This window comes from Sphaerotilus sulfidivorans (assembly GCF_013426975.1).
Classification (GTDB): Bacteria; Pseudomonadota; Gammaproteobacteria; order Burkholderiales; family Burkholderiaceae_C; genus Sphaerotilus; species Sphaerotilus sulfidivorans.
The window spans coordinates 1-55,297 of sequence record NZ_JACCPY010000011.1; the positions used below are offsets into that span (position 1 = coordinate 1).

The window sequence follows — 55,297 nt, forward strand, 5'->3', positions numbered from 1 at the left end:
AATGGTCGATCAGCAAGGCGCCGAACAGCAGCGAAAGATGCCAGATCGAGAAGCGGAAGGTCTTGCGGGCCAGCAATTCGCTGTAGCCGCGCCAGAGTTTCCAGGCCCGGGCGATGAACAGCGCGCCTCGGCCAGCGCCGCGTCGATCAGGCCGGCCGGGCCGCAGACCTGCAGCGCCGTGTCCGGCGGCTGGGCGGCCAGCAGCGCGGGCAGATCCAGGCGCTGCGCCGGCTCGCCGTCGTCCAGATGGACGACCGCGTCGCCCGCGCCCGGCAGATCGCGCAGGCCGGTGCCGAAAGGCACCCGCGCCGCCGAGCGGCAGGCCAGGTGCAGCGCGAACGGCCGCGCCCCTCGCGCCAGCACCGCGGCCATCGACAGCAGCGGCGTCAGCCCGATGCCGCCGGCCAGCAGCAGCACCTTCGGTGCCTGCACGTCCAGCGGGAAGCGCGCCTTGGGCGGGCCGATCTGCAGCCGCGTCCACGGCAGCAGCAGCTCGTGCACCGCCTGCGAGCCGCCGCGCGACGCAGGCTCGCGCAGCACCGCGATGCGGTAGCGGTCCCGGTCCTGCGGGTCGCCGTAGAGCGAGTACGGCCGGATCATGCCGCCGGGCAGGAAGAGCTCGATGTGCGCGCCCGCCTCGAAGGCGGGCAGCTCGCCGCCCTCGCCGTCGACCAGATCGAGCGCGACGATGTCCTGGGCGATGCGCTCGCGGCGCTCGACGCGCACCCAGCGACGCGCCGGCAGGTTCGCCGCGCTGCTCATGCCTGCTCCGCCGCAACCAGGCGCTCGATCACGCGCCGGGCCTGCACGCCGCCGGCGTCGATGTTGAGCATCAGCAGGCGCCGCTCGGGATGCTGCTGCAGGTTGAGCTGCTGGCGCTCGAGCATCTCGCGGTCCTCGGCGAAGATGCGGCCCTGGCCTTCGCGGATGGACGCGGTCAGCTCGGCGTCCTCGCTGCGGAAGCGCCGCGCCATGCCCCAGAAGTACCAGATGCTGATCTCGGTCTCGGGCGTGATGAAGTCGGTCACCACCGAGGAGGCCTTGGCCTCGGCCGGCGCGTCGAAGCCGCCCTGGCCCGCCAGCGCCACGCCGACATCGATTAGGATCTGGCTCGGCGGCAGGAAGCGGCAGATCTGCCAGCGGTCCACCGTCGCGCTGTCGTCCAGGCCGTTGGCGCGCATCGCCATCTTCCAGAACGGCGGCGCCTGGATGCCGTTCATGAAGCGGCTGGTGACGACCTGGTCGCCCTCGGTGCGGGTGCTGCACGGTGTCTCGTCGATCTCGGGCTGGCCGATGCTGGTGGCGTGCACATAGGTCTCGTGCGTCAGGTCCATCAGGTTGTCGATCATCAGCCGGTAGTCGCAGGCGATGTGATAGAGCCCGCCGCCATGCGCCCAGCCGGGCTCGTCGACCCAGGGCAGGCGCGGCAGCGGCGTGTTCTCGGCCTGCGCGGCCTCGCCCGGCCAGACCCAGATGTAGCCGCCGTGCTCGCGCACCGCGAAGCGCTTCAGGCAGGGAAATCCGCGCACCCGCTGGCCCGGCATCGCCACCGTGCGGCCGTCGCCGCCCATCTCCAGGCCGTGGTAGCCGCAGACCAGCCGGCCGTCGCAGACCCGGCCCAAGGACAGCGGCGCGCCGCGGTGCGGGCAGAAGTCCTCGACTGCCGCGACCCGGCCGTCGGCCTCGCGCCAGAAGACCAGGGCCTCGCCGCAGATGCGGCGTCCCAGCGGCCGGCCCTCGATCTCGTCGGGCGTGGCGGCCACATACCAGGCGTTCTTCGGAAACATCGTGCGTCGCTCCTGATCCTTGTCGATCACCGTGATTCAGTATGCTGAATGATGATCTAGCGCAGGCCCGGGACCGATCGTGGTTTACCCCGACGGCCTTCAGTCGGACGATGGGAATTCCGGCAGCGGCTCCTGCACCGGTGCCGCGCTGGCCAGCAGCTTGCGCAGCAGCCGCATCAGTTCCTGCTGCTCGCCGGGCTCGAGCATGTGCATCAGCGTTGCCTGCATCGTCACCATCGGCGCGCGCAGGCTGGCCAGCAGCGTCTGGCCCTCGGGCGTCAGATAGAGCGCACGCTGGCGCCGCGCCAGCAGCTCGCGCACGATCCAGCCCTTGCGCTCCAGGCGCACCGCGGTCTCGGCGGTGGTCGAGGTGTCGAGCGCGATCTCGGCCGCCAGCGTCACCTGGTCGATGCCGGGCCGGGCCTCCAGCGCGCGCAGCACCGCGTACTGCACCGGCGTGACATCGCGGCCGAGGTTCTCGTGGAACAGCGCCACCGCGAGCTGATGCGCGCGGCGGATCAGATGGCCGGCCTGGTCGGTCAGCGCGATGTCGTCGGCAGGACCGGCAGCAGGGAAATCGGAGGTCGGGATCGTCATGGCGGCCGACACTCTAGCCCAGCCTCATCGGCTGCATCCCCGACTTCAGCCGGGCCTGCTCGATCGCGGGCATGCTGCCCTCGATCCAGTCCGCGAGATCCTGCACACGTTCGGCCACCTCGCGGCCCAGCGGCGTCAGGCTGTACTCGACATGCGGCGGCACCACCGGATGCGCCACGCGCAGCACGATCGCGTCGGCCTCCAGCGCCTGCAGCGTCTGCGCCAGCATCTTCTCGCTGACGCCGCCGATGAGGCGGCGCAGATCGCTGAAGCGGTGCGTGCCCCGGCGCAGCGCCACCAGCACCAGCACGCCCCAGCGGCTGGTCACATGGCGCAGCACCTCGCGAGAGGGGCAGGCCTCGGCAAACAGGTCGCCGCGCAGCAGCGGCTCGTCGCTGGTCGACATCGTCACTTACCTTTCCGTATGTACTTACGGAAAGTTAGACTGAAAGGCAGCATGGCGTCCATCGATTCCCGATGCCCCTGCCCTGTTTCTGGAGAAGCTCATGATCGTCATCACCGGCGCCACTGGCCAGCTCGGCCGCCTCGTCATCCAGTCGCTGCTCGAGCGCGGCGCCTCGCCTGCTTCCCTGGTCGCCGCGGTGCGCCAGCCGGCACGCGCCGCCGATCTGGCCGCGCTGGGCGTGCAGGTCCGCCAGGCCGACTACGAGCAGCCCGAGACGCTGGAGACCGCCTTCGCCGGCGCCGAGAAGGTGCTGCTGATCTCCTCGAGCGAGCTGGGCCGCCGCGCCGCGCAGCACCGCGCGGTGATCGACGCGGCCCGCGCCGCCGGCGTGGCGCTGCTGGCCTACACCAGCGTGCTGCGCGCAGACACCTCCGAGCTGGGCCTGGCCGGCGAGCACCGCGAGACCGAGGCGATGCTGGCCGCCAGCGGCCTGCCGCATGTGGTGCTGCGCAACGGCTGGTACACCGAGAACTACCTGGCCAGCGTGCCGGCGGCGCTGCAGCATGGCGTGCTGCTGGGCAGCGCCGGCGCGGGCCGCATCGCCTCGGCCGCGCGCGCCGACTATGCGGCGGCCGCTGCCGCGGTGCTGCTGGCCCCGGCGGCCGAGCAGGCCGGCCGGGTGCACGAGCTGGCCGGTGCGCCCGCGTGGACGCTGGCCGAGTTCGCCGCCGAACTCAGTCGCCTGAGCGGCCGCGGCATTCCCTATCAGGACCTGCCGCCGGCCGAATACCAGGGCATCCTGGCCGGCGCCGGCCTGCCGGGACCGCTGGCCGAGCTGCTGGCCGACTCGGACGCCTGCGCCTCGCGCGGCGCGCTCGACGGCAGCGATGCGGCGCTGCGGGCGCTGATCGGCCGTCCGGCCACGCTTTGGACCGCTCAGCTTGCCGCCGCGCTGTCGGCCTGATCGGGTCGGGCCAGCACCTTGCCGGGATTGAGCAGGCCCTGCGGGTCGAGCGCGGCCTTGATGCGCGCCATCAGCCGCAGCTCGTGAGCGCTCTTGTAGCGCGCGACCTCCGCGACCTTGAGCTGGCCGACGCCATGCTCGGCGCTGACCGAGCCGCCCAGCGCATGCACCGCGTCATGCACGCAGGCGTAGATCTCGTCCTGCCGGGCCGCCAGCGCCTCGGCGTCGAAGCCGGGGCCGCTCAGCAGGTTGTAGTGCAGATTGCCGTCGCCCAGATGGCCGAAGGGCATGACGCGCAGACCCGCAAAGTGCTCGGCCAGCCGCGCGCCGGTCTCGCGCATGAACTGCGGAATGCGCGAGATCGGCAGCGCCACATCATGCTTCAGGCTGCGCCCGGCCTGGGCCTGCGCCAGCGTGATGCTCTCGCGCAGGTGCCAGAGCGCCCGCCCGTGCGCCAGACTCTCGGCGATGACCGCGTCCAGCGCCTCGCCCGCCTCCAGCGCCGTGCCCAGCACCGTCTCGAAGCGCTCGCGGCCGTGCTGCTCGCTCTCGGCGTCCGACATCTCCAGCAGCGCGAACCAGGGCGCCTGCGCGCCCTCGCCGGCGAAGGGCAGGCGCTGCTGCCGGAAGGTCGCGGTGACCAGGGCCAGGCAGTCGGCCGACATCAGCTCGAAGCCGGTCAGCGCGGCGCCGAAGCCCGTGCGTGCGCGCGACAGCAGGGCCAGCGCCGACTCGAGGTCCGGCACCGCCAGCATCGCGGTGCAGCGCGCCGCCGGCAGCGGATGCAGCTTCAGCGTCGCCGCGGTGATGATGCCCAGCGTGCCCTCGCTGCCGATGTAGAGATCGCGCAGGTCGTAGCCGGTGTTGTCCTTGCGCAGCCCGCGCAGGCCGTGCCAGACCTCGCCCTCGGCGTCGACCACCTCCAGGCCCAGGCAGAGCTCGCGCATGTTGCCGTAGCGCAGCACCTGGGTGCCGCCGGCATTGGTCGCCAGATTGCCGCCCACCGTGCAGCTGCCCTCGGCCGCCAGGCTCAAGGGGAAGAGGCGCCCGGCCGCCTGCGCGGCCTGCTGCACCGTCTGCAGCAGGCAGCCGGCCTCGACCGTCATCGAGTCGTTGTCGGTGTCGATCTCGCGGATGCGGTCGAGCCGAGTCAGCAGCAGCACGATCGCGCGGCCGCTGGTGTCGGGCGTGGCACCGCCGCACAGGCCGGTGTTGCCGCCCTGCGGCACGATCGGCACGCCGGCGGCGGCGCAGCAGCGCACCACCGCCGCCACCTCGGCGGTGCTGCCCGGGCGCACCACCGCCCGCGCGGCGCCGCGGAAATGGCCGCGCCAGTCGACCAGGAAGGGCGCGGCCTGCTCGCCGCCCAGCACATGGGCGGCGCCGACAAGGGCGCGCAGGCTCTGCAGGAAGTCGTCTTGGCTCATCGGCTCGGTCGGGTGCGGTTTGTATTGGTTTCAGTGGCTGGCGATCAGGCCGCCGTCGACCCGCAGCTGCGAGCCGGTGATGTAGGACGCGCCGGCGCTGGCCAGGAAGGCCACCGCGTGGGCGAATTCGGTCGGCGTGCCGGTGCGTCCGGCCGGAATCGTGGCGCGGCTGGCCGCCTCGACCTCGGCCAGCGTGCGGCCCTCGCGCTGCGCCTTCGCGCCATCGAGCACCGTCAGCCGCGGCGTGGCGATGCGCCCGGGAATGACGATGTTGACCGTCACGCCCTCGGCGGCGACCTCGCGCGCCAGCGTCTTCGACCAGCCCACCAGCGCCATGCGCAGCGCGTTCGACAGCGCCAGATTCGGGATCGGCGCCACCGTGCCGGACGAGGTGCTGGTGATGATGCGGCCCCAGCCGCGCGCGCGCATGCCCGGCAACACGCCGGCGCTGATCGCCATCACCGAGGCCACCATCGCACGGAACTGCGCCTCGAGCTGCGCGGCGTCGAAATGGCTCGCCGGCGTCGGTGGCGGCCCGCCGGTGTTGTTGAACAGGATGTCGATCGTGCCGGCTTCGGCCTCGATCGCGGCCAGATGGCCGGGCACCGCGTCCAGATCGCCGAGATCCCAGACGCGCGCGGTGGCGGTGGCGCCGATCGCCTGCAGCCGCGCGAGCGTGGCCTGCAGCGGGCCGGCGCTGCGCCCGGCGGCGACGATGCGCACGCCCTCGCGCGCCAGCGCCTCGCAGACCGCCGAGCCCAGGCCGCCGCCTGCGCCGAGAACGAGCGCGGTGCGCCCGGAAATGCCGTAGTCCATGGTGTTGTGTGGGCGTCGATGCGCCGTGCGGGTCTCTGGTCGTGCTCAGTCCGACATGATGCCGCCGTCATGCACCAGCCGCTGCCAGCGGGTGATCTCCCGGGCCAGCAGCTGCGCATGGGCTTCGGCGCCGGCCGGCGGCAGGGTCAGGCCATCGGCCTGCATCGCACGCTGCATCTCGGTCGAGGCCATCACCCGGCGCAGCGCCGCCTCCAGCCGCTCGACCACCGGCGCCGGCGTGCCGCGCGCCACCATCAGGCCGGACCAGCTCAGCACCTCGAAGCCGGGCAGGCCGCTCTCGGCCAGCGTCGACACTTCGGGCAGCAGCGGGTGGCGCCGTGCGCTGCTGACCGCCAGCGCGCGCACCCTGCCGGCGCGCAGATCGGCCAGCGCGCTGTCGAGATTGACGAACAGCAGGGCGACCCGGCCATCGATCAGATCCTGCAGCAGCCGTCCGCCGCCCCGGTAGGGCTGGCCGGCCAGCGGCAGCGCGCTGCATCCGGGCTGGGTCATCGGGCAGCGGGCCGCCTCGCGGCGCAGCAGCTCCATCGCCATGTGGCCGGACGAGGCGGGGGTGTAGGCGTACTGGATCGGGTCGGGCCGACGGCGCGCCTCGGCGATCAGGTCCTCGAGCCGGCGCAGCGGCGAGTCGGCCCGCACCAGCAGCACATTGGCACCGACATGCAGCAGTCCCAGCGCGATCAGGTCCCGGCGCGAGTCGTAGCCCGGTGGCGCAGGCAAGGCATGCGCGATCGCGTTCTGGCCGATGCCGCCGAGGATCAGGGTGTAGCCGTCGGCCGGCTGGCGCAGGGCCTGCGCCACGCCGACACTGCCACCTCCGCCGCCGATGTTGTCGACCAGGATGCGCTGGCCGATCTCGCGGCCGAGCAGATCGGCCGCGCGCCGGCCGATGCGGTCGCTGGTGCCGCCGACCGGAAAGGGCACCACCAAGCGCAGCGGCTCGCGCTCCGGCCAGACCGCTTCGCCGCCCTGGGGCTGCGCATGCACCGCCATCGTCGCCAGGGGCGACAGCAGCGACAGCGCATGCAGTTTCAGACAGCCACTCAGACAGGCACGACGGCGCACGGACAGCTCCGGCAGATGGGGCTGTCGATGCTAGCTGGAACCCGGAAGTATCAGATCGACCGTCCGGGGGACGCTGCCGTCTTTCCTGTCTTCAGACCGCCTCCGGCAGGCCGCTGCGCAGCGAGCGGGTGATCGCCAGGCCGATGCGGGTGGCCTCCAGCGCGTCCGACAGCGTCAGCGTCAGTGCCCTTTCTCCGCGGCAGGCGGCCACGAAGTCGACCATCTCCAGCGCGAAGGCCTCGCGGAAGCGCTCGAAGAAGTCGGGCAGCACCTCGTGGTGCACGCCCGCGGCGCTGCGGCGCTCGATGCGGTCGCGCGCCGCGCCGAAGCCGACCTGCAGCGTGCCCTCGGTGCCGATCACCTCGGTGGTGGTCTCGTGGCCGTGCGGCAGCGTGCGGCTGGCGTAGAAGACGGCGCGCGCGCCGCCCTCGAACTCGACGATGGCCAGGCCGTTGTCGACGTCGCCGCAGTCGGCCAGACCCGGGTGCAGCGCGATGGTGCCGCTGGCGAAGGCCCGCAGCGCCTTCGGCCGGCCCAGCATCCAGCGCGCCAGGTCGATGTCGTGGACGCTGCAGTCCATGAAGATGCCGCCCGAGGTCGGCGCGAAGCGCACGAAGAAGCCCTGCGGATCGTTGCGGTCGCAGGTCTGCGAGCGCACCAGGAAGGGCCGGCCGATGCGGCCCGCCTCGATGTCCTCGGCGGCGCGGCGGTAGCTGGGGTCGAAGCGGCGCACGAAGCCGACCATCGCGACCTGCTGCGGATGCTCGGCCGCGACCGCCAGCACCCGCTCGCAGTCCTCGACGTTCAGGGCCAGCGGCTTCTCGACGAAGACATGCTTGCCGGCGCGCAAGGCGGCGATGCTCTGGTCGGCGTGCAGCGAGGTCGGCGTGACCAGCACCACCGCGTCGATGGCGGGGTCGTCGACGAAGGCCGCGAAGTCGGCGTGCAGGTGCTCGGGCGCGATGCCGAACTCGGCGGCGGCCAGCTCCAGCTCGGCGGCGACCGGGCTGCAGGCCGCGACCAGCTCGACATGGCGGGTCGAGAAGGCCAGCGCCTCGGCGTGGCGGCGGCCCAGCCGGCCCAGGCCGGCGATGCCGACGCGCAGCTTGGCTGCGGATGCGGGGGGGCTCATCGGTGTGCTTTCCGGGGTGCGGCCTTGGGGATCAGAGCTTGACCGGCTGGCCGCTGGCGGCGCTCTCGGCGGCGGCGTCGGCCAGGATCTGCGCCTTCACGCCGTCATGCACCGTGGTGCGGAAGGCGGCGCCCGTCTGCAGGCACTCGAAGAAATGCTCGATCTCCAGGCGGTAGGCGGCGGCGTAGCGCTGCAGGAAGAAGGCTTCCGGCTTGTCGGCCCGGATGCCGCTGGCGTCCCACTGGCGCACTTCGCTGGGCGCGTGGTTGCCGGCCTGCAGCATGCCGTCGGACCCCAGCACCTCGAAGCGCTGGTCGTAGCCGTAGGCGGCGCGGCGGGTGGTGTTGATCTGGCACAGACGCCCCTGCTTCGTGCGGATCGTCACGGCGGTCGAGTCGAAGTCGCCGGCCTCGCCCACGGCCGGATCGGTCAGCACCGAGCCGGTGGCGCTCAGCCACGCGGCCTCGTCGCCGTCGCCACAGAGAATCCAGCGGAACACGTCGAAGTCGTGGATCAGCATGTCGCGGAAGATGCCGCCCGAGCCCTTGATGTATTCGACCGGCGGCGCACCGGGGTCGCGGCTGGTGATGACCAGCATCTCGGGGTTGCCGATCTCGCCGGCGTCGATGCGGCGGCGCACCTCGTTGAAGGTCGGGTCGAAGCGGCGCTGGAAGCCGATCATGCAGGCCACGCCGGCGGCGCGCACCTTCTCGCCGCACTCGACCGCACGCGGCACCGACAGGTCGACCGGCTTCTCGCAGAAGATGTGCTTGCCGGCGGCGGCCGCGCGGGTGATCAGGTCGGAATGGGTGCTGGTGGGCGAGCCGATGACGACCGCATCGATCGAGGGATCGAGCAGCGCGTCGTCCATCGTGGCGACCTGCGCGCCGAGCTGCTGCGCGAGCTGCGCGGCGCTGTCGCCGAACGGGTCGCAGACGTACTTGAGGCTGACGCCGGGCAGACGGGCGAGGTTGCCGGCGTGGATGCGGCCGATGCGGCCGGCGCCGAAGACGGCGACGTTCTTCATGGATGGATCTCCGGGGGCGGAACAGGGCGGAACGGGCTGGGGCAAGGCGGGTCGCCGTGGCTGATGGCTCGGGACCGCGTGCGTTGCGGGTGACTATAGCGGCGAACCCTCGGCAATGAAAATGAATTTTCATTGGTGTTTTCCATTGGAAAAGTGTTTCGTGTCGCCGATGACCCTTCAATGACCATTTCAGGTCAATGCAGGCGGCCCGCAGGGGGATTGCGGCTTCTAGAGTCCGATCCGCCCCCAACGCAAGGAGACTGTCCATGAGCACCCCGATCCACTTCGCCATCAACCGCATCAGCGCCCCGCGTCTGGGCTTTGCCGAGTTCGCCGCGATGTCGCGCCGCCTGGGCGTGAGCGCCATCGAGATCCGCAACGACCTGCCCGGCGTGGAGCTGCGCGACGGCATGCCCGCCAGCGATGTCGGTGCGATCGCCCAGGCGCACGGCCTGACGATCCGCTCGATCAACGCGCTCTACCCCTTCGACGTCTTCAACGCCGAGCGCGCCGCGCAGGCCACCGAGCTGGCCCGCTACGCCCAGGCCTGCGGCGCCGAGGCGCTGGTGATGTGCCCGCTCAACAGCCTGGAAGACCGCCGCAGCACCGAGGAGCGCCACGCCGATCTGGTCGCCGCGCTGCGCGGCCTGCGCCCGATCCTGCAGGCGCACGGCCTGGTCGGCCTGGTCGAGCCTCTGGGCTTCGAGGAATGCTCGCTGCGCCACAAGTCGGTGGCGGTGCGCGCGATCGAGGAAGTCGGCCACGACGGCACCTTCCTGCTGGTGCACGACACCTTCCACCACCACCTGGCCGGCGAGGACGCCTTCTATCCCGAGTACACCGGCCTGGTGCATGTGTCGGGTGTCGAGGACGCGGGCCTGGGCGTGAACCAGATGCGCGACGGCCACCGCGTGCTGGTCGGCCAGGACGACCGCCTGGGCAACCTGCCGCAGCTGCGCCGCCTGCTCGACCTGGGCTACACCGGCTTCGTCTCCTTCGAGCCCTTCGCCGAGTCGGTCGCCGCCGCCACCGACATCGAGGCCCAGCTGGCCGCCAGCATGGCGCACCTGCGCGACGGCGTCGCCTCGCTTGCCACCTCGGCCTGAGCCGTGGCATGAAGGCGGGATGAGCGTGTCCATTCCTTCTCCCGCCCCGGCGGCGCCGCGGCGCAAGCGCAGCGCGCGCTTCGTCGAGATCGCCGCCGTCGCCGGCGTCAGCGAAACCACCGTCAACCGGGTGCTCAACGAGCGCGGCAGCGTCTCGCCCGAGACCCGCGCGCGGGTGATCGCCGCGGCGCGCCAGCTCGGCGTGCCGCGGGTGCTGCCCGATCCGCGCCACGGCCTGACCCGCTTCGACGTGGTGATGGCGCGCAGCACCACGCCCTATGCGCACCGGCTGGACCTGGCGCTGCAGCGCATCCAGCAGATGCTCGACCCGCGCATCCTGATCCACCGCCACATCGTCGACGGCGACGACGAGCGCCGGGTGCTGGAGCTGCTGGCCGGCAGCGCGCACCGGCGCGACGGCCTGATCGTGGCGCTGCGCGACAGCCCGGCGGTGCGCGCGGCGCTGCAGCAGCAGCTCGCGCGCGGCGTGCCGGTGGTGGCGCTGATGAGCGGCATCGGCGCGCTCGAGGGCGTGCGCTATGCCGGCATCGACAATGTCTCGGCCGGGCGCACCGCCGGGCATTTCCTGGCCCGGCTGGCGCGGCGCCTGCCCGGGCGGGTGCTGATCCTGACCCACCGGCTGGATTTCCGCGCCCATGCCGAGCGGGTGCGCGGCTGCCAGCAGGCGCTGGCCGAGCGCCAGCCGCAGCTGCAGGCGCTGGCGCCGGTGGAGTGCGGCGACGATCCCGCGCTGGCGCGCATCGCGCTGGAGGCGGCGCTGCAGGACGCGCGCCGCGACGGCGTGCCGCTGGTCGGGCTCTATCACAGCGGCGCCGGCTCCGACGGGCTGGCGAGGGTGCTGCGTCAGCTGACCCCACCGGAGCGCCCGGTCTGGATCGGCCACGAGCTCAGCGACGAGCACCGTCCGCTGCTGCGCCTGGGGCTGATGGATCTGGTGATCGATCAGGACCCGGACGGCCAGGTCGCCGCCAGCCTGCACCATCTGCTGCACGCCACCGGCCATGTCGAGCAGACCGGGCCCGGTGCGCCCAACGAGTTCCGCCTGTTCGGCCCGGAGAATCTGCCCGGCGAGGGCTCCTACCTGGATGCGCCGCTGAAGGCGCCGGTCGAGCGGCTTCAGGCCAGCGGATCGGTGCCGCCGCGTGCCGCGAGCGTCGTCGGCCGGTAGGACAGCTCCAGCCGGAAGGCCAGCGCGACGAACAGGCTCTGCGCCAGGCCCATCGTCGCGGTCAGCGAGCGGAAGCCGAAGGTCGCGCTGTCCTGCACCAGCAGCGTCGCGGCCGCCTCGCGCGCCAGCGGGCTCATGCGGCTGTCGGTGATGGCGATCAGCTGCGCGCCGCGCTCGACCGCCTGCTGCGCCACCTGCATCGTCTCTTCGGCGTAGGGCGCGTAGGAGATCGCGATCATCACGTCGCCCGGGCGCACCGAGCGCATCTGGCCCTCGTGCATGCTGCCCAGTGCGGTGACCAGGCCGATGCGCTTGTCGGTGTGCTGCAGCGCGTAGTCGAGGTAGACCGCCGCGGGGAAGGAGCGCCGCGAGCCCGCGATCCAGATCGCGTCGGCCTGCACCATCAGGTCGATCGCGCGCGAGAAGGCCTCCTCGTCGAGCGACTGCTGCAGCTCCTGCATGCCGGCGATGCTGCCGCGCAGGAACTCGTGCGCGATCTCCGCCTCGCTCAGGCTGCCCGAGCCGGACTCGATGACGTCGCGCAGCCGGCGGCTGTAGTTGCGGCTCGGCGCGATCTGCTCTGACAGGCCCTGGCGGAAGAGCCGCTGCATCTCGGTGAAGCCGCTGAAGCCGAAGTGCTTGGCGAAGCGCACCACCGCCGAGGGCTGCACCCCGCACTGCGCCGCCACGTCTTGGATGCCCTCCAGCCCCAGGTGATCGCGGTGCGCCTCGACATGGCGCGCGATCAGCTTGAGCTGGCGGCTGAGCTGCTCGTATTCCGTGGTGATGCGGTGAAGGAAGGCGGCCACATCGGTCGGCGGCGGCATCGGGGCGGCGGTCATGGTCGCTGGACTTTCTTCGTCGGAGTGCATCGATGCTGCATCGTCCTCAATCTGGCGGGGAAAAAGAACAATGGTTTCCCTTGGTGGTTTCGGTGGAAACGGGTTTCCTTTTCAGAGGCTCTCCGGCGTCCAGGTCTCGATCGGAACCACGAGGGAGGTGGGGGTGGCACCGATGCCCTCGGTCGCTTCCGCCATGCGACGCACCAGACGGGACGCCAGCAGCGGCCGCGGGATCGACAGCACCGCCTGCAGCTCGCCGCCCATCAGGCCGGCACGCGTCTGTGCCGTCAGATCGTGAGCGACCCCGACCGGCAGCACCAGATCCGGATCATCGCGGCGCGCCTCGCGCAGCGCCGCCAGCACGCCCTCGATGCCACCGCCATCGACATAGAAGCCGCGCAGGTCAGGATGACGCCGCAGCAGCGCGTGCATGCCTTCGGCGGCCAGCGCCGGGCTGTCGAGCGTCATCATCGGCTCGAGCACCTCGAAGCGCGGCGCATGCTCGCGCACGAAGGATCGGAAGCTCATCTCCGCCAGTTCCTGGCACTGGAAGCGGTGGGTTCCCACGAAGATGGCGACACGGCCGGGCTCGCGCGCCAGCCGGGTGATGAACCAGGCCGCACTGCGGCCGATGCGTCGCGAGTCCGGTCCGGCAAAGCCGGCGCGCAGCGGCGTGCTCAGGTCGCTGAGCAGCGCGAACACCGGCACGCCGCGCTCGTGCAGCTGCTCGACCGCCTCGCCGATCCGGGGATGATCGGCAGCGACCACCGCCAGCGCATCGACCCCGGCGCCCAGCGCGAGCATCCGTGCCGCGACCGATTCGGCCGACAGGTCCTCCATGTACTCGATGCGGGCCTGGCCGCGGATCGAGGGCTCGGCCTCGACGGCGGCTTCCAGCTCGCGGCCGAGCGCACGGTAGAAGCTCGAGCCCGGAAACAGCAGCAGGAAGCCCAGCGTGCGGCGAGGTCGCTGGCCCCGGGTGCGCTGCTCGATGACGCCGCTGGCACGGAATCCCAGCCGCTCCGCAGCCTCGCGCACCCGCTCCGCGGTGTCGGAGCGCACCGGTGCACGCGCATTGAGCAGCCGGTCGACGGTCGACAGGCTGACGCCGGCCGCGCGGGCCACCGCCTCCAGCGTGATCCGGCGCCCCGGGGTCAACCCTGACATGAAGCTCTCATCCTTTCATCAGGTGATGAAAGTCTATGACAGTTTTCATGTCGACCAATGAATGGAAATTGATTTCCGAAGGCAGGATGAGCCCTGTTCGCTGCCGGCCACCTGGCTGTCCGGCCCCTTGCCCTCCTGCCGAGAAAGACTGGCCATGACCATGAAGATCACCGGCGCCCCCTGCAGCTGGGGCGTCGACGACCCGAAGAATCCGCATCTGCCGCCCTGGAGCCGGGTGCTCGACGAGGCGCGCGAGGCCGGCTACGCCGGCCTGGAACTCGGCCCCTACGGCTACATGCCGCTTGACGCCGGCGTGCTCGGCGCCGAACTGGACCGCCGCGGCCTGAGCCTGGTGGCGGGAACGATCTTCGACGACCTGGTCTCGCCCGCCAACCTGCCGGCGCTGCTGCGCCAGGCCGACGAGATCGGCGCGCTGCTCAAGGCGCTGCCCTCGCCCGAGCCGCTGCCGGGCCAGCGCCAGGCCACGCCCTATCTGGTCATCATCGACTGGGGCCACCGCGAGCGCGATCTGGCCGCCGGCCGCTCGGACGCCGCGCCGCGCCTGTCGGACGCCGACTGGGCGCGCATGGTCGACCACATCCGCCAGATCGCCGACCTGGCGCGCGAGCGCCACGGCATCCGCAGCGTCATCCATCCGCATGCGGGCGGCCATATCGAGTTCGCCGACGAGATCCGCCGCATCGCTGCCGACATTCCCGACGCCACCGCGGGCCTGTGCCTGGACACCGGTCACCTGCACTACTCGGGCATGGACCCGGCGGCGTGGCTGCGCGAGTTCGCCCACCGGCTGGATTACGTGCATTTCAAGGACGTCGACGCGGCGCGTCACCGCGAGGTGCTCTCCGGAGCGCCGGTGCCCTTCTTCGAGGCCTGCGCGCGCGGCGTGATGTGCCCGATCGGCCAGGGCGCGCTCGACTATGGCCGCATCCGCGCCACGCTCCAGGACATCGGCTACCAGGGCTACATCACCGTCGAGCAGGAGCGCGATCCACGCCATGCCGACACCAGCCTGCGCGACGTGCGCCTGAGCCGCGAGCACCTGCGCTCGATCGGCTTCCAGTGAGCCGCCCCCCAAGGAGACACCCATGATCCACGGTGAACTGGAACTCGCCGCCCCGCTGCGCTGGGGCATGGTCGGCGGCGGCCGCGGCAGCCAGATCGGCTACATCCACCGCTCGGCGGCGCTGCGCGATGGCCATTTCCGGCTGGTGGCCGGCGCCTTCGACATCGACCCGGCGGCGGGCCGCGACTTCGGCCAGCGCCTGGGCGTGGCCCCCGAGCGCTGCTATGAGAGCTACCGCTCGATGTTCGAGGTCGAGACACGCCGCCCCGACGGTCTGCAGGCTGTCTCGATCGCCACGCCGAACGGCACGCACTTCGAGATCTGCAAGGCCGCGCTGGAGGCCGGCCTGCATGTGGTGTGCGAGAAGCCGCTGTGCTTCACCACCGCCGAGGCGCTGGAGCTGCAGGCGCTGGCCCAGGCGCGCCGGCGGGTGCTGGGCGTGACCTACGGCTACGCCGGCCACCAGCTGATCGAGGAGGCGCGCGCGCGCATCGCCGCCGGCGAGCTGGGCGAGATCCGCATCGTGCAGATGCAGTTCGCCCACGGCTTCCACTGCGCGCCGGCCGAGCGCGACAGTGCTGCCGCCCGCTGGCGGGTCGATCCGAAGATGGCGGGCCCCAGCTATGTGCTGGGCGACGTCGGCACGCACCCCCTCTACCTTTCGGAGGTGATGCTGCCCGAGCTGGAGATCGACGAGCTGCTGTGCTCGCGCCAGAGCTTCGTTCCCGGCCGTGCGCCGCTGGAGGACAACGCCTTCACGATCATGAAGTACACCAGCGGCGCGGTCGGCTATGTCTGGTCGTGCGCGGTCAACGCCGGCTCGATGCACGGGCAGAAGATCCGCGTCATCGGCAGCCGCGCCAGCCTGGAGTGGTGGGACGAGCAGCCCAACCAGCTGCGGCTGGAGGTGCAGGGCGAGCCGGTGCGCATTCTCGAGCGCGGCATGGGCTACCTGGACACGGCCGCGCGGGCCGAGGATCGTATCGGCGGCGGCCACCCCGAGGGCCTGTTCGAGGCCTGGAGCAACCTCTACCGCCGCTTTGCGCTGGCGATGGACGCCACCGACCGGGGCGACACTGCACGCTTGGCCGGGCTGCGCTATCCGGACGTGCACGCCGGCGTGCACGGCGTGCGCTGGGTGGAGCGCTGCGTGCAGTCGGCCGACCAGGGCGGGGTCTGGGTGCGCTGGCACGAATGAGGCGCACGCGGCCGGGGTGACCAGATCTGGTCCACGCTGGAATGGAAATCCATTTCCATTCTGGCGATGCTTGAGCCCGCTGTTCACCCCCTACGCGACCCCCGCGAACCCCCAAGGAGACATCATGACCCTGCGTATCGGCATCATCGGCTGCGGCGGCATCGGCCAGGAACACGCCCGTCGGCTGCACTTCAAGCTGGCTGGCGCCCAGGTCGTCGCCATCAACGACATCAACCTCGCTGCGGCGACGCAGTTCTCGGAGATGTCGGGCATCCAGGCCCGCGTGCTCGACAGCCATCAGGCCGTCATCGACGCGCCGGACGTGGATGCGCTGGTCGTGGCCTCCTGGGGCCCGGCGCACGAGGAGCAGGTGCTGGCCTGCATCAAGGCGGGCAAGCCGGTCTTCTGCGAGAAGCCGCTGGCCGTCACCGCCGAGGGCGCGCGCCGCATCGTCGACGCCGAGGTCCAGGCCGGGAAGAAGCTGGTGCAGGTCGGCTTCATGCGCCGCTATGACGCCGGCTACCGCGCGCTGAAGGCCACGCTGGACGCCGGTACCGTCGGCGACGCGCTGCTGGTGCACGCCGCCCACCGCAACCCGGCGGTGCCGGAGATGTATGTCGGCGACATGAGCATCACCGACACCTTCATCCACGAGATCGACGTCTTCCGCTGGCTGCTGAACGACGACTACGTCTCGGTGCAGGTCATCGAGGGCCGCAAGACCCGCAACGCCCACGCCGGCCTGCACGACCCGATCACCGTGCTGCTGGAGACCCGCCAGGGCATCCGCATCGACACCGAGATCTATGTCGCCTGCCGCTTCGGCTACGACATTCAGTGCCATGTCGTCGGCGAGACCGGCGTGGCCAGCCTGCCCGAGCCGATGAGCGTGCCGCTGCGCTCGAACGCGCGCCAGGGCTCCGGCATCCTGATGGACTGGAAGCTGCGCTTCATCGACAGCTACGACGTCGAGCTGCAGGACTGGATCGAGGCCACCGTGCGTGGTGAAGTCAACGGCCCCGATGCCTGGGACGGCTATGTCGCCAGCGTCACCGCCGAGGCCTGCATCGAGGCCCGCAAGACCAAGCAGATCCTGCCGATCGCGCTGCCCGAGCGCCCGGCCTTCTACGCGCGCCAGGGCTGAGGGTGTCCACCATGAAGATCGCCCTCGACCCCTACATGATCCGCCACCTGACGCTGGCCGAGCTGCCGGCGGCGGTGGCCGAGCTCGGCTACGACCAGATCGAGCTGTCGCCGCGCAGCGACTTTCTCGACTGGTGGGTGATGCCGCGCGCGACGAAGCCGCGCATGAGCGAGTTCAAGGCCGCGATGCGCTCGGCGGGCGTGGGCCTGGCCTCGCTGCAGCCGATGTACCGCTGGGCCAGCCCCTTCGAGGACGAGCGCCAGTGGGCGGTGCGCTGCTGGAAGAAGGCCATCGAAGTGGCCGTCGAGATGGACTGCCGCCTCATGGTCAGCGAGTTCGGCCGCGGCGCCTCGCCCGACCGCACGGTGGCCGAGCGCAACGGCCTGGCCACCTACCTCAACACCAAGGAGGCCTGCGAGGCCGCCTGGTTCCGCTCGATGGACGAGCTGCTGCCCCTCCTGGAGCGCGAGGGCGTGACCCTCAGCGTCGAGCCGCACCCGGAGGACTGGATCGAGCAGTACCAGCCCGCTTGCGACATCGTGCGCAACATCGGCTCGAAGGCGTTGAAGCTCAGCTTCATCGCGCCGCACACCTTCTACTACGGCCGCGACATCGGCGCGATGGTGCGCGAGGCGGGCGACCTGCTGGCGCATGTGCGGGTGGCCGACACCTTCGACCACACCCAGAGCAGCCAGCTGCGCTACATCGTCAACCCGCCGGGCTCGAGCCAGGTGCGGGTGCACCAGCATCTGGACATCGGCCAGGGCGAGGTCGACTTCGACGGCCTGTTCAAGGCGATGGCCGACATCGGTTTCGACGGTCTGGTCTCGGCCTGCGTCTTTGCATGGGAAGACCGCGCGAAGGCATCGAGCCAGATGATGCGGCAGGGGATCGAGCAGCTGGTGCAGCGGCACTTCAGCGCGCGCTGAGCGGTGCCGGCAGCCGGCACCAGCCGGACAGATCGCCGAAGGTGTCGGCCGGTGCGTCGGCGTTCACCGCGAAGGTGCCCGGCTGCGCGTTCCAGCCCAGCCCGCTGTGCAGCTGCAGCAGCTCCTGCGTGAAGGGATGCGTCAGCTCCAGCGCCTGTGCGTGCAGCCACAGGCGCTGCCGGCCCAGGCGCTCGGCCCACCAGCGGTTCAGCGGACCCTTGCCGTGGGTGGCGTCGCCGATGATCGGGTGCGCCAGATGCTTCAGGTGGCGGCGGATCTGGTGGCGCCGGCCGGTCAGCGGCTCGGCCTCGACCAGCGACACCCGCGTCGTGGGAAATCGCCCGTCGCTCGACTCCAGGCGCTCGAAGCTGGCCAGCCGGCGCAGCCGGGTCTGCGCGGGCTGGGCCGGCGCGTCGGGCGGCGCGTCGTCCGGGCGCAGCGCATGGTCGACCCAGGCCTCGGCGGGCGCCCAGCCGCGCACCAGCGCCAGATAGCGCTTGCGCACCTCGCCGGTGGCCATGAAGGCCTGCCCCAGCCGACGCGCGGCCTCCGGGTGCCGCGCCAGCAGCAGCACGCCGCAGGTGCCCTTGTCGAGGCGGTGCACCGGATGCACATGCGCGCCGCCGAGCTGGTCGCGCAGCGTCTGCACCACGAAGCGGGTCTCGCCGGCGTCCAGCCCGGTGCGGTGCACCAGCCAGCCCGCCGGCTTGTGGATGGCGATCAGGTGCTCGTCCTGCCAGAGCACCGGCAGAGACAGCGGCATCGGCGGCGCATCGGTCGTCGGGTCGTCGTTCATGCGCCGATCATCGCGCACCCGAGCGGTACCAGGCCGGCTCCCGCCACGCACCAGGGCGGTGCTCGTGACGCCCTTTGAGGCATCGCACCAGGATCGCGCTCTTGATTTGTGAAATCAATCACGAATTCGGGGCGGCGTGCACGAAGGAAAGCTGCTGGCATGGCCGTTGCTGCACAGGGATCGAGCACGCGACCCGCAGCTCGACGCTTCGCCGGCCATGCGGTCGGTCCGATTCCCGCCGCAACGACCTGTCCATGGCCGCCCTACCCTCCGACGCCGCCTCCGCTCCGCCCGACCGCGGCGCCACCGCACCCGATGCCGCGGCCACCGCGATCGCCGACCGCAATGTCGCGCAGCTCACCCGCGGCATCTGGCTGCGCTCGATCACCGGCCTGCTGCTGATCGCGATCCTGGCCACCGCCAACTTCCTGATCCTGCACGATGTGCTGAGCATCAACAGCAGCGCGGCGACCATCGTCAACATCAGCGGCCGCCAGCGCATGCTGTCGCAGCGTGCGGCGCTGTTCGCCACCCGGCTGGTGGCCAGCCGCGACGAGGCCGAGCGGCGCGTGCTGCGCACCGAGCTCGACCGGGTGACCGGCCTGCTGCTGAGTTCGCATGAGGGCCTGACCCGCGGCAGCACCGCGCTGGGCCTGCCGGCGACGATATCGGCGACGATGAACACGCTCTATTTCGGCGAGCCGCAGCACCTCGACCGCCAGGTGCGCGACTATGTCGAGCAGCTGCGCGCGCTGATGCGCCGCGTCGATGAGCAGCCCGGCGCGGTGCCGCCCGAGCTGCGTGCGATCACCGCCGCCGCCTCCGGACCGCTGCTGGCCACGCTCAACCAGGCGGTGCAGCAGTACGAGAAGGAGAGCGAGGCCGAGGTGGCCCGCGCCATTCTCTATGAGCGCATCGTCTATGGCGTGACGCTGCTGGCCCTGCTGCTGGAGGCCGCGCTGATCTACCGCCCGCTGGTCAACCGGGTGCGCCGCGCCACCGAGCGGCTGGTGCGCCAGCAGCAGTTCAGCGACCGGGTGGTCGACACCTCGCAGGCGCTGATCATCGGCCTGGACAGCGCCGGGCGCATCGCGCTGTTCAACCAGCACAGCCAGAAGGTCACCGGCCATGCCGAGGCCGAGGTGCATGGCCGCGACTTCCTGTCGACCTTCCTGCCGCCGGAGGCAGCGGCCGATCCGGCGATGGAGAAGCTCTTCCTGGGCGGCGCCGCCGCAGGCCGCACCGAGACGCCGCTGCGCACCCGCGACGGCCGCCTGCTGACGGTCGAGTGGTCGAACGCCGAGCTGCGCGACCCGGCCAGCGGCCGCACGCTGCTGCACCTGGCCACCGGCGTCGACATCACCCAGCGCAAGCAGGCCGAGCAGGCGCTGCAGCAGGCGCTCGAGCGCACCGAGGCGCTGGGCAGCCGCCTGCGCCAGGAGGTCGCGCATGCGGCGGTGCTGCAGCGCGCGATGCTGCCGCCGCCCGAGATCGCGCTGCCTGGCCTGCAGGGCCTGGCGCGGCTGACCACCTCGACCGAGGTCGGCGGCGACTACTACGACCACTACGCGGTCGACGGCCGCCATGCGATCTTCCTGATCGGCGATGTCAGCGGCCACGGCGTGGCCTCGGGCACGCTGGTCAGCGCCGCAAAGATGGCGGTGCACCAGCTCGCCAGCCAGGGCGAGACCGACCCGGCGGCGATGCTCGAGCACCTGAACGAGGCGCTGCTGGCCTCCAGCCACGACAGCATGTTCATGACCCTGCTGTGCTGCAGCCTCGATGCCCGCACCGGGCGGCTGCGCATCGCCAACGCCGGTCACGCCTTCCCCTACTACTGGCTCGATGCCGAGCAGGGCTGGGGCATGATCGAGGTCGAGGGTGTGCCGCTGGGCCGGGTGCGCGAGCCGGCCTACGCCGCGATCGCCTTCGACATCCAGCCCGGCGACCGCCTCTTCCTCTACACCGACGGCCTGGTCGAGCAGGAGGACGGCCAGCGCCGCGCCTTCGGCCACGAGGGGCTGGAGAACCTGCTCTACGACCATGCCGCCGCGGCCGCCGACACGCTGCTCGACCGGGTGTTCGGCGCGCTGGCCGCGCATGCCGGCCGCGAGGGCTTCGACGACGATGTCACCGCGATGTGCGTGACCCACATGGCCCGGGTCGAGGGCGCGCCCGCCCTGCCCGGACGGCTGGCCGCGGCGCGCGATCTGCTGCAGGTCGAGGCGGCGGCGGTGGTCGAGGCCGGCGGCCTGCCGGCGCCGGTGGCGCGCCAGCGCGTCGTCGCCACCCATGCCTCGGGCGCGCTGCTGCCGATGCTGCCGGCGCTGTGCGAGGCCGGCATCCGCCGCGTGCTGCCCGACGACCAGCCCTTCCTGCGCGAGCTGGGCTGGCAGGCGCTGCTCGACCAGCACCATCTCGACGGCGTCGACGACCTGGCGCGCTGGATCGCCGCGCCTGTCGACGAGGCGGTCTGGACCTTCGCGCACAGCAGCGACAAGGCCCGCGCGATGGCCGGCCTGGCCGACTGGCTCGACACCCAGCCGGACCTGCCCGAGGGCCTGCGCGACATCGTCGTGCTGATGAGCGACGAGCTGATCGAGAACGGCCTGTACGGTGCGCCGGTCGATGCCACCGGCGGCAAGCTGCACCACAAGGGCGAGGTGCGCGAGGTGCAGCCTCAGGAGGGCCTGCGGCTGCAGCTGCGCCGCGACGGCGGCCGCCTGGGTCTGTCGATGAGCGACCGCTGGGGCACCTTCACCCCGTCGATCTTCCTGCGCCGGCTGGCCCTGAACGCCGGCCAGCAGGGGCTGGAGGCCGGCATCGGCGGCGCCGGCCTCTACCTGATGTGGCGCATGAGCGACTACATGCAGGTCCGGGTTCAGCCGCAGCGTCTCACCCAGATCACGCTGCTGTGGTCGCTGCAGCAGCTGCCCGACCCCGAGCGCGACGCCGGCTTCCAGTTCCTGTACCACCACGAGCTTGGCGAGCTGCCGGGCTCCAGCACCGCATGACCGATTCCCCGACGACGCTGCACATCGACGCGACACGCGACGAGGCCACCCGCACCACGCTGCTGCGCCTGAGCGGCGAGATCGACGTGAGCGCAGCGACCGCCTTCGAGCCGCTGCATCGCCAGCCGCCGGCCGATCCGCAGGTGGTGATGGATTTCGCCGCGGTGGCGCGCATCAACTCGATGGGCCTGGCGCAGCTGCTGCGCCTGCTCGAGCACTGGCGTGGCCAGGGCCTGCGGCTGGAGGCGCGCGGCCTGAACCGCACGCTGAGCATGCTGTTCAAGATGACCGGGCTGATGCGCTACTTCGCCGGGCCGGAAGGCGCGGCGGCGGTGGCCTCGGCCAGCGCGCCGGCCGCGGGCGTGATGCCGCCGGGCGTGCGTCCGGTCGCCGCCCGGCCGGCCGGCCCGCCGCAGATGCGCCGCATCGTGCGCCCGGGCGCGGCCGTGCCGGCGACGCCCGGAGCCCCTTCGCCGGTCTCGCCGGCCGTGGCGAGCGCGCCGTCGGCACCACCCATGCCGGTGCCGGCCTCCGTGCTGCCAGCGATGTTCGCGGCCGCGGCACCCCCGCCGGGCGATCGGCTCGACTTTCTCGTCAGCCAGCAGAACAGCCAGCAGCTCACCGGCTGGTACTACCTCAACACGCTGCTGCAGCGCACGCTCGGGCGCACGGTGTCGCTGTCGGTCGAGGACTTCGAGGACGGCGCCGCGGCCGGCCGCACGCGTGCCCACGCACCGGCGCTGGTCTTCGCCCGGCCCTTCGACGCCTGCGCGCTGATGCAGCAGCACGGCTACCTGCCGGTGGTGCGACCGCAGGACGACTGCGACGAGGTCAGCCTGATCGTGCGCCATGACGACGCCCGCGCCACGCTGACCGACTTCGCCGGCGCGCAGGTGGTGACCGCGCTGGAGCGCAGCTTCGTCTTCGTGCTTGGACGCTTCTTCTGCGACGAGTGCGGGCTGGACTCCGCCGGCCTGCCGCGCCGCTTCGCCGGCAGCGAGATCGCCGCGCTGAAGATGCTGCTGTCGGGTCAGGCCGAGCTGCTGTTCATGTCGAGCCGCGGCCACGAGCGGCTGTCGGCGCTGGCGCGCGCCGGCACCCGGGTGCTCGAGCGCAGCGAGACGCGCGTGGCCTCGCACCTGCTGCTGCTGCACCCGTCCTGCCAGGCGTTGGTGCAGCCGCTGCGCGAGGCCCTGACCGGCCTGGCGCAGCACGACAAGGGCCGCCAGGCGCTGCAGGACCTCGGCATGAACGGCTGGGACGTGCCGGCGCCCGAGGAGGTGGAGATGCTGCTGATGCTGTACCGGCGCTACGCGGGCTGAAAGGTGGCCGCGGTCGGAATGCCATATGAAGGCGCATGCATTCTCTGTCAGCCCAACCGAAGGAATCCGACCCACGAGGGCCGGGCTCAGCCACCGGACCGCGGCCGCAGCAGCCGCTCCAGCACCGCGCGGATCGGCGCCGGAATGTCGGTCGGTCGGCCGGTCGCGGTGTCGACGAAGACATGGACCATGCGGCCGATCGCGGCCGGCCGGTCCTCGCCCGGGCGCAGCAGCGCGGTCTCGTAGGTGACCGAGGAGCGGCCGAGCCGGCGCACCACCACCCCGACCTCCAGCAGGCCGGGATAGGCGACCGGCGCGAGAAAGTCGCACTCCGAGCGCACGATGAAGCCGACCACCTCGCCGCGGTGGATGTCCAGGCCGCCCTGGTGGATCAGCACCTCGTTGATGACGCTGTCGAAGTACTGGTAGTAGACGGCGTTGTTGACATGGCCGTAGCGGTCGTTGTCGTTCCAGCGGGTGCTGACGCTGCCGACATGCGGGTAGTCGGCGCGGGTCGTCGGGGGCAGCGTGCTCACCAGGCCTCCTCGTAGATCGCCAGGGCGTCGGCCTCGGACAGCGGACGCGGGTTGTTCTGCAGCAGGCGCTGCTGCTGCATCGCGGCGGCCGCCAGCCCGGGCAGCGCGTCGCGCGGGATGCCGCAGTCGCGCAGCCGCTGCGCCAGGCCGCAGGCCGCGCAGTCGGCCACCCGCTGCGCCACATGCGCGATGAAGGCCTCGCAGCGCTGCGCCTCGTCCAGGCGGGCGCTCGCCTCGGGCAGCAGCTGCGCGGCCAGCGCGGCATAGCGCGCCTGCGCTGCCGGCCGGTTGAAGCGCAGCACCGGCGTCAGCACCAGCGCGTTGCTCAGCCCGTGCGGCAGATGGAACTGCCCGCCCAGCGGATAGGCCAGCGCATGCACCGCCGCGACCGGCGCGTTCTCGAAGGCCATGCCGGCCAGCATCGCGCCGAGCAGCATCTGCTCGCGCGCGGCCAGGTCGCGGCCGTCGGCGACGGCCGCCATCAGGTGGCGGTCGAGCCGGCGCAGCGCGTCGACGGCCAGCAGGTCGGAGAGCGGATTGGCGCGCAGCCGGCTGGTGAAGGCCTCGATCGCGTGCACCATCGCGTCGATGCCGGTCGCGGCGGTGACCGCCGGCGGCAGCCCGACGGTGAGTTCGGCGTCGAGCAGCACCAGATCGGCCAGCAGCGCGCGGTTGACCACGCCGGCCTTGGTGTCCGCGCCGGTGGTGACGATGGCGATGCGGGTGACTTCGGAGCCGGTGCCGGCGGTGGTGGGCACCTGCACCAGCGGCAGGCGCGCGACCGCGCGGGTGTCGATGCCGTAGAGCTCGGCCAGCGCCGGCGCCCCGGGCCGCGCCAGGCAGGCCACCAGCTTGGCCACATCCATGCTGCTGCCACCACCGAATCCGATGATCAGCCCGGCACCATGCGCGAGTGCGGCCTGGCGGGCCGCCTCGACCACCGCCTCGGACGGATCGGGCGTGACCGCGTCGAAGACGGCCACCTGCCAGCCGGCCGCCTCCAGCGAGGCGCGGGCCGGCGCGATCAGGCCGCTGGACGCGAGAAAGGCATCGGTGACGATCAGCGCGCTGCGCCCCGGGGCATCGAGGCTGCGGACCAGTTCGCCCAGGCGACGGGCCAGCCCGGGCGCACTCTCGATGCGGCGCACCGTCTGGAACACGAAGGCGGGCAGCGGCTCGGCGGACATCGGCATCTCTCCCTGGTCATGTGCGACGAGGGCCGATTGTTCGGAGCCGGCAGGGCGCGGCCGTCACCTGCGCGACAGGCCGCGGGTAGATCCGGAGGCGAAGACGCCCCCGGACCCGGGCGGGCCTCACTGCACTCGCACCACCACCATGGTCTGGTTCAGCAGCTGGTAGGCGATCTCGCCGAAGGTCACCGGGCCCTCGACGCCGCCGATCGCCTTGCCCTCCAACTCGCCGAACAGGAAGTTCAGGATGCAGTTGCACGAGAACACCGCGCCGGTGGCGTCGTACTCGGCCAGACGGCGACGGAACTCGGCCGCGTAGTCGCCGACGGGGCGGGCCAGGCGGTAGTCGATGCCGGTGAAGACCGGGGCGTAGAACGCCACCTGGCCCTTGTCGACGTCGATCGACTGGAAGGAGACGTTGATGCAGGCGCCCGCATAGTCGCCCACCAGCGGCAGGCGGCCGTCGGTGGCGCCGCGCTTTTCCAGGTACTTCGCCAGGTTGACGCGCTCGCCGTTGACGGTGCACTCGGTCGCCTCGAAGCCGACCTGGTCGAAGCGCAGCACGTCGCCGTCGTCCTGCTCGAAGATGTTGACGATCTCGACCGAGGCGAGCTTGTCGTCGGGCAGGCGGATGTGGGCGACGACCGCGCCGTCCTCGACCTCGCGGCCGCTGCGGCCGTCGAAGACCAGTGCGTGTGCGCGGCCCATGTCGTCGAGGTGGATGCCGGAGATCCAGCCCACCGTCGGCTTCAGGAAGGCGTCGGCCGAGTCGGTGGCTTCGCGCGCGAAGCGGCCGTGGGCCTGGCCGCCAGCCGGGATGATGGTCAGCGAGAAGCCGTTGTCGAAGGCCTCGGCGGTGATGCGGGCCAGCTCGTCGGGGCCGTAGCAGGCGATGCGGACCTCGGCGCCCACCTTGGACAGATCGGTGACGAAGACGCGGTCGTCGCCGACGACCACGCCGCCGCCGGAGACCATGAAATAGGGGATCGTGCCGCCGATCCAGTTGCCGGCCGGCAGCGTGCGCAGCGCGCCTGCGGTGCCGGCGATGCTCAGGGCGGTGCCGTTGCGGATCAGCTCGGCAGCGGCGGCGACGGAAATCAGTTCGTTCATCGCGAAATTCCTCGGTGAGATGCGGTTCGGTGCGGCGTGGCGGGGCGTCAGATCGTCGTGACCTGCGCCAGCTCGGCGGCCAGCACCCGCTCCCACTTGGCGAAGAAGGCATGGATCTCGGCGGCCTTGGAGGACACCGGATCGCTGCTGCGCTCCAGCCGCTTGGCCAGCATCTGCGTGCCCAGGTGAGTGGTCTTCAGACGGCTCATGCCGCCGCTGGCCATGCGCTGCCAGCAGGGGTGGGACGGCGGGGGGACGGGAATGGCCATGATGCGTCTTCGTTGGAGTGGATGGCCCGTGGGGTATCGACGGGTGATGTCGGGACTTGAGCCTGCAGCGTTCCAGGTTTTGTCGACAATCCAGGCATGAGCCTGTCGCCTGCCCCTGCCCCTGCCGCCCGCCCGCTGTCGCCCCGGCGCCTGCACCTGGGTCATTTCGCCTTCATGCGCGCGGTGGTCCAGGGGCTGGACCATGGCGACTGCTGGCGCCGCTACCTGGCCATCGAGGGCGAGGCGGGCGACGCGCGGGTGGTGCGCTCGACCCTGCGCTGGATCCGCGAGGCGCTGGTGCGCATCGCGCTGCAGACCGACCGCTTCCAGCTCGCACGGCTGCTGCAGCTCGATGTGCAGACACTGGGCTCGCCCGATCCGGCGCTGCCTTCGCTGACGGAATTCGCCGAGGCGCAGGGTCTGGACGACGAGCCCGAGGCGGTGCAGATCGCTGCCTTCGAGGCCGCGCACGGACGCGCCAGCCGGCGTCTGCAGCGCCGCCAGCGCCTGGTGCGGCGCCAGCTCGACGCGCTGCGCTGGCTGGAGCTGCAGGGCGCGCAGGTGCCGCAGGCGGCGGACGCGGTGCGCGCCTGGTTCGCGCCGGCGCTGGCCGGGCATCTGGAAGCCGCCGGCCTGCTGCTGCTGGGCCAGCTGGCCGAGCGCATCAATGCAATCGGGCCGGGCTGGTGGCGCGGGGTGCGTGCGGTCGGACCGGTCAAGGCCGCACGCCTGGTCGACTGGCTGCACGAGCATGGCGACAGCCCCGGCCTGCGCCTGGACGCGCGCGCCGCCCTGCCCCGGCGCGCGCTGAATCCGTCGACCCGCGGCGAACTGGTGACCGCGGCCACCGCGGTCGTGCCGATCGAGCGGCTGATCGTGCCCGCCGGGCTGGACGGCCGCGACGGACGCTTTCGCCGGCCGCAGGCGCAGTGCCTGCTGGCCGCCGAGGACGATCTGGCCGCGGTGCAGGCCTGGATCGCCTCGAAGACGCCGGGCTCGCACACCCAGCGCGCCTACCGCAAGGAGGCCGAGCGCTTCGTGCTGTGGGCGATCGTGCAGCGCGGCCGGGCGCTGTCGTCGATGACGCAGGAGGACTGCGTGGCCTACCGCGACTTCCTGGCCGATCCGCAGCCGGCCTCGCGCTGGTGTGCGCCGCGCAGCCGCGAGCGCTGGTCGCCAGCCTGGCGGCCCTTCGAGGGGCCGCTGTCGCCCTCGGCGCAGCGCCATGCGCTGACGGTGCTGAAGAACCTCTACCGCTTCCTGGTCGACCAGAACTACCTGATGGGCAATCCGTGGAGCGCGGTGAGCGTGCCGCGCTCGATCGCGCCGCGCCTGCAGACCGCGCGCAGCCTGTCGCCGGCGCAGTGGCGCCGGCTGGACGCCGAGCTCGATCAGCTGCCGCCCGGCTCGGCCTCGCACCGGCTGCGGGTGGCGCTGCGGCTGCTCTACGCCACCGGGCTGCGGCTGTCGGAGATCGTCGCGGCGCGCGCCGGCGATCTGGAATGGGTCGAGTTCCCGCCCGAGGGCGACGACGGCCTGCCCGAGCAGGGCTGGATGCTGCGCGTCGTCGGCAAGGGCCGGCGGGTGCGCCAGGTGCCTGTGCCTGACGACGTGGTGCGCCAGCTCGCCAGCTATCTGGTCTCTCGCGGGCTGTCGGGCGACCTGCAGGATCCGGCGCAGCGCGATGTCTTCCTGCTCGGTCGTGCGACGGATCTGGCCGAACGGGCGCCGGGGCTGGCCGCGCATCTGGCCGAGCGGAGCGAGCGTTCGGCGTCGGACGCGCGCGGCGGCATCGCCGGCTCCACGCTCTACGACCAGCTCAAGGCGCATTTCCTGCGCACCGCGGCGGTCTGGCGCGCCCAGGGCGACGAGCGCGGCGCGCTGCGGCTGGAGCGCGCCAGCACCCACTGGCTGCGCCACAGCCACGCCAGCCACACCATCGCGCACGGCCTGCCGATCGAGATCGCGCAGCAGAACCTCGGCCACGCCTCGCTGGCCACCACCACCGTCTATGTCACCACCGAGCAGCGGCAGCGGCTGCGGGCGATGCGCAAGGTCTGGGACAAGGGCTGAAGCCGCCTGCGGCGGCGCGGTAGCGCCGCATGCACTTGCTCGCCGCAGGGACATTCAGTGCATCGATTAATCTCGAGTCTTTCAAGATATATCTTTGATCCATCTTGAAAATCTTGAGAGACATGCATCCCAGACATTTCCCTCCTCACCTCGCCTCTCCTTTTGCATCGGAGGCCGGCGAAGGCCGGCGCGGTCATGGTGGCCCCGGCGGTCGGCGCGGCCGCATGTTCGACGGTGGCGACCTGAAGCTGCTGGTGCTGCAGGTGCTGTCGCGCCAGCCCAGCCACGGCTACGAGGTCATCAAGGCCATCGGCGAGCAGGTCGGCGGCGACTACAGTCCGAGCCCCGGCACGATCTATCCGCTGCTGACGATGCTGGAAGACCTCGGCCTGGCCGAGGCCGTCGCCACCGAGGGAAGCCGTCGCCAGTACGCGCTGACCGAAGCCGGCCGCGCCCACCTCGCCGAGCAGGCCGAGGCCCTGGCGCGCATCGAGGCCCGGCTGGCGCACACCCGTGACCAGGCCCGCGCCCGGCGCGTGCCCGACATCCAGCGCGCAATGGAGAACCTGAAGACCGCGCTGCGGCTGCGCTTCGACGGCGACACGCCGCCTGACGAGGCCACCGTGCGCCAGATCGCCGAGGCGATCGACCGCGCCGCCGTCGAGATCGGCCGTCTCTGAGCATCCCGGCACACCAGGAGCACCCCATGAAACAGCACCGCTACCGCATCACCGTCGAGCATCTGGCCGATGCCCACGGCAACCCGTCGATCCACGCCGCGCCGCTGCAGTTCGAGACCGGCAACCACGACGACATTCTGGCCATCGCCCAGCGCATGCGCGGCCGCGGCGACTTCGACCCCGACACCGCCACCGCGCTGGCCATCGGCCTGAAGCTCTTCGGCGAGGTCATGCTGGAGAACCGCGGCCACCCGCTGTTCGCCGAGCTGGCACCGCACTTCCGCGACTTCATGAAGCGCTTGAAGCAGGGTGCCCACACCCTCCAGAACAATCCGTCCTGAACGAGCTGGCGCGGGTCTGATGCGCCTTCAGCGGTCGAGTTCGCTGCGGATGCGCGTGCACATCGCCGCGCACGAGATGCCGTAGCGGTCGTGCAGCGTGGGCAGCGCGCCGGCGTCCAGATAGGCGTCGGGCAGGCCGACATGCACGAAGCCCGCCGGCATCACGCGCGCGCGCAGCAGCGCCGCACCGACCGCCTCGCCCAGCCCGCCGATGACGGTGTGGTTCTCGGTGACCACCACCAGCCGGCCCTCGCGGCGGCAGGCCTCGATGATCGTGGCCTCGTCGAAGGGCTTGAGCGTGGGCACATGCAGCACGCCCACATCCACCTGATCGGCGGCCAGCGCGCTGGCCACCTCCAGCGCGCGCATCGTCATCAGGCCGGTCGAGACGATGAGCACATCGCGGCCGTCGCGTAGCAGCCTGGCCTTGCCGATCTCGAACCGGTAGCCGTACTCGTCGAGCACCCGCGGCACCTGGCCGCGCAGCAGGCGCATGTAGACCGGCCCGGCATGCGCGGCGATGGCCGGCACCGCCTGCTCGATCTCCAGCGCGTCGCAGGGGTCGATCACCGTCATGCCGGGCATGGCGCGCATCAGCGCCAGATCCTCGCAGGCCTGGTGGCTGGGGCCGTAGCCGGTGGTCAGGCCCGGCAGCGCGGCGCAGATCTTCACGGCCAAGCCTTCCTCGCTGATCGCCTGGTGCATGAAGTCGTAGGCGCGCCGGGTGGCGAAGACCGCGTAGGTGGTGGCGAAGGGCACGAAGCCCTCGTGTGCCAGACCGGCGGCGGCGCCCATCAGCACCTGCTCGGCCATGCCCATCTGGAAGAAGCGCTCGGGGTGGCGCTGGGAGAAGACGTGCAGATCGGTGTACTTGGCCAGGTCGGCGCTCAGGCCGACGATCTCGGGGCGGCTCTCGGCCAGGGCGGCCAGCGCGTGGCCGAAGGGCGCCGGCGTGGTGCGCTGGCCCTCGGCGGCGATGCTGGCGATCATCGCGCTGGTCTTCAGGCGAGCCTTGGGGGCTTCGGTGGTGGCGGTGTTCATTCGGAAACTCCTTCGTCCAGCGCGGCCAGGGCCAGCGCCCATTCCTGCGGCTCGACGCGGATGAAATGCGCCTTGTCGCGCGACTCCAGGAAGGGCACGCCGCGGCCCAGCTTCGTGTCGGCGATCAGGATGCGCGGGGCGCTGCCGGCCTTGGCGCGCAGTTCGGCCAGCGCCCGGCGCACCGCGGCCAGATCGTTGCCATCGACCCGGCGCACGATCCAGCCGAAGGCCTGCCACTTCTCGACCAGCGGCTCGTAGCGCATCACGCCGCTGCAGGGGCCGTCGGCCTGCATGTTGTTGGCGTCGACGATGGCCAGCAGCCGGGACAGGCCGTGGTGGGCGGCGGCCTGCGCCGCCTCCCAGGTGCTGCCTTCGTCCAGTTCGCCGTCGCCCATCAGGTTGACCACCCAGCGTTCGGAGGCCTTGTGCTTGAGGCCCAGCGCCATGCCCACCGCGATGGTCAGGCCCTGGCCGAGCGAGCCGCCGGAGATCTCCATGCCGGGCGTGTACTGCGCCATGCCGCTCATCGGCAGGCGGCTGTCGTCGCTGCCGTAGGTTTCCAGCTCGGCCTCGGGGATGACGCCGGCATCGATCAGCGCGGCATAGAGCGCGATCGCGTAATGGCCGCAGGACAGCAGGAAGCGGTCGCGCTGCTCCCACTTCGGCTCGGCCGGGTCGTGCTGCAGGAACTCGCCATAGAGCGCGGCCAGCACGTCGGCGATGCCCAGCGCCTGGCCGACATAGCCCTGGCCCTGGACCTCGCCCATGCGCACCGCCAGCTGACGGATGCGGCGGGCACGCTGCTGCAGCGCCGCCAGCGCGGCGGCGTCCTGCTGCGGATCGGTGAGGGCGTTCATCGGGACGTTTCCGGAAGTTGCGAAACAGGGGGTGTGCCTGCCACTTCGCCGGCGGCCAGGTGCTGATGCACGAAGTCCAGCGCCGCGCTCAGGCGCGCCTCGATGTCGGCCAGCGGCACCCGCCAGGCCGAGCGGCTGGGCTGGGCGTCGGGGCCGCGGTGCAGCCGCATCGGGATCTCGATGCTCAGGTTCAGCGCGGCCGGCAGGGTTGCCAGCGCCTGCACGATGCGGTCGCAGCCGATCTCGCCCTCGCCCAGGCCGGTGAAGAAATAGCCCTGGGGCGTGCGGCGCACATCCTTGATGTGGGTGTGCACGCACAGCGGCATCGCCGCCAGCGCATCCCTCACCGTGTCCACGCCGGGGCGGTGCGAGATGGTGTTGCCCGCGTCGTAGTTCAGTCCGACATGCGGGTGGTTGATGCGCGCGATCAGGCCGGGGCCGTCGGCGGCGATGTTGAGCAGGTTGTCGCTGCCGTCGCCGGGGTTCTCCAGCCCGATCAGCAGCCCCAGATCCTCGGCCAGACGGGCGAGCTGCTGGATGTTCTGGTGGAAGCGCGCCTCGTTGGCGCGCGCCGCGGCGTTGGTGTTGATCACCCGGGCGCCGATGCGCGCGGCGAACGCCATGCGACCGGCGAAGACGGTCAGCGCGTCCGGGCGGCCCAGGTCGATGTGCGAGCTCATCGCGTGGCACTGGATGCCGGCCTCCGCCAGCCAGCGCGCATATTCCACGGCGCGGGCTTCGGTGAAGCTGCTCTCGTCGAAGGGTTCGGTGTAGCCGACGATGAAGGCCGGCTCGACGTGGGTTGCGCCGATGCGCGCCAGGCTCTCGAGCATGTGCGGCACCGGGTGGCCGTCATACGGCGCGCCGGAGATCGAGACGGAACGGGTCGGGCGGGCTGCGGCAGGCGCAGCCGCCCCCCTGCCGGCGTCTGCCGGCATCGCTGCGGAGGTCATGGGGGTGGCTTTCCGGAAGAAGGAGGGGCGGACCCGGTGGGCGATCCGCCCGGGTCCGTGCAGGACCTGCTCAGTGCAGAATCAGCGAGGGAAAGTAGGACACCAGGAAGAGCACGCCGAAGGCGACCAGGTAGAACGGACCGAGCTCGCGCACCGTCTCGCCCACCTTGACCTTGGCCACCGCGCTGGTGATGAACAGCGTCGTGCCCACCGGCGGGGTGTAGAGCCCCACCGCCAGGTTGACCGTCATCATGATCCCGAGCTGAACCAGGTCCATGCCGATCGCGTTGGCCAGCGGCACGAAGACCGGGGTCAGCAGCAGCACGGCCGCAGGCAGGTCGATGAACATGCCGCACACCAGCATCAGCAGATTCATCATCAGGATCACGCTCCAGCCGCTCTCCAGGTGGGCCTGGGCCCAGCCGACCACGCCGTCGGGCATGCGGTCGAAGGTCAGCAGCCAGCCGATCGCCGCCGAGGCCATGATCACCAGCAGCACCACGCCGGTGGCCAGACCGGCCTCGACCACCGCACGGTGCAGCCGCTTCAGGCCGAGATCGCGGTAGATCAGCGCCGAGACCAGGCCGGCATACAGCGTCGACAGCACCGCGACCTCGGTCGGCGTGGCGATGCCGAAGCGCAGGAAGGCGATGATCAGCACCGGCAGCAGCAGCGCAGGCGAGGCGTAGGCGAGCTGGCGACGAAAGCGCGTCCAGTCCAGCGGCGTGGTGTCGCGCGGGAAGTTGCGCCGCCTGCCCACCCACCAGCAGGCGAACATGAAGCCGCCGCACAGCAGGAAGCCCGGCAGCAGTCCGGCCACGAACAGCGAGGCCACCGAGGTGTTGCTGGAGAGCGCGAACAGGATCATCGGGATCGACGGCGGGATCAGGATGTCGATCGTCGCCGCAGCCGCCAGCGTCGCCGCCGAGAAGGCCGGCGGATAGCCCAGCCGCTTCTGCCACGGGATCAGCAGCGAGCCGATGGCCGAAGCGTCGGCCACCGCCGAGCCCGACACGCCGCCGAAGAGGGTCGACGACAGCACGCCCACCTGGGCCGGGCCGCCGTGGAAGCGACCGATCAACGAGGAGAGCACGCCGATCAGCGACTCGCCCAGCTTGCCGCCCATCATCAGCGCGCCGGTCAGCATGAAGAAGGGAATCGCGATCAGCGGGAAGCTCTGCACCTGCGCGACCATCTGCTGCACCAGCAGGTCCAGCGGGATGCGGTCGGAGGTGGCGGCGGCGGCCATCGCCGCCATCAGCAGCGCATGGGCGATCGGCACCGCCGCCACCGCGGCGACACCGAAGACAAGAAGGATCAGGGATGTCATGGAAGCACTCTCCGTGTCACCGGTGCGCCGGCCTCAGGCCGCGCGCACCTCGGGGGTCTCGTCGGCGACCGGCAGTGCGGCCGCCGGTGCCGGTGCGGCCCCGCCCTGCCAGACCTGCCAGGCCGACAGCAGCGCGAGCATCGCCAGCATCGTCATGCCACCCATCACGCAGCCGTAGGTGACCGATCCGGGCACCTGCAGGATCGGCGACTTCTCGTCGGCGACGATCTCCAGCATCTGCCAGGTGGCGCGGCTGAGCACCGCGTACAGCGCCGCCACCAGCAGCCAGCCGACCAGCGCGATGACGCGGCGCACCGGCGCGGGCAGCGTCTCGACCAGGAAGCTGGTGGTGATGTGCGATCCGTGGGCCGCACCGAGCACCACCCCGGCCATCACCAGCCATGGGAAGAGCAGCTCGGGCAGCTCGGCTGCCCACTGCAGGCTGCTGCCGGTGGCGTAGCGCAGCACGGTGTTGGCGCACAGGATCACGAAGATGACCGAGGTGGCGATCCACATCACCGACTGGCAGATCAGCACGATCGCGCGTTCGACGAGTTTCATGGCGAGGTCTCCGCTGCGGATGCGATCACTGGCCGCGCGCGGCCGTGATCACCTTTTTCACGAACGGACCGATCGGGGTGGCCATCCATTTGTCGTCGACCTGCGCGGTGGCCTGCTCGAAGGCGGCCTTGTCGGCGACGTCCACCCGCACGCCCTTGGCCTTGAGCTCGGCCACCAGCTTCTCGTCGGCTTCCTGCGAGAGCTTGCGCTGGAGCGCAGTGGCCTCGGCGGCGGCCTCGTTCAGCGCCTTGCGGTCGGCCTCGGGCAGACGCTCCCACGAGCGCTTGCTCATCAGGAAGGGCGTCATCTCGTACTTGTGGCCGGTCAGCGAGACGAACTTGTTGACCTCGTACAGCTTCGAGGCATGGATGTTCATCAGCGGGTTCTCCTGCCCGTCGACCACGCCCTGCTGCAGTGCGACATACAGCTCGGCGAACTTGATCTGCTGGGCCTCGGCGCCCAGCGCCTTCATGATGTCGACCGTCACCGCATCCGGCGGGGTGCGCATCTTCATGCCCTGCAGGTCGGCCGGCTTCAGGATCGGACGCTTGCTGTTGGACATGTGGCGCACGCCGTTGTCCCAGTAGCCCAGCACGATCAGGCCCTTTTCGGCCGACTTGTCGGCCAGCTCCTTGCCGAGCGCGCCATCGAGCACCTTCCAGGCCTGCGGCAGGCTGGCGAACAGGAAGGGCATGCCGAAGGCGGCATATTCCGGCACCACCGCGGCCACCGCGCCCTGCGAGTTGGCCGACAGGTCGAGCGCACCGGTGCGCAGCGCGGTCACCATCGCCGCATCGTCGCCGAGCTGTGCCGAGGGCGAGACCTGCACCTCGATGCGGCCGGCCGTCCTGGCCTTGACCAGCTCGGCGAACTTCACGGCAGCTTCGTGGCGTGGATTGCCCGGTGCGGCGCCGTGGCCCAGCGTGAGCTTGGTCGTCTGGGCCATCGCGGCCGGTGCCATCGCCAGCGCGGCTGCCACGGCCAGCGCGGCACGAATCAGGGTTTTGCGTTGCATGTCTTGTCTCCTGTGTTGTCGGGGTAAAGGCGGATCCTGCCGCCCGGTCCGGCCGGGCGGTGTACGTGGATCCGCGCACGCGGCCCGGGCGGGCCGCGGATCCATGGGTCAGTGGATCAGCATGCCGCCGTTCACGTCGAGCGTGACGCCGGTGAGGTACTTGGCCAGATCGGAAGCCAGGAACACCACGCAGCCGGCCACATCCGCCGGCTCGCCGATGCGGTTGAGCGGGATCTGCTCGAGGATGCCCTTCATGCGGTCCTCCGGGATCAGGCCCTTGTTGATGTCGGTGGCGATCAGGCCCGGGGTGACCGCATTGACACGGATGCCGTCGATGCCGAACTCGCGCGCCATCGCACGACCCAGGCCGAGCATGCCGGCCTTCGCGGCCGAGTAGTGCGGGCCGCCCAGGATGCCGCCGCCGCGCTGCGCGCTGACCGACGAGGTGTTGATGATCGAGCCCGATTTCTGCTCGCGCATCGCCGGGATCACCGCCTGCGACATGTAGAGCATGCCGCGCAGGCTGACGTCGAGCACCGCGTCGTAGTCGGCGCCGGTGATGTCGAGCGTCTTGCGCGGCTGGGTGATGCCGGCGTTGTTGAACAGGATGTCGATGCGACCGAGCCTGGCCAGCACCTCGGCGGCGGCACGCTCGCAGGAGGCCTTGTCGGTCACGTCGGCGACGACGCCGAGGTGCTGCGGGCCGAGCTGGGCGGCAGCGCCGGCCGGGTCGGCGCGCTCCAGGTCGAGCAGCACGACGCGCGCGCCCTGTGCGGCCATCATCTTCGCGGTGGCGAAGCCCAGACCGTTGAGGCCGGCACCGCCGGTGATCAGGGCAACCTTGTCCTTGAGCAGCATCTGCATGTCTCCTTGGGAAGAATCCGTCGTGGGGAAATCGCGGGGAAGGTGTTGGAAGTGACGCGATTCTTCGCAGGCACGGACATGACGACAAGCGATAGTATTTCAGGGTTACATGAAGGTTCATCATGATGCGCTGCACCCGAGGGTTGTCCCGGTTGCCCCTTTGGCGTCAGGGCCGAGAGCCTTGCGCGCCCTGCCTTGTCTTCTCACGCACCTTCACCCGCCGATGGCCCGACTCCCTCCCCTGCCCACCCTGATCGCCTTCGAGGCGGTCGCGCGCCGGCGCAGCTTCGCGCTGGCCGCCGCCGAGCTGGCCCTGACGCCCTCGGCGGTCAGCCACCAGATCGCCCGGCTGGAGGACTTTCTCGGCGTGAAGCTCTTCGAGCGCTCGGCGCAGGGCGTGCAGCTCTCGGCGGCCGGGGAAGGCTATCTGCGGCGGGTGGGCGGCGCGCTGGGCGCCATCGGCGCGGCCACCGACGATGTGCGTCAGGGCGTGCGCAACAGCCTGTATGTGCACGCCAGCCCGAGCTTCGCCAGCCTGTGGCTGATGCCGCGGCTGGCCAGCTTCGCGCAGGAATGTCCGGGCATCTCGCTGTTCCTGTCGGCCTCGCCGACGCACAGCGACTTCGCGCTGGGTCAGGCCGACATCGACATCCGCTACGGCGTGCCGCACTGGCCCGATCTGGTGGTGCGTCCGCTTTTCCAGGAGCAGATTCTGCCGCTGGCCAGCCCGGCCTTCATCGCCCGCCACCGGCTGCGCCAGCCCGAGGAACTGCTGCACACCCCGCTGATCCAGAGCACGGTGAGCCTGGTGCAGTGGAGCGACTGGCTGGCCACCCGTGGCGTGACGCAGGCGCCCGAGCGCTTCGCGCTGCGCTTCGACCGCGCGCAGCTGGCGATGGATGCGGCGGTGCAGGGCCTGGGCGTGGCGCTGGAGAGCGCCACCATCGCCGCCAGCCACCTCGCCGAGGGCCGGCTGGCGCCGGTCTTCGATCCGCTCTGGGCGGTGAGCCTGCAGGCGCATTTCCTCGTCCACCCGGCCCGGCACGGCAAGCGGCCGGAGGTGGAGAGCTTCTGCGGCTGGATGATGGGGCAGGCGCAAGGCGCCTGAGCCTGCCCTGCGGCCCGAAGGCCGGACCGCTCAGGCCACCGCTGCCATCAGCCGCTCGAAGGCCTGCTCGAACTGCGCCAGGCCTTCGGCCTGCAGCTGCTCGCCCAGCAGGTCGAGGTCGATGCCGCAGCGGGCGGCCGCGGCCAGGGTGGCGCGGGCCTCGGGCAGTGTGGCGTCGAGCGTGCGCGCGGCCTGGCCGTGGTCGGCGAAGGCGGCCATCGTCGCATCGGGCACGGTGTCGACGGTGTCGGGGCCGATCAGCGCCTCGACATAGCGGGTGTCGCGCCAGGCCGGGTTCTTCACGCCGGTGCTGGCCCACAGGCAGGACGGCGGACGGGCGCCGGCCGCGCGCAGCCCGGCGAACTCGCTGCCGCCGAAGCGGTCCAGCCACAGCGCGTAGGCATTGCGGGCGTTGGCGATGCCGACCTCGCCGCGCAGGGCCTCGGATCCGGCCGGCAGCAGGCGGTCGACCCACGTGTCGACCCGGCTGACGAACAGGCTGGCCACCGAGCGCACCCGGTCCACCGGCAGGCCGCGCTCCTGGCGTTTGCGCAGGCCCAGCGCGCAGGCCTCGAAGACCTGGAGCAGCTGGCGCGGCGAGAAGATCAGCGTGACGTTGATGTTGATGCCGTCCGCCACCGCGTCGGCGATCGCGTCCAGGCACTCCGGCGTGGCCGGGATCTTGATCATCGCGTTGGCGCGGCCGATCTCGGCCCACAGGCGGCGCGCAGCCGCCAGCGTGCCGGCGCCGTCGCGCGACAGCCGCGGCGAGACCTCGAAGCTGACGAAGCCGGCGTCGCCTGCCGTGCGCTCGTGCAGCGGGCGGAGCACGTCGCAGGCGGCCTGCACGTCGGCAACGGCCAGGCGCTCGAAGCGGCGTTCCAGGTCCGGCTCCTCGGCGCGCAGCTGCGCCAGCGCCGGCGCGTAGGCCGTGTCCGACGCGAAGGCCTGCGCGAAGATCGCCGGGTTGCTGGTGACGCCGGCGATGCCGTGATCGTCGATCCAGCGCTGCAGCGCGCCGCTGGCCACCAGCGTGCGCGAGAGCTGGTCCAGCCAGATCTGCTGGCCGTGGCGCGCGACCGCCTTGAGCGGGCTGTCCAGGCCGAGCACGCGCAGGCCGGCCGCCGTGACGGCCTCGGCGGTGATGCCGAAGTGCTGGAACAGCGCCGGCGCCGGGGCCGATTCGCCGAAGCTGTCCAGGCCGACCACCGCGCCATCCAGCCCGACGATCTCGCGCCAGCTCGAGGTGGCGCCGGCCTCGACCGCCACGCGCGGCACGCCGGCCGGCAGCACCGCTTCGCGCCAGGCGGCGTCCTGCGCCTTGAAGGCGAACAGCGACGGCAGCGAGACGACGCGAGCGCGCACGCCGCGCGCGGCGAGCTGCTCGCGCGCCTGCACCGCCAGCTGCACCTCGCTGCCGGTGGCGACCAGCACGAGCTGCGGGCGCAGGCCCTGGGCTTCGCCCTCGGCCGGCAGCAGCACATAGCCGCCGCGGGCGACGGCCGCAAGCTGCGCGGCGTCGCGCGGCTGGTGCGCCAGGTTCTGGCGGCTCAGGATCAGGCAGGTCGGGTGCGCCGTCGACTGCAGCGCGGCGGCCCAGGCAGCGCGCGTCTCGACCGCGTCGCAGGGGCGCCAGACGTCCATGTTCGGGATCAGGCGCAGCGTGGCGGTCTGCTCGACCGGCTGGTGGGTCGGGCCGTCCTCGCCCAGGCCGATCGAGTCGTGCGTGAAGACCTGGATGACCGGCTGCTTCATCAGCGCGGCCATGCGCAGCGCGTTGCGGGCGTACTCGCTGAACATCAGGAAGGTGCCGCCGAAGACGCGGAAGCCCCCGTGCAGCGACACGCCGTTCATCACGGCGGCCATGCCGAACTCGCGCACGCCGTAGTGCAGGTAGTTGCCACCCTGGCCGGCGCGCAGGCGCTCGGGTGTCACCGACACGCAGCCCGGCCAGTTCGTCAGATTGGAGCCGGTCAGGTCGGCCGAGCCGCCGAGCAGCTCGGGCAGCGCCGGCGCGAAGGCGGCGATCGATTCCTGGCTGGCCTTGCGGCTGGCGACGGTGGCGGCGCGCTCGGCGGCTTCTGCCACCGCACGCTCGGCCAGCGCGGCGAAGCCTTCTGGCAGATCGCCGGCCAGGCGGCGCTCCAGCTCGGCGGCCAGGCCGGGGTGGGCGGCGGCATAGGCATCGAAACGGCGCTGCCAGTCGCTGCGGGCGGCCTGGCCCTGTTCGCGGGCGTCCCATCCGGCGCGCACGTCCTCGGGAATCTCGAAGGGGCCGTGCGCCCAGCCCAGCGCCGCCTTGGTCGCGGCGATCTCGGCCGCGCCCAGCGGCGCGCCGTGGCTGTCGTGCGTGCCGGCCTTGTTCGGCGAGCCGAAGCCGATCGTGGTGCGGCAGCAGATCAGCGTCGGACGGGCGGTCTCGGCCTTGGCTTGCGAAATGGCGGCATCGAGCGCGGCGCTGTCATGCCCGTCGACGCCGCGCACCACATGCCAGCCGTAGGCCTCGAAGCGGCCGGGAATGTCCTCGCTGAACCAGCCTTCGACATGGCCGTCGATCGAGATGCCGTTGTCGTCCCAGAAGGCGGTCAGCTTGCCCAGGCCCCAGGTGCCGGCCAGCGCGCAGGCCTCGTGGCTGACGCCCTCCATCAGGCAGCCGTCGCCCAGGAAGGCCCAGGTGCGGTGGTCGATGACCGCATGGCCGGGGCGGTTGAATTCGGCGGCGAGCAGCTTTTCCGCCAGCGCCATGCCGACCGCGTTGGCGATGCCCTGCCCCAGCGGGCCGGTGGTGGTCTCGACGCCCGGCGCGTAGCCCAGTTCCGGGTGGCCCGGCGTGCGGCTGTGCAGCTGGCGGAAGGCCTTCAGGTCGTCGATCGACAGGTCGTAGCCGCTCAGGTGCAGCAGCCCGTAGAGCAGCATCGAGCCGTGGCCGTTCGAGAGCACGAAGCGGTCGCGGTCGGCCCAGCCGGGCGTGGCCGGGTCGTGCTTCAGGTGATGGCGCCAGAGCGCCTCGGCGATGTCGGCCATGCCCATCGGCATGCCGGGGTGGCCGGAGTTGGCCTGCTGGACGGCGTCCATCGCCAGCGCGCGCAGCGCGTGGGCCAGTGGGGTGCGGGAAGGTCCGGTCATCGTCGGTAAGGAGGGTTCAGGAGGGCAACTTGGTGCTGAGGGCCTGCGCCATCGCGCGCAGGATCAGCCAGCAGGAGGTGGCGCCGGCGTCGAGCACGCCGATCGAGCGCGCGCCCAGCCGCGCCGAGCGGCCGATGCGGGCCTGCAGGTTCTTGGTGCTGTCCTTGCCGGCTTCGGCCGCGGCGCTCATGGCCTGCAGCGCGGCGGCGAAGGTGCTGCCGCCGGCCAGCGCCTCGCGGTAGGCCGCCAGCGCCGGCACCAGCGTGTCGATCAGCGTCTTGTCGCCGACCTGCGCGTTGCCCATGCCCTGCACATTGGCCACCGCCGCGGCCAGCGCGTCGCCGAACAGCGCCGCGTCCATCTGCGGCTGGCCGTCGAGCGTGTCGACGAAGCCGAGGAAGAAGCGGCCATAGAGCGGCCCCATCGAGCCGCCGATGTCGTCCATCAGCGCCTTGGCGAGCTGCTCGAAGGCGGCCGGCAGCGCTGCGGCCTGCGCGCCCAGCGCGTCCAGCCGCGTGCCGCAGCCGGTGAAGCCCTTGGCCATGTTGATGCCGTGGTCGCCGTCGCCGATCAGGCCGTCGATCTCGGAGAGGAACTGGCGGTGCTCGACGATGGTGGCGATCAGCGCGCGCACCACGTCGCCGCTGGTGCTCAGGTCGACGGCCGGTCCGCTGATCGTGCGGGCGGCGACGGTGCGGGCGATGTTCTCGCCCTGCGCGGCGGCGGTGCGCTCGCCCGCAGCGGCCGCGTTGGCGCTGAAGTCGCGCGCGGTGCGCTCGCCCGTCACCGTCAGGCCGACCGAGCGGCACGGCGCCTTCAGCAGAGTCTCCAGCTCGTCGTCGAGCTGCATGACGGTCAGCGTCACGCCCATCATCTCCAGCGAGCTGAACAGGTTGCCGACGAAGCTGACCGCCACCGTGATGCCGCGCTCGCGCAGGCGCTTCTCGACCTCGCCGTAGAGGATGTACTGCTCCATCAGCGGCGTGGCGCCCAGGCCGCTGATCAGCACCGCGACCCGGTTGCCGGCCACGAAGGGCAGATCCGGCACGACGATGTCCAGCATCATCTCGGCCATCTCGGCGGCGCTGACGGTGGCGCGCACGTCGATGCCCGGCTCGCCGTGGTGGCCGATGCCGACCTCCATCGTGCCGTGCTCGATGTGGAAGTTGGCGTGGCCGACCGCCGGGATCACGCAGGCCGACAGGCCGATGCCGACCGAGCGGGTGCGGTCGATGGCCTTCTGCGCCGCCGTGATCACCTCGTCGAGGCTGGCGCCGGTATCGGCCTTGGCGCTGCCGACCTTCCACATCAGGATCTCGCCGGCGACGCCGCGGCGCTTGGCCTCGTCGCCTTTCGGGGCCGAGGCCACGTCGTCGTTGGCCACCACGGCACGCACCGTGATGCCTTCGCGCGCGGCCATGCCGGCGGCCATCTTCACGTTCATGTTGTCGCCGGCATAGTTGCCGTACAGGCAGGCCACGCCGGCGCCGCCGTCGGCCGCGCGCATCGCGTCCATGAAGCTCTTGGCGGTAGGCGACGAGAAGATCTCGCCGACCGCCACCGCATCCACCAGGCCGTCGCCGACGTAGCCCAGGAAGGCCGGCTCGTGGCCCGAGCCGCCGCCGGTGACGATGCCGACCTTGCCGCGCTCGGGCGCCTGCACCCGCTGCACGACGCGCGGGTTGTCGGCGCTGGCACGCACGGTGTCGGCATGCGCGGCCAGCCAGCCGACCAGCATGTCCTCGACGACGAGTTCGGGCTGATTGATGACGCGGTTCATCGACATGAGGGAAGTCTCCTGGGAAGGCGTGAATTCGAATCGGTTTGCGTACAGGTCTGCACAAAGGTCTGCGCAAATGTAATAACCATTGATCTAATGCGCAACCCGGAATTCCCCATGCCATCGATACGCTCATGCAGATCCCGGTGCGTTCGTCAGAAATCAGGCCTATCACGCCCGAAAGACCGGCGACATGGCGCCGACCCTCGGTTAATCATTCGATCATGCGCTTGACATTCGCTCATTGCATGTGAGCCAATAACCGTGCACTGAGCAAATGACCGGGCCTCGGCCCTCAGGAGACTTCCATGAAGATCGCGATCGGCTGCGACGAGGCAGCCTGGGACATGAAGCAGGCGATCGGCGCCGAACTGCGCCGCCAAGGCCATGAGGTGATCGACCACGGCACGCACGACGGCGCGCCGGTGCTCTATCCGGACATCGCCGTGGCGGTGGCCGAAGGCGTGGCACGCGGCGAGGCCGAGCGCGGCCTGCTGTTCTGCGGCACCGGCATCGGCATGGCGATCTCGGCCAACAAGGTGCCGGGCATCCGCGCCGCGCAGGCGCACGACACCTACTCGGCCGAGCGCGCCAGCAAGAGCAACGACGCGCAGATCATCACCATCGGCGCGCGCGTGGTGGGGCTGGAGCTGGCCAAGGCGATCGTGCAGGCCTTCATCGGCAGCCGCTTCGAGCCGCGCTCGCTGCCCAAGATCGAGGCGCTGGCGGCGCACGAGACCCGGCTGCGCGGCAGCGCCTGCTGAGCGCATCCGCGCAGTGCCGCCAGCGACGCTCTCGCCCGGCCGCACAATCACGGCCATGAGCACCCGCGCCCCCAGTCCGTCCCCAGCCCCCGGCCCTTCCAGCTTTTCCGCCGCGTCCTCCTCGACCTCGATGAGCACCGAGGAGCTGACCCGCATCGCCACGCTCTACTACGTCGACGGCCAGACGCAGGAGGAGCTCTCGCGTCGCTTCGGCATCAGCCGCGCCACCGTCGGGCGCATGCTGAAGAAGGCGCAGGATCTGGGCATCGTCGAGATCCGGGTGCAGCACCATCCTTCGCTCACGGTCGATCTGGAGCGCGAGCTGGTGCGCCGCTTCGGCATCAGCCGCGCGCTGCTGTCGGTCGACCATGCCGATGCCGAGAAGCAGCGCGCGCTGCTGGCCGCGCTGGTGGCCACCTGGCTGGACCGCAACCTCAGCGACGGCGCGATCGTGGCGGTCGGCATGGGCCGCAACGTCAGCGCGGTCAGCGAGCACGCGATGCCGGCCACGCGCCGGGCGGCGACCTTCGTCTGCGCCATCGGCGGCAGCTACCGCGGCGGCGAGACGATGAACCCCGACCACATCTGCCGCCGGCTGGCCGCGCGCTTCGGCGGCGAGAGCGAGACGCTCTACGCGCCGGCGATGGTCGACGACATCACGCTGCGCGCCGCGCTGCTGGAGAACGACACCGTGCGCCAGACGCTGGACAAGGCGCGTCGCGCCGACATCGCGCTGGTGGGCATCGGCGACATGAGCGAGGACAGCAACATGGTGCGCATGGGCTGGTTCAGCGCGCAGGAGATCACCGAGGCCAAGCGCCAGGGCATCGTCGGCGACGTGATGGGCTATGACTTCATCGACATCCACGGCCGCTCGGCGATGGGGCCGATCCAGGGCCGGGTGGTCGGCCTGAGCACCCAGGACCTGACGCGCATTCCCAACGTCATCGCGATCGCCGGCGAATCGAGCAAGACCACCGCGATCCTGGGCGCGCTGCGCACCGGCACGATCAACACGCTGGCCACCACCGCCACCAACGCGATGGCGGTGCTGCATCTGGACGACGCGACCCGGCGCTGAAGTCCGCAGACCCGGCCACCCGGCCGGGATGTCCGCATCCGGGGCCGTCGGCCTGTCATCATTCATTCAAATATTTCCACCATAATGGAATTATGGAAGATGAAGAAGTCGTTCGCCTGCTGGCCGCGCTGGCCCAGCCCCACCGCCTGCGGGCCTTTCGGGCCCTGGTCGTCGCCGGACCCGAGGGACTGACGCCGGGCGTGCTGGCCGAGCAGCTCGGCCTGCCGGCCGCCACGCTGTCCTTCCACCTGAAGGAAATGCTCCATGCCGGCCTGATCGGCTGCACCCGCGACGGGCGTCATCTGATCTATCGGGCCGACTTCGTGCGCATGAACACGCTGCTCGCCTTCCTGAGCGCCAACTGCTGTGCTGGCCAGCCCTGCGGGCTGACCGCTCCGTCCTGCAACTGCTGAGGTCCGATCGCCATGTCCGAACGCATCCACAACATCCTGTTTCTCTGCACCGGCAATTCCGCCCGCTCCATCCTGGCCGAGGCGCTGATGAACCAGCTCGGCCGCGAGCGCGGCTTCCGTGCCTTCTCGGCCGGCAGCCATCCGCGCGGCAGCGTGCATCCGGCCGCGCTGGAGCTGCTCGCATCGCGCGGCCTGCCCACCGAGGGACTGCGCAGCAAGGGCTGGGAGGAATTCGCCGCGCCCGACGCGCCCGCGCTGGACTTCGTGTTCACCGTCTGCGACCAGGCCGCCGGCGAGGTCTGCCCGGTCTGGCCAGGCCAGCCGGTGACCGCGCACTGGGGCCAGCCGGATCCGGCAGCCGTCAGCGCGCCGGAGGCCGCGGTGCGCAAGGCCTTCCTGGATGCCTTCGTGACGCTGCAGCGCCGCATCGAGCTGATGCTGGCCCTGCCGCTGCAGCGGCTCGACGCGCTGTCGCTGCGCCGCGAGGTCGACCGCATCGGCCAGCAGTGAAGCCAGCAGCGAAGGCCGCATGAACCAGCCCCCCCGAGAAGATCACCGCCCATGACCACCCACGTTCTCATCCTCTGCACCCACAACTCGGCCCGCAGCGTGCTGTCCGAGGCCATGCTCAACCACTGGGCGCGCCAGCTCGGCCGCGACGTGCGCGCGCACAGCGCCGGCAGCAGCCCGAGCGGTCGCATCAACCCGCATGCGCTGCAGGTGCTCGAGGCCGCCGGCATCGACACCGCCGGCACCCGCAGCAAGTCCTGGGACGAGTTCGCCGCACCGGGCGCGCCCGAGATGCGCATCGTCATCACCGTCTGCGACAGCGCCGCCGCCGAGACCTGCCCGTACTGGCCCGGCAGTCCGGTCAAGATCCACTGGGGCTACCCCGACCCGTCCAACGCGCCCGAGGACCAGAAGGCGCAGGCCTTCGAGCTGACCCGCCAGGCCATCGGCTACCGGATGCTGCAGCTGCTTCAGCTGCCGCTGGAAACGATGGACAACGCCGCGCTGCAGACGGCACTCGACGCCATCTGGCGCAGCTGAAGCGGGGCGGGCACGCGATGAAGGCTCCTGTCACGAACGCACAGCGCCTGTTCGGCGAGCTGCTGGGCACCGCGCTGCTGCTGGCCGTCGTCATCGGCTCGGGGCTGATGGCCGAGCGGCTGTCCGGCGGCAATGTCGCGGTGGCGCTGCTGGCCAACACGCTGGCCACCGTCGGCGGCCTGTACATCCTGATCGAGGTCTTCGGGCCGGTCAGCGGCGCGCACTTCAATCCGGCGGTCTCGCTGGCGATGGCGCTGCGCGGCGAGCTGCCCTGGGCGCGGCTGGCCGGCTATGTGCCGGCGCAGCTGCTCGGCGCGGCGCTGGGCGCGGTGCTGGCGCATGCGATGTTCGACCTGCCGCTGCTGCAGGTCTCGGCCAAGCTGCGCACCGGCACCGGCCAGTGGATCGCCGAGGCCGTGGCCACCGCCGGGCTGCTGCTGGTGATCCTGCGCGCGCCGCAGGCCCGGGTCGCGGCGATGGTGGCGGCCTACATCGGCGCGGCCTACTGGTTCACCGCCTCGACCTCCTTCGCCAATCCGGCGGCAGTCTTCGGGCGCATGTTCAGCGACAGCTTCGCCGGCATCGCGCCGGCCAGCGCCCCGGCCTTCATGCTGGCCGAGGTGCTGGGGGCCGGCCTGGGCCTGCTGCTGCACCGCGCGCTGGGCCGCCCGGTTTGCGCATGATCAAGGTCCCGCGGGACTTCCGGCGCCACCATGACCCGGAAGAACCCGTGGGGGCATTTCCTCACTGACTGAAAAGGACAAGCGCGATGAGCCGACTGGAAGTGTTCGAACCCGCGATGTGCTGCCCCACCGGCGTGTGCGGCATCGACGTCGATCCGGTGCTGGTGCAGTTCAACGCCGACCTGAAGGCGCTGGAGGCCAGCGGCGTGACGGTCAGCCGCCACAGCCTGAGCCATGATGCGGCTGCCTTCGCCGCGCAGCCGCTGGTGCTGCGCGAGATCGAGGCCGGCATGGACCGGCTGCCGGTGGTGATGCTCGACGGCCTGATCCTCTCGACCGGCCTGTACCCGACGCTGGCGCAGATGCAGCAGCGCATCGCCCGGACCGCGGCGCTGGCGGCCAAGCCGCGCATCAAGCTCGGCAGCGGCGGCGACTGCGGCTGCGCCCCGGGCCAGTGCTGCTGAGGCCGGCCATGCTGCCCCGTCTCCACACGCGCCACCTCTTCTTCACCGGCAAGGGCGGCGTGGGCAAGACCTCGCTGGCCTCGGCCTGCGCGGTGCAGCTGGCCGAGACCGGCCGGCGCGTCTTGCTGGTCAGCACCGATCCGGCCTCCAACCTCGACGAGGTGCTGGAGACGCGGCTGTCGGACACGCCCACCCCGGTGGCCGGGGTGCCGGGCCTGTCGGCGCTGAACATCGATCCGGAAGCGGCCGCGGCCGCCTACCGCGAGCGCATGGTCGGCCCCTACCGCAGCCTGCTGCCCGAGGCGGCGATCCGCAGCATGGAGGAGCAGTTCTCTGGTGGCTGCACCGTCGAGATCGCGGCCTTCGACGCCTTCGCGGCGCTCCTGGCCGGCACCGGCGTGGCCGGCGACTTCGACCATGTCGTGTTCGACACCGCGCCGACCGGCCACACGCTGCGGCTGCTGACGCTGCCCTCGGCCTGGAGCGAGTTCCTGTCGACCAACACCACCGGCACCTCCTGCCTGGGGCCGCTGGCCGGGCTGGAGCACAACCGCTCGATCTACGCCGCTGCGGTCGCGGCGCTGACCGATGCCGCGGTGACCACCGTCGTGCTGGTGGCTCGCCCCGAGACCGCCGCGCTGCGCGAGGCCGAGCGCAGCCGCCACGAGCTGGCCGAGCTGGGCGTGGCCAACCAGGTGCTGGCGATCAACGGCCTGTTCGATGCCTCTTCGGAGGATCCGGTCGCTCAGGCGATGGCGCGGCGCCACCGGGACGCGCTCGCGGCCCTGCCTGCCGGTCTCGCGGCGCTGCCGCGCAGCTGCACCGGCTTCATCGCCCGCGGTCTGGTCGGGCTGGAGGCGCTGCGAGCGCTGCTGCATCCGGCGCCCCGCTCTTCCCTCGCGACCGCATCGACCCCGGACATGCCGGCCCTCGCGCTGCCGCCCGGGCTGGCCCCGCTGGTCGACGACATCGAGCGTGCCGGCCACGGCCTGGTGATGACGATGGGCAAGGGCGGCGTCGGCAAGACCACGGTGGCGGCGGCGGTGGCGGTGGCGCTGGCCGCGCGTGGCCACCGGGTGCTGCTGTCGACCACCGACCCGGCCGCGCATCTGGCCTGGTCGCTGGACGAGGCGGTGCCGGGCCTGACGGTGCAGCGCATCGACCCGACCATCGAGGTCGCGCGCCATCGCGACGAGGTGCTTGCGCGCGCCGGCGCCGGGCTCGATCCGTCGGCACGCGCGATGCTCGAAGAAGACCTGCGCTCGCCCTGCACCGAGGAGATCGCCGTCTTTCGCGCCTTCGCCGCGACGGTGGCGCAGGCCGCGCACGGCTTCGTGGTGCTCGACACCGCGCCGACCGGCCACACCGTGCTGCTGATGGACTCGGCCGAGGCCTATCACCGCGAGGTCGGCCGCACCCGCGGCGACCTGCCCGAGGCGGTGGTGAACCTGCTGCCGCGCCTGCGCGATCCGGAATTCACCCGGGTGCTGGTGGTCACGCTGGCCGAGGCCACGCCGGTGCACGAGGCCGAGCGGCTGCAGGACGACCTGCGCCGCGCCGGCATCGAGCCCTTCGCCTGGGTGATCGAGCAGAGCCTGCTGGCCAGCGGCACCACCGATCCGGTGCTGGCCGAGCGGGGCCGCTGCGAGCGCCCGTGGGTGCAGCAGGTGATGGCGACGGACGCCCGGCGCTGCGCGCTGCTGGCCTGGCAGGCGCGACCGCCGGTGGGCGCGCAGGCGCTGCGCGAGCTGGCCGGACGCTGAAGGCTCGGTCGATTCAGCCCTGCTGCAGCAGCGCGGCGATCCCTGCACGCGCGATCTGGGCGTCCTCGGTCGACTTCACGCCGCTGACGCCGACCGCGCCGACGCAGTGGCCATCCACCAGCACCGGCACGCCGCCCTCGAGCAGGCCGTCCAGGCCCGGAACCGACAGGAAGGCGGTACGGCCCTGGTTGATCATCTGCTCGACGCCGAGCGTCTCGCGGCGCATCAGCGCGGCGGTGCGGGCCTTGGCCTGGGCGATCTGGGCAGAAGCCGGCGTGGCGCCGGGGCGGCGCACGAAGGCCATCAGGTGGCCGCCGTCATCGCAGACCGCCAGGGAGACCGCCCAGTCATTGCGGGCGGCTTCGGCCTCGGCGGCCAGCAGCAGGGTCATCGCATCGTCACGGGTCAGTGCAGGGCGCTGAATCACGGCAGTCCTTGTCAGAAAAAATTAAAAGTGCATGCACTTTAGACCAGAACGCCGTGGACCGGGGCAGCGGGGTCATCAGGCGAGCACCGGCGCCGCCCTGAGCATCAGATCCACCAGATGCTCCGCCGCCGGCGTCAGCGGCAGGTCGGTGCGGTGCACCAGCACGATGTCGGGCGCGGGCAGCGCCTCGGCGACCTCGATGACCTGCAGCGCCTCGCCGACCGGCGAGTAGTCGCGCCACTGTCGCGGCAGCATGGCCAGCAGGTCGGTGCTGGCCAGCGCGACCATCAGCGACAGCGCACTGCCGGCCTGCAGCTGGATGCGCGGCGCCGGCAGCCCGTGACAGGCGAACAGCGCCGCCAGATCATCCTCGGCGCGGTAGTCGATCGAGGGCGTGGCCCAGTCCAGCCCTGCCAGTTCGGCCAGCGAGCGTGCATGGCGATGCGGATGGCCGCGCCGCGCCACCACCGCGCGCTGGTTCTGGAACAGCGTGCGCACCGTCAGCCCCGGGCCCGGCGGCTTCTGGGGCGAGGCGCCCAGATAGAAGTCGATCCGGCCCTCGCGCAGCGCACCTTCGAGCGCCGGAAAAAGCCCTTCGATCAGCTGCAGCCGCACGCCCGGATGGCGGCGCCGGAAGGCCGGCAGCGCCGAGGGCAGCATGCCCACATGCGGCATGATCGACAGCGCCGCCACCACCGTGCCGCCGCCATCGCCATGCGCCTGCCGCAGTTCGTCGCGGGCGCGCTCCAGGTCGCGCACGACCTGATGCACCCGGCGGTGAAAGGCCAGCCCGGCCGGGGTCAGCGTCATGCCGCGCGGCCCGCGCTCGAACAGCGGCGCGCCCAGCTCCTGTTCCAGCGCCCGCACGCTGCGGGTCAGCAGCGGCTGGGCCATGCCGAGATGGCGGGCGGCCGCCCTCAGGCTGCCGTGGTCGACGATCGCGATCAGGTCGCGCAGCTGGGCCAGCTTCATCCGGTGTCTCGTGCGTCTTGTCTTCAGTGATGCCTGGAATGTATCGCTCGGATTTTTCTGCGATCTTCCCGGTTATCCCTGAGCGACGGAACATGCCCCTCAGGCACCCGCCGAGGTGCCACCCCCATGACCCGGCCGACGGACCGGGCGACTCAGGAGACAGACATGGTGCAAAGACGCAGGATGCTGATGCAGGCCGCGGCGCTGGGTGCGGCGATCTGCAGCCCGGCCGCCCGGGCGCAGGCAGACTATCCCAACCGACCGGTGCGGCTGATCGTTCCGGCCGGTCCGGGCTCGGCGCCCGATGTGGTAGCGCGGCTGGTGGCCGAGCGGCTCGGCGCGCTGTGGGGCCGGGTGCTGATCGTCGACAACCGGCCCGGCGCCGGCGGCATTCCCGGCATGTCGGCGCTGGCGCGCAGCACGCCCGACGGCTACACGCTGGGCTTCGTGCCGGCGGCGATGGCCGTCATCACCCCGCTGCTGTTCCGCCAGCCGCAGTTCAGCCTCGACAGCGACCTGGTGCCGGTGGCGACGCTGGCCACCAGCCCGCTGCTGCTGGTCACGCCCGCCGCCAGCGGCGTGCGCACGCTGGGCGAATTCGCCAAGGCCAGCCAGGCCAAGGGCGGGCGGGCCAACTTCGCCGCGCCCCAGACCGGCTCGCTGCCGCATCTGGCCGGCGAGATGGTCAACCGGATCGGCCGCATGAACCTGTTCACCGTGCCCTATCCGGCGCCGCCGGCCGCGGTCAGCGCGGTGCTCTCGGGCGATGCGGAGCTGACCGCCGACGGTGTGCCGGGCCTGCTGCCGCACATCCGCTCGGGCCGGCTGCGTGCGCTGGCGGTGACCTCGGCACAGCGCCTTCCGGGCTTCGAGGACATCCCGACCGTCGCCGAGACCTATCCCGGCTTCGAGGCGATCGGCTGGTTCTCGCTGTTCGCGCCGACCGGCACGCCCGACGAGATCGTCCAGCGGGTCAATCGCGATGCGGCCCGGGTGATGCAGGCGCCCGACCTGATCGCCCGCCTGGCGGAGATGGGCATCTATCCGCGCACCGGCAGCACCGCCGAGACCGGCGAGTTCGTCACCGCCCAGCGCCAGGTGATGAAGCGCTTCGTCGCCGAGCTGGGCCTGAAGCCGCAGTAGCGCCAGCCCCGCGCGCCCCACGCGCGCGCCACGACACCGAGCTGCCTCCGGCGCCACCACGGCGCCGGAGCGGCGACTCACGCCCCTGCTCCTGCCGATCGCAGGACCTTCCGAGGAGATCCCTGATGAACCGAACTGCATCCGACACACCGACCCCGGCGCGCCGCAAGGCGCTCGTCACCGGCGGCGCCACCGGCATCGGCCGCAGCGCCGTGCTGGCCCTGGCCCGCGCCGGCTTCGACGTGGCCATCGTCTACGGCAGCTCGGCCGCCGCCGCCCAGGCCACCGCCGCCGAGGCCCGGACCGCCGGCGCCCGGACCCTGCTGCTGCAGTGCGACGTGAGCGACGAGACGGCGGTGCGCCGCACCCTGGCCGCCGTGGCCGAGGCCTTCGGCCACCTGGACGCGCTGGTCAACAACGCCGGCACCACCGCCAGCTGGAAGATGCGCGACCTGGAGAGCCTGGACCTGGCCGAGTGGGACCGCACCTTCGCGGTGAACGTGCGCGGCACCTTCCAGGTCAGCCGCGCTGCCGTGCCCCTGCTGCGCAAGTGCAAGGACGCCGGCGGCAGCCCGGCCATCGTCAACACCGCCAGCATCGTCGGCCTGCGCCCGGGGCCGCAGCCTCTGCCCTACGCGGCCAGCAAGGCCGCAGTGGTCAACCTCACCAAGACCCTGGCCTGGAACCTGGGCCCGCACATCCGCGTCAACGCGGTGGCGCCGGGCTGGATGGAGGGCGACTGGATGGAGCGCATGCTGGGCGAGAAGTACGACGAGCTGATGGGCCACCGCGCCAAGGCCACGCCCCTGAAGCGCTGCGTGACCGCCGACGACGTGGCCGAGGTGATGCTGAACCTGCTCACCGCCAACCGCTTCGTCACCGGCGAGGTGGTGGTGATCGACGGCGGCTTCACCGCCAGCACCTGAGGAGCACGCCATGCTCGAAGGCTTCGTTCCCTTTCCCCCCGAGTTCGCCGCGCGCTATCGCGAGCAGGGCTACTGGCGCGACCAGAGCCTGGCGCAGGAGTTCGCCGGCGTGTTCCAGCGCTTTGCCCCCCGCACCGCGCTGATCGACGGCGAGCGCCGCTGGAGCTACGCCGAGCTGGACGCGGCCAGCGACAACCTGGCGCTGAACCTGCTGGACCTGGGCCTGCGTCCGCTCGACCGGGTGGTGCCGACGCTGCCCAATGTGGCGGAGTTCGTGATCCTCTACTTCGCGCTGCAGAAGATCGGCTGCATTCCGATTGCCGCGCTGGTGACGCACCGCTTCGCGGAGATCAGCCAGTTCACCCGGCTGGCGCAGGCGCGCTGCGCGGTCTATCCGGCCTCGGTGCGCGAGGGCGGCGCGGAGTTCCGCTTCGCGCCGGTCATCGAGCGGGTGCAGGCCGAGAACGCCTGCCTGCAGATCCGCCTGGTGCTGGGCGAGGCCGGCCCGGGCGAGCATGGGCTGGCCGAGCTGATCGCGCGACCCGCCCGCCGGCCGCGCAGCGCGCTGGCCGAGATCCGCATCGATCCGGCCGATCCCTGCATCTTCCAGCTCTCGGGCGGCACCACCGGCATCCCGAAGCTGATTCCGCGCACCGGCAACGACTACGCCTACAACTCCAAGGTGGCCGCCGAGGTGGCCGGCGTCACCCAGGATTCGGTGCTGCTGCTGGTGCTGCCGATCGCGCACAACCTGCCGCTGGCCTGCCCGGGCATCCAGGGCTTCCTGTTCCAGGGCGCCACCGTGGTGCTGCACGCCAGCACCCGGCCCGAGCCGATGTTCCAGCTCATCGAGCGCCACGGCGTGACGCACCTGAAGGTGGTGCCGGCGCTCTTGATCCGGCTGATCAACGACCCGGCCATCGGCGACTACGACCTCGGCTCGGTGCAGCAGATCCAGAGCGGCGGCCAGCGCATGCAGCCCGAGGTGCGCATCCGCACCCGTCAGCTCTTCCGCAACGCCTTCGTGCAGGAGAACTTCGGCATGAGCGAGGGGCTGCTGATGTTCGTGCGCCGGGGCGACCCCGAGGAGGTGCTGCTGGAGACCTGCGGCCGCCCGGTCTGCCCGGACGACGAGGTGCGGCTGATCGACGACGAGGGCGCCGAGGTGCCCGACGGCGAGGTGGGCGAGCTGGCCTGCCGCGGTCCCTACACGCTGCGCGGCTACTTCGGCGTGCCCGAGTACAACGCGCGCCAGTTCACGCCGGACGGTTTCTACCGCTCGGGCGACCTGATGCGCCGCCACCCGTCCGGCAACTACATCGTCGAGGGCCGCAAGAAGGACCTGATCAACCGTGGCGGCGAGAAGATCAGCGCCGAGGAGGTCGAGAACCTCATCCTGCAGCACCCGGCGGTGCAGAACGTCGCCTGCGTGCCCATGCCCGACCCGATGCTGGGCGAGCGCATGTGCGCCTTCGTCATCGCCCGCGCCGGCCAGCGCCTGACGCTGCCCGAGCTGACCGGCTTCCTGCAGGCGCGCGAGATCGCGCGCTTCAAGCTGCCCGAGCGGCTGGAGCTGCTGCCCGACTTTCCCGTCTCCACCTTCGGCAAGGTGTCCAAGAAGGCGCTGGGCGAGCACATCGCCCGCGTCCTGGCCGAAGAGACCGCCGCACAAGGCGTCCCGCATCCCGTCAAGGAGTGAATCATGCGCATCATCGACCTGCACTGCTATCCCGGCACCCAACGCTGGATCGACGCCCAGGGCCCTTACCCCGCCGAGCTGGCGCGCTACTGGAAGCGTGAATGGGTGGCCAAGTCGGAGGACGACGTGATCGCCGAGTTCGCCCAGCACGACGTGCAGGCCTGCCTGGTGGCGCTGGATCTGGAGACCACCGTCGCCACCCCGCCGTGCGACAACGACTACGTGCACGGCATCTGGAAGCGCCATCCCGAGCGCATCCTTCAGTGCTGGGGCGCGGTGGAGCCCGCCAAGGGCGAGATCGCCATCCGCCAGGTCAGGCACGCGGTGCAGGAACTGGGCTTCATCGGCTTCCATTTCCACCCGATCATGCAGCACTTCGCGGTGAACGACCGCCGCTACTACCCGCTGTTCGAGGAGATCGACGCGCTGGGCGCAGCGGTGATGATCGATGTGGGCACCACCGGCATGGGCGCGGGCATGCCCGGCGGCCACGGCGCGCGCATCCGCCATGCCCACCCCGGCGCCATCGACGACCTGGCCGCCGACTTCCCCGACCTCAAGATCATCATGGCCCACCCCGGCTGGCCCTGGGTGGAGGAGACCACCGCCGTGGCGCTGCACAAGGGCAATGTGTACTGGGAGATGTCGGGCTGGGCGCCCAAGCACTTTCCCGGCAACCTGAAGACCGACATCCGCGGCCGCCTGCAGGACAAGATCATGTTCGGCAGCGACTACCCCAGCCTGCCCTACGAGCGCATCTTCCGCGAGTGGCAGGAGCTGGGCTACAGCGACAGCGTGATGGAGAAGGTCATGTATGGCAACGCCGAGCGCGTGCTGGGGCTGTGAACGTGAAAGCGGCTTCGTCCATCATGCTGGCGTCGGTGCTCCTGTCGGCGTGCGGAGGCAGCGAACCCGAGCCGTCACCCGAGCCAGCGACGGTGACACCCTATGTCGCGTCACGCGACACGGTGGCGGTCGCGGGGGGAACGGTGGCTGCTGCGGCCGACTCGTCCCGCTCGCTGCGCATCTTTCGTGCGATTCCCTTCGCCGCGCCGCCTGTGGGCGATCTGCGCTGGCGAGTGCCCCAACCGGTCGTGGCCTGGACCGGCGTGCGGCGCAGCGACAACTTTTCCGCAGCCTGCCTGATGGGTGACCGCCCGGCGGGTCGCGTCGGCTCGATCCTCTATCAGCAGACCGAGTCGCAGAGCGAGGACTGCCTGTATCTCAACGTCTGGACCGGCGCGGCATCCGCCGACGAGAAGCGGCCGGTGATGGTGCTGCTGCACGGCGGGGCCTACCAGCTGGGGGCAGGCTCCCAGCCCAACTACAACGGCAAAGGGCTGGCCGCCAAGGGTGCCGTCGTGGTGACGATGAACTACCGACTGGGACCGCTGGGTTTTCTGGCCCATCCGGAACTCACGGCCGAAGCGGGCAGCTCGGGGAACTACGCCTTGCACGATGCGGTGGCAGCGCTGAAATGGGTGCGGGACCACATCGCCGCCTTCGGGGGTGATCCCGACAACGTCACCGTGTTCAGCGAATCGGCCGGCAGCGCGATGGCCAGCGTGCTCTACGCTTCGCCGCTGGCTGCGGGGCTGTTCCACAAGCTGATGCTGGGAAGCCTTGCCGCCTTGCCCGCGGGCACCTCCATGCCCACGCTGGCGCAGGCGCAGGCGGCCGGTGCGGCTTTCGCGGCCAGCCTCGGTGCATCTGACCTGGCGGCACTGCGCTCCAGGCCTGCTGCTGCGATCATGGCCGGCGCCGGCGCCATCACGGCGCCCATCGTCGATGGCGTGCTGCTGCCCGATCAGCTCGACCTGCTGCTGAAGTCCGGCACCGTCAACGCCGTGCCGCTGCTGGCGGGCTGGAACGCCGACGAAGGCACGCCCTACCCGCCTTTCGCGACCACGCTGGCCGGATACGAAAGCACGGCGGCTGCGCGCTTCGGCAGCTTGGCCGCCGATTTCAAGGCCGTCTACCCGGCCACCAGCGACGCCGAAGTCCGGGCCATGGCCTACCAGCCGATGCGTGACGGAACCTTCGCG

General features: G+C 71.4%; 52 protein-coding genes and 1 pseudogene (1 of these 53 cut by a window edge). 26 read left to right on the forward strand and 27 right to left on the reverse strand.

Features of this window, described 5'->3' with window-relative positions:
- The 4 genes and pseudogenes from HZU84_RS08800 to HZU84_RS08815 all read right to left on the reverse strand — a co-directional run.
- A pseudogene (locus tag HZU84_RS08800) lies at positions 1-127 on the reverse strand (heme o synthase); the annotation flags it as partial.
- A gap of 631 nt (positions 128-758) precedes the next feature.
- The gene (locus HZU84_RS08805) at positions 759-1,787 is read right to left on the reverse strand and encodes an aromatic ring-hydroxylating oxygenase subunit alpha (protein WP_149505764.1); all 1,029 of its coding nucleotides are present in this window, start codon (positions 1,785-1,787) and stop codon (positions 759-761) included.
- A 99-nt stretch (positions 1,788-1,886) separates the two neighbouring features.
- Positions 1,887-2,384 (reverse strand): MarR family winged helix-turn-helix transcriptional regulator, encoded by a 498-nt coding sequence (locus tag HZU84_RS08810; protein WP_149505709.1) that lies wholly within the window; start codon positions 2,382-2,384, stop codon positions 1,887-1,889.
- 13 nt (positions 2,385-2,397) lie between these two features.
- The gene (locus HZU84_RS08815; RefSeq protein WP_149505763.1) at positions 2,398-2,790 is read right to left on the reverse strand and encodes a winged helix-turn-helix transcriptional regulator; all 393 of its coding nucleotides are present in this window, start codon (positions 2,788-2,790) and stop codon (positions 2,398-2,400) included.
- 100 nt (positions 2,791-2,890) lie between these two features.
- Between HZU84_RS08815 and HZU84_RS08820 the strand changes: the two genes are divergently transcribed.
- On the forward strand, positions 2,891-3,754 hold the full coding sequence (locus tag HZU84_RS08820) for an SDR family oxidoreductase (protein ID WP_149505708.1): 864 nt from the start codon (positions 2,891-2,893) through the stop codon (positions 3,752-3,754).
- Here HZU84_RS08820 and HZU84_RS08825 read toward each other — a convergent pair.
- The 5 genes from HZU84_RS08825 to iolG all read right to left on the reverse strand — a co-directional run bounded on the left by HZU84_RS08825 (position 3,727) and on the right by iolG (position 9,242).
- On the reverse strand, positions 3,727-5,181 hold the full coding sequence (locus tag HZU84_RS08825) for an FAD-binding oxidoreductase (RefSeq protein ID WP_149505707.1): 1,455 nt from the start codon (positions 5,179-5,181) through the stop codon (positions 3,727-3,729). The two genes, HZU84_RS08820 and HZU84_RS08825, sit on opposite strands and share 28 nt — an antisense overlap.
- Positions 5,182-5,211: 30 nt before the next feature.
- The gene (locus HZU84_RS08830; protein ID WP_149505706.1) at positions 5,212-5,997 is read right to left on the reverse strand and encodes an SDR family oxidoreductase; all 786 of its coding nucleotides are present in this window, start codon (positions 5,995-5,997) and stop codon (positions 5,212-5,214) included.
- 45 nt (positions 5,998-6,042) lie between these two features.
- The gene (locus tag HZU84_RS08835; RefSeq protein ID WP_149505705.1) at positions 6,043-7,083 is read right to left on the reverse strand and encodes a Bug family tripartite tricarboxylate transporter substrate binding protein; all 1,041 of its coding nucleotides are present in this window, start codon (positions 7,081-7,083) and stop codon (positions 6,043-6,045) included.
- Between the two features lie 91 nt (positions 7,084-7,174).
- Positions 7,175-8,215, reverse strand: a complete 1,041-nt coding sequence (locus HZU84_RS08840; protein WP_149505704.1) for a Gfo/Idh/MocA family oxidoreductase — start codon at positions 8,213-8,215, stop codon at positions 7,175-7,177.
- A 31-nt stretch (positions 8,216-8,246) separates the two neighbouring features.
- A complete protein-coding gene (iolG, locus tag HZU84_RS08845) occupies positions 8,247-9,242 on the reverse strand; it encodes an inositol 2-dehydrogenase (RefSeq protein ID WP_149505703.1) in 996 nt (331 codons plus the stop codon).
- A 266-nt stretch (positions 9,243-9,508) separates the two neighbouring features.
- Between iolG and HZU84_RS08850 the strand changes: the two genes are divergently transcribed.
- Positions 9,509-10,348, forward strand: a complete 840-nt coding sequence (locus tag HZU84_RS08850) for a TIM barrel protein (protein WP_149505702.1) — start codon at positions 9,509-9,511, stop codon at positions 10,346-10,348.
- A 25-nt stretch (positions 10,349-10,373) separates the two neighbouring features.
- Complete coding sequence (locus HZU84_RS08855) at positions 10,374-11,537, forward strand: LacI family DNA-binding transcriptional regulator (RefSeq protein WP_244954572.1); 1,164 nt, start codon at positions 10,374-10,376, stop codon at positions 11,535-11,537.
- Here HZU84_RS08855 and HZU84_RS08860 read toward each other — a convergent pair.
- Positions 11,486-12,379 (reverse strand): MurR/RpiR family transcriptional regulator, encoded by an 894-nt coding sequence (locus HZU84_RS08860; RefSeq protein ID WP_149505700.1) that lies wholly within the window; start codon positions 12,377-12,379, stop codon positions 11,486-11,488. The genes HZU84_RS08855 and HZU84_RS08860 overlap by 52 nt on opposite strands.
- 111 nt (positions 12,380-12,490) lie before the next feature.
- On the reverse strand, positions 12,491-13,546 hold the full coding sequence (locus tag HZU84_RS08865) for a LacI family DNA-binding transcriptional regulator (protein ID WP_149505699.1): 1,056 nt from the start codon (positions 13,544-13,546) through the stop codon (positions 12,491-12,493).
- 154 nt (positions 13,547-13,700) lie between these two features.
- Here HZU84_RS08865 and HZU84_RS08870 point away from each other — a divergent pair, with 154 nt between their 5' ends.
- From HZU84_RS08870 to HZU84_RS08885, 4 genes are all read left to right on the forward strand, one after another.
- Positions 13,701-14,630 (forward strand): TIM barrel protein, encoded by a 930-nt coding sequence (locus HZU84_RS08870; protein ID WP_149505698.1) that lies wholly within the window; start codon positions 13,701-13,703, stop codon positions 14,628-14,630.
- 22 nt (positions 14,631-14,652) lie between these two features.
- Positions 14,653-15,828 (forward strand): Gfo/Idh/MocA family protein, encoded by a 1,176-nt coding sequence (locus HZU84_RS08875; RefSeq protein WP_149505697.1) that lies wholly within the window; start codon positions 14,653-14,655, stop codon positions 15,826-15,828.
- A 124-nt stretch (positions 15,829-15,952) separates the two neighbouring features.
- Positions 15,953-16,972, forward strand: a complete 1,020-nt coding sequence (locus HZU84_RS08880; RefSeq protein WP_149505696.1) for a Gfo/Idh/MocA family protein — start codon at positions 15,953-15,955, stop codon at positions 16,970-16,972.
- 11 nt (positions 16,973-16,983) lie between these two features.
- Positions 16,984-17,901, forward strand: coding sequence for a sugar phosphate isomerase/epimerase family protein (locus HZU84_RS08885; RefSeq protein WP_149505695.1), 918 nt, complete (start codon positions 16,984-16,986; stop codon positions 17,899-17,901).
- Here the strand turns inward: HZU84_RS08885 and HZU84_RS08890 are convergent.
- Positions 17,888-18,697, reverse strand: a complete 810-nt coding sequence (locus tag HZU84_RS08890; RefSeq protein ID WP_244954571.1) for a pseudouridine synthase — start codon at positions 18,695-18,697, stop codon at positions 17,888-17,890. The genes HZU84_RS08885 and HZU84_RS08890 overlap by 14 nt on opposite strands.
- Positions 18,698-18,951: 254 nt before the next feature.
- On the opposite strand from HZU84_RS08890, the gene HZU84_RS08895 reads away from it, so the two are divergent.
- Together HZU84_RS08895 and HZU84_RS08900 are read left to right on the forward strand one after the other, a co-directional pair.
- The gene (locus tag HZU84_RS08895; protein WP_149505694.1) at positions 18,952-21,711 is read left to right on the forward strand and encodes a SpoIIE family protein phosphatase; all 2,760 of its coding nucleotides are present in this window, start codon (positions 18,952-18,954) and stop codon (positions 21,709-21,711) included.
- Positions 21,708-23,033 (forward strand): PhnD/SsuA/transferrin family substrate-binding protein, encoded by a 1,326-nt coding sequence (locus HZU84_RS08900; protein WP_149505693.1) that lies wholly within the window; start codon positions 21,708-21,710, stop codon positions 23,031-23,033. The genes HZU84_RS08895 and HZU84_RS08900 overlap by 4 nt, the downstream gene beginning before the upstream one ends.
- Before the next feature lie 86 nt (positions 23,034-23,119).
- On the opposite strand, the gene HZU84_RS08905 is transcribed toward HZU84_RS08900, so the two are convergent.
- The 4 genes from HZU84_RS08905 to HZU84_RS08920 form a co-directional block, all read right to left on the reverse strand.
- Positions 23,120-23,569 carry an acyl-CoA thioesterase gene (locus HZU84_RS08905; RefSeq protein ID WP_149505692.1) on the reverse strand — a complete coding sequence of 150 codons (450 nt, stop codon included), beginning with the start codon at positions 23,567-23,569 and terminating at the stop codon, positions 23,120-23,122.
- Positions 23,566-24,741 (reverse strand): iron-containing alcohol dehydrogenase, encoded by a 1,176-nt coding sequence (locus HZU84_RS08910; RefSeq protein ID WP_375139029.1) that lies wholly within the window; start codon positions 24,739-24,741, stop codon positions 23,566-23,568. Before HZU84_RS08910 ends, HZU84_RS08905 begins: the two co-directional genes overlap by 4 nt.
- Before the next feature lie 141 nt (positions 24,742-24,882).
- Positions 24,883-25,869, reverse strand: a complete 987-nt coding sequence (locus HZU84_RS08915) for a DUF6976 family protein (protein WP_149505690.1) — start codon at positions 25,867-25,869, stop codon at positions 24,883-24,885.
- Between the two features lie 47 nt (positions 25,870-25,916).
- Positions 25,917-26,138: a hypothetical protein gene (locus HZU84_RS08920; protein ID WP_219340904.1), complete on the reverse strand. Its 222-nt coding sequence runs from the start codon at positions 26,136-26,138 to the stop codon at positions 25,917-25,919.
- Between the two features lie 96 nt (positions 26,139-26,234).
- Here HZU84_RS08920 and HZU84_RS08925 point away from each other — a divergent pair, with 96 nt between their 5' ends.
- From HZU84_RS08925 to HZU84_RS08935, 3 genes are all read left to right on the forward strand, one after another.
- Positions 26,235-28,211 carry a phage integrase family protein gene (locus tag HZU84_RS08925; RefSeq protein ID WP_149505689.1) on the forward strand — a complete coding sequence of 659 codons (1,977 nt, stop codon included), beginning with the start codon at positions 26,235-26,237 and terminating at the stop codon, positions 28,209-28,211.
- Between the two features lie 224 nt (positions 28,212-28,435).
- Complete coding sequence (locus HZU84_RS08930; RefSeq protein ID WP_219340905.1) at positions 28,436-28,891, forward strand: PadR family transcriptional regulator; 456 nt, start codon at positions 28,436-28,438, stop codon at positions 28,889-28,891.
- Between the two features lie 26 nt (positions 28,892-28,917).
- A complete protein-coding gene (locus HZU84_RS08935; protein ID WP_149505687.1) occupies positions 28,918-29,232 on the forward strand; it encodes a DUF3861 domain-containing protein in 315 nt (104 codons plus the stop codon).
- 27 nt (positions 29,233-29,259) lie between these two features.
- Here HZU84_RS08935 and HZU84_RS08940 read toward each other — a convergent pair whose 3' ends face one another.
- The 7 genes from HZU84_RS08940 to HZU84_RS08970 form a co-directional block, all read right to left on the reverse strand.
- On the reverse strand, positions 29,260-30,273 hold the full coding sequence (locus HZU84_RS08940) for a transketolase family protein (protein ID WP_149505686.1): 1,014 nt from the start codon (positions 30,271-30,273) through the stop codon (positions 29,260-29,262).
- Complete coding sequence (locus tag HZU84_RS08945) at positions 30,270-31,130, reverse strand: transketolase (RefSeq protein ID WP_149505685.1); 861 nt, start codon at positions 31,128-31,130, stop codon at positions 30,270-30,272. The genes HZU84_RS08940 and HZU84_RS08945 overlap by 4 nt, the downstream gene beginning before the upstream one ends.
- Positions 31,127-32,083: a sugar phosphate isomerase/epimerase family protein gene (locus HZU84_RS08950; protein WP_149505684.1), complete on the reverse strand. Its 957-nt coding sequence runs from the start codon at positions 32,081-32,083 to the stop codon at positions 31,127-31,129. The genes HZU84_RS08945 and HZU84_RS08950 overlap by 4 nt, the downstream gene beginning before the upstream one ends.
- Positions 32,084-32,153: 70 nt before the next feature.
- Positions 32,154-33,413: a TRAP transporter large permease gene (locus tag HZU84_RS08955; RefSeq protein WP_149505683.1), complete on the reverse strand. Its 1,260-nt coding sequence runs from the start codon at positions 33,411-33,413 to the stop codon at positions 32,154-32,156.
- Positions 33,414-33,446: 33 nt separating this feature from the next.
- The gene (locus tag HZU84_RS08960; RefSeq protein ID WP_149505682.1) at positions 33,447-33,974 is read right to left on the reverse strand and encodes a TRAP transporter small permease; all 528 of its coding nucleotides are present in this window, start codon (positions 33,972-33,974) and stop codon (positions 33,447-33,449) included.
- 25 nt (positions 33,975-33,999) lie between these two features.
- Positions 34,000-34,989: a TRAP transporter substrate-binding protein gene (locus tag HZU84_RS08965; protein ID WP_149505681.1), complete on the reverse strand. Its 990-nt coding sequence runs from the start codon at positions 34,987-34,989 to the stop codon at positions 34,000-34,002.
- Between the two features lie 108 nt (positions 34,990-35,097).
- On the reverse strand, positions 35,098-35,847 hold the full coding sequence (locus HZU84_RS08970; protein ID WP_149505680.1) for an SDR family NAD(P)-dependent oxidoreductase: 750 nt from the start codon (positions 35,845-35,847) through the stop codon (positions 35,098-35,100).
- A gap of 229 nt (positions 35,848-36,076) precedes the next feature.
- On the opposite strand from HZU84_RS08970, the gene HZU84_RS08975 reads away from it, so the two are divergent.
- Complete coding sequence (locus tag HZU84_RS08975) at positions 36,077-36,961, forward strand: LysR substrate-binding domain-containing protein (protein ID WP_149505679.1); 885 nt, start codon at positions 36,077-36,079, stop codon at positions 36,959-36,961.
- A gap of 30 nt (positions 36,962-36,991) precedes the next feature.
- Here the strand turns inward: HZU84_RS08975 and tkt are convergent, their stop codons facing one another.
- On the reverse strand, positions 36,992-40,087 hold the full coding sequence (gene tkt, locus HZU84_RS08980; protein WP_180692862.1) for a transketolase: 3,096 nt from the start codon (positions 40,085-40,087) through the stop codon (positions 36,992-36,994).
- 16 nt (positions 40,088-40,103) lie between these two features.
- Entirely contained in the window at positions 40,104-41,873 is a 1,770-nt protein-coding gene (gene dhaL, locus HZU84_RS08985) for a dihydroxyacetone kinase subunit DhaL (protein WP_149505678.1), read from the reverse strand.
- Between the two features lie 302 nt (positions 41,874-42,175).
- Between dhaL and HZU84_RS08990 the strand changes: the two genes are divergently transcribed.
- From HZU84_RS08990 to arsA, 8 genes are all read left to right on the forward strand, one after another.
- Positions 42,176-42,631 (forward strand): RpiB/LacA/LacB family sugar-phosphate isomerase, encoded by a 456-nt coding sequence (locus tag HZU84_RS08990; protein WP_149505677.1) that lies wholly within the window; start codon positions 42,176-42,178, stop codon positions 42,629-42,631.
- A 130-nt stretch (positions 42,632-42,761) separates the two neighbouring features.
- A complete protein-coding gene (locus tag HZU84_RS08995) occupies positions 42,762-43,712 on the forward strand; it encodes a sugar-binding transcriptional regulator (protein ID WP_149505760.1) in 951 nt (316 codons plus the stop codon).
- 92 nt (positions 43,713-43,804) lie between these two features.
- Entirely contained in the window at positions 43,805-44,125 is a 321-nt protein-coding gene (locus tag HZU84_RS09000) for an ArsR/SmtB family transcription factor (RefSeq protein WP_149505676.1), read from the forward strand.
- Between the two features lie 12 nt (positions 44,126-44,137).
- Complete coding sequence (locus tag HZU84_RS09005; protein ID WP_149505675.1) at positions 44,138-44,635, forward strand: arsenate reductase ArsC; 498 nt, start codon at positions 44,138-44,140, stop codon at positions 44,633-44,635.
- 51 nt (positions 44,636-44,686) lie between these two features.
- Positions 44,687-45,175: an arsenate reductase ArsC gene (locus tag HZU84_RS09010; protein WP_149505674.1), complete on the forward strand. Its 489-nt coding sequence runs from the start codon at positions 44,687-44,689 to the stop codon at positions 45,173-45,175.
- A 17-nt stretch (positions 45,176-45,192) separates the two neighbouring features.
- Positions 45,193-45,858 (forward strand): aquaporin, encoded by a 666-nt coding sequence (locus tag HZU84_RS09015; protein ID WP_149505673.1) that lies wholly within the window; start codon positions 45,193-45,195, stop codon positions 45,856-45,858.
- Between the two features lie 86 nt (positions 45,859-45,944).
- Positions 45,945-46,322, forward strand: a complete 378-nt coding sequence (gene arsD / locus HZU84_RS09020; RefSeq protein ID WP_149505672.1) for an arsenite efflux transporter metallochaperone ArsD — start codon at positions 45,945-45,947, stop codon at positions 46,320-46,322.
- Positions 46,323-46,330: 8 nt separating this feature from the next.
- Positions 46,331-48,085, forward strand: a complete 1,755-nt coding sequence (arsA, locus tag HZU84_RS09025; RefSeq protein WP_149505671.1) for an arsenical pump-driving ATPase — start codon at positions 46,331-46,333, stop codon at positions 48,083-48,085.
- Between the two features lie 13 nt (positions 48,086-48,098).
- On the opposite strand, the gene HZU84_RS09030 is transcribed toward arsA, so the two are convergent.
- On the reverse strand, positions 48,099-48,512 hold the full coding sequence (locus HZU84_RS09030) for a GlcG/HbpS family heme-binding protein (RefSeq protein WP_149505670.1): 414 nt from the start codon (positions 48,510-48,512) through the stop codon (positions 48,099-48,101).
- Between the two features lie 75 nt (positions 48,513-48,587).
- The gene (locus HZU84_RS09035) at positions 48,588-49,484 is read right to left on the reverse strand and encodes a LysR substrate-binding domain-containing protein (RefSeq protein WP_149505669.1); all 897 of its coding nucleotides are present in this window, start codon (positions 49,482-49,484) and stop codon (positions 48,588-48,590) included.
- Between the two features lie 165 nt (positions 49,485-49,649).
- Between HZU84_RS09035 and HZU84_RS09040 the strand changes: the two genes are divergently transcribed.
- From HZU84_RS09040 to HZU84_RS09060, 5 genes are all read left to right on the forward strand, one after another.
- Positions 49,650-50,627: a Bug family tripartite tricarboxylate transporter substrate binding protein gene (locus tag HZU84_RS09040; RefSeq protein WP_180692863.1), complete on the forward strand. Its 978-nt coding sequence runs from the start codon at positions 49,650-49,652 to the stop codon at positions 50,625-50,627.
- A 125-nt stretch (positions 50,628-50,752) separates the two neighbouring features.
- Positions 50,753-51,553 (forward strand): SDR family NAD(P)-dependent oxidoreductase, encoded by an 801-nt coding sequence (locus tag HZU84_RS09045; RefSeq protein WP_149505667.1) that lies wholly within the window; start codon positions 50,753-50,755, stop codon positions 51,551-51,553.
- Positions 51,554-51,563: 10 nt separating this feature from the next.
- Positions 51,564-53,252, forward strand: a complete 1,689-nt coding sequence (locus HZU84_RS09050; RefSeq protein WP_149505666.1) for a (2,3-dihydroxybenzoyl)adenylate synthase — start codon at positions 51,564-51,566, stop codon at positions 53,250-53,252.
- Between the two features lie 3 nt (positions 53,253-53,255).
- Positions 53,256-54,098: an amidohydrolase family protein gene (locus HZU84_RS09055; protein ID WP_149505665.1), complete on the forward strand. Its 843-nt coding sequence runs from the start codon at positions 53,256-53,258 to the stop codon at positions 54,096-54,098.
- Positions 54,099-54,121: 23 nt separating this feature from the next.
- Positions 54,122-55,297, forward strand: partial view of a carboxylesterase/lipase family protein gene (locus HZU84_RS09060; RefSeq protein ID WP_149505664.1) — the 5' portion only. Its footprint extends 438 nt past the window's final position; 1,176 of the gene's 1,614 nt are visible here — the first part of the coding sequence; the start codon lies at positions 54,122-54,124; its stop codon lies beyond the right edge, outside the window.

Excerpts from the sequence above, each read along its gene's own strand:
- HZU84_RS08805 (WP_149505764.1), bottom strand. The coding sequence starts at position 1,787 with ATGTTTCCGAAGAACGCCTGGTATGTGGCCGCCACGCCCGACGAGATC.
- HZU84_RS08810 (WP_149505709.1), bottom strand. The coding sequence starts at position 2,384 with ATGACGATCCCGACCTCCGATTTCCCTGCTGCCGGTCCTGCCGACGAC.
- HZU84_RS08815 (WP_149505763.1), bottom strand. The coding sequence starts at position 2,790 with ATGTCGACCAGCGACGAGCCGCTGCTGCGCGGCGACCTGTTTGCCGAG.
- HZU84_RS08820 (WP_149505708.1), top strand. The coding sequence starts at position 2,891 with ATGATCGTCATCACCGGCGCCACTGGCCAGCTCGGCCGCCTCGTCATC.
- HZU84_RS08825 (WP_149505707.1), bottom strand. The coding sequence starts at position 5,181 with ATGAGCCAAGACGACTTCCTGCAGAGCCTGCGCGCCCTTGTCGGCGCC.
- HZU84_RS08830 (WP_149505706.1), bottom strand. The coding sequence starts at position 5,997 with ATGGACTACGGCATTTCCGGGCGCACCGCGCTCGTTCTCGGCGCAGGC.
- HZU84_RS08840 (WP_149505704.1), bottom strand. The coding sequence starts at position 8,215 with ATGAGCCCCCCCGCATCCGCAGCCAAGCTGCGCGTCGGCATCGCCGGC.
- iolG (WP_149505703.1), bottom strand. The coding sequence starts at position 9,242 with ATGAAGAACGTCGCCGTCTTCGGCGCCGGCCGCATCGGCCGCATCCAC.
- HZU84_RS08850 (WP_149505702.1), top strand. The coding sequence starts at position 9,509 with ATGAGCACCCCGATCCACTTCGCCATCAACCGCATCAGCGCCCCGCGT.
- HZU84_RS08860 (WP_149505700.1), bottom strand. The coding sequence starts at position 12,379 with ATGACCGCCGCCCCGATGCCGCCGCCGACCGATGTGGCCGCCTTCCTT.
- HZU84_RS08865 (WP_149505699.1), bottom strand. The coding sequence starts at position 13,546 with ATGTCAGGGTTGACCCCGGGGCGCCGGATCACGCTGGAGGCGGTGGCC.
- HZU84_RS08870 (WP_149505698.1), top strand. The coding sequence starts at position 13,701 with ATGACCATGAAGATCACCGGCGCCCCCTGCAGCTGGGGCGTCGACGAC.
- HZU84_RS08875 (WP_149505697.1), top strand. The coding sequence starts at position 14,653 with ATGATCCACGGTGAACTGGAACTCGCCGCCCCGCTGCGCTGGGGCATG.
- HZU84_RS08880 (WP_149505696.1), top strand. The coding sequence starts at position 15,953 with ATGACCCTGCGTATCGGCATCATCGGCTGCGGCGGCATCGGCCAGGAA.
- HZU84_RS08885 (WP_149505695.1), top strand. The coding sequence starts at position 16,984 with ATGAAGATCGCCCTCGACCCCTACATGATCCGCCACCTGACGCTGGCC.
- HZU84_RS08890 (WP_244954571.1), bottom strand. The coding sequence starts at position 18,697 with ATGAACGACGACCCGACGACCGATGCGCCGCCGATGCCGCTGTCTCTG.
- HZU84_RS08895 (WP_149505694.1), top strand. The coding sequence starts at position 18,952 with ATGGCCGCCCTACCCTCCGACGCCGCCTCCGCTCCGCCCGACCGCGGC.
- HZU84_RS08900 (WP_149505693.1), top strand. The coding sequence starts at position 21,708 with ATGACCGATTCCCCGACGACGCTGCACATCGACGCGACACGCGACGAG.
- HZU84_RS08915 (WP_149505690.1), bottom strand. The coding sequence starts at position 25,869 with ATGAACGAACTGATTTCCGTCGCCGCCGCTGCCGAGCTGATCCGCAAC.
- HZU84_RS08920 (WP_219340904.1), bottom strand. The coding sequence starts at position 26,138 with ATGGCCATTCCCGTCCCCCCGCCGTCCCACCCCTGCTGGCAGCGCATG.
- HZU84_RS08925 (WP_149505689.1), top strand. The coding sequence starts at position 26,235 with ATGAGCCTGTCGCCTGCCCCTGCCCCTGCCGCCCGCCCGCTGTCGCCC.
- HZU84_RS08930 (WP_219340905.1), top strand. The coding sequence starts at position 28,436 with ATGTTCGACGGTGGCGACCTGAAGCTGCTGGTGCTGCAGGTGCTGTCG.
- HZU84_RS08935 (WP_149505687.1), top strand. The coding sequence starts at position 28,918 with ATGAAACAGCACCGCTACCGCATCACCGTCGAGCATCTGGCCGATGCC.
- HZU84_RS08940 (WP_149505686.1), bottom strand. The coding sequence starts at position 30,273 with ATGAACACCGCCACCACCGAAGCCCCCAAGGCTCGCCTGAAGACCAGC.
- HZU84_RS08945 (WP_149505685.1), bottom strand. The coding sequence starts at position 31,130 with ATGAACGCCCTCACCGATCCGCAGCAGGACGCCGCCGCGCTGGCGGCG.
- HZU84_RS08950 (WP_149505684.1), bottom strand. The coding sequence starts at position 32,083 with ATGACCTCCGCAGCGATGCCGGCAGACGCCGGCAGGGGGGCGGCTGCG.
- HZU84_RS08955 (WP_149505683.1), bottom strand. The coding sequence starts at position 33,413 with ATGACATCCCTGATCCTTCTTGTCTTCGGTGTCGCCGCGGTGGCGGCG.
- HZU84_RS08960 (WP_149505682.1), bottom strand. The coding sequence starts at position 33,974 with ATGAAACTCGTCGAACGCGCGATCGTGCTGATCTGCCAGTCGGTGATG.
- HZU84_RS08965 (WP_149505681.1), bottom strand. The coding sequence starts at position 34,989 with ATGCAACGCAAAACCCTGATTCGTGCCGCGCTGGCCGTGGCAGCCGCG.
- HZU84_RS08970 (WP_149505680.1), bottom strand. The coding sequence starts at position 35,847 with ATGCTGCTCAAGGACAAGGTTGCCCTGATCACCGGCGGTGCCGGCCTC.
- HZU84_RS08975 (WP_149505679.1), top strand. The coding sequence starts at position 36,077 with ATGGCCCGACTCCCTCCCCTGCCCACCCTGATCGCCTTCGAGGCGGTC.
- tkt (WP_180692862.1), bottom strand. The coding sequence starts at position 40,087 with ATGACCGGACCTTCCCGCACCCCACTGGCCCACGCGCTGCGCGCGCTG.
- dhaL (WP_149505678.1), bottom strand. The coding sequence starts at position 41,873 with ATGTCGATGAACCGCGTCATCAATCAGCCCGAACTCGTCGTCGAGGAC.
- HZU84_RS08990 (WP_149505677.1), top strand. The coding sequence starts at position 42,176 with ATGAAGATCGCGATCGGCTGCGACGAGGCAGCCTGGGACATGAAGCAG.
- HZU84_RS08995 (WP_149505760.1), top strand. The coding sequence starts at position 42,762 with ATGAGCACCGAGGAGCTGACCCGCATCGCCACGCTCTACTACGTCGAC.
- HZU84_RS09000 (WP_149505676.1), top strand. The coding sequence starts at position 43,805 with ATGGAAGATGAAGAAGTCGTTCGCCTGCTGGCCGCGCTGGCCCAGCCC.
- HZU84_RS09005 (WP_149505675.1), top strand. The coding sequence starts at position 44,138 with ATGTCCGAACGCATCCACAACATCCTGTTTCTCTGCACCGGCAATTCC.
- HZU84_RS09010 (WP_149505674.1), top strand. The coding sequence starts at position 44,687 with ATGACCACCCACGTTCTCATCCTCTGCACCCACAACTCGGCCCGCAGC.
- HZU84_RS09015 (WP_149505673.1), top strand. The coding sequence starts at position 45,193 with ATGAAGGCTCCTGTCACGAACGCACAGCGCCTGTTCGGCGAGCTGCTG.
- arsD (WP_149505672.1), top strand. The coding sequence starts at position 45,945 with ATGAGCCGACTGGAAGTGTTCGAACCCGCGATGTGCTGCCCCACCGGC.
- arsA (WP_149505671.1), top strand. The coding sequence starts at position 46,331 with ATGCTGCCCCGTCTCCACACGCGCCACCTCTTCTTCACCGGCAAGGGC.
- HZU84_RS09035 (WP_149505669.1), bottom strand. The coding sequence starts at position 49,484 with ATGAAGCTGGCCCAGCTGCGCGACCTGATCGCGATCGTCGACCACGGC.
- HZU84_RS09040 (WP_180692863.1), top strand. The coding sequence starts at position 49,650 with ATGGTGCAAAGACGCAGGATGCTGATGCAGGCCGCGGCGCTGGGTGCG.
- HZU84_RS09045 (WP_149505667.1), top strand. The coding sequence starts at position 50,753 with ATGAACCGAACTGCATCCGACACACCGACCCCGGCGCGCCGCAAGGCG.
- HZU84_RS09050 (WP_149505666.1), top strand. The coding sequence starts at position 51,564 with ATGCTCGAAGGCTTCGTTCCCTTTCCCCCCGAGTTCGCCGCGCGCTAT.
- HZU84_RS09055 (WP_149505665.1), top strand. The coding sequence starts at position 53,256 with ATGCGCATCATCGACCTGCACTGCTATCCCGGCACCCAACGCTGGATC.